Genomic DNA, 57,671 nt, shown 5'->3' on the forward strand with positions numbered 1-57,671 from the left:
TATTTCCCAATATTTTTCATAATCTTTGGAAAAGATACTGTGTAATCACTTCCATTATCTAAATTATTTCCGGCGCTGTCTTTCACAGAAACAGAGGGTTTCTGAGCTTTACCGTTGTATGTGACAGAATTTTTTGACAACTCTATATCTTTGATCCCATTAATTACATCCCGGCTTTCAACTGTTCCGCATTTAGAACATTTCTTTATGATACTTCCATTTTTATTCATTTTGGCTTTTGTTATAATTGTTTTTATTGAATGCTCTTTAAGGGGAAGAGAGTTTATATAGAATTTTCCGCATTTGATGCAAGTCCATTTTTCCTCGCCCATAGCGCTGCATGTAGCGCCTCTAATGGTTTTTTGATATAAATGTACGCAAGTTTCTGATATATCTGGATTGCTTGGCGGAATGGATACATCTGGGTCATTTGGCATATCTGGCGGAATGGGTATATCCGGATCATTCGGTATATCTGTGTCTTCCGGGTAACTGTAATTTTCATATGCGTCTATTTTTATCCCATATTTTTGGGCATAGTTTTCCGCTGTGCTGCCTGCTTTCACAAATAAGGTTAATTGCTCCTTATTACACCCTTCAAATACTTGCTCATACTCACTGTCTGTTCCCATAATTTGTACATTACTGGAAATTTTTACTCTTTGTAAGTTGTCGCAATACCGAAAGGCATAAATACTGATATTTGTTACGCTTTCTGGTATTTCAATGCCCTTCAGATTGCAGCATCCATAAAATGTATTTTCTGGCACACTGGTTATCTTCGCTGGCAGTTTAACCCTTTTTAATTTTTGACAACTGTGAAACGCCTCTTCTCCCATGTCCGTTATGTTATCCGGCAATTCTATACTTATGATGCCGCTCTCACTAAATGCCCGATCTCCGAGAACTGTCAAACCGTCTGGCAGTTCTATTTTTTCTGCGCTGCAATGGGAGAATGCACCGCTTTCAATTTGAGTTATACTGTCGGGTACTGTAATGTCTGATATGCTTTTGCAATAATAAAAGGCATCGTCTCTTATAGTGGTTACTCCGGAGGGAATGGTAATATTTCCGTTTTTTCCTCCTGGGCAAAGTATCAATTCTGTTTTATCTTTGTTATATAAAATTCCATCTTCTGCTGCATAATTTAAATTTGTTTCTGAAACTTCAAAATTTTTTAATCCATTGCAGCATACAAATGCAAATCTTCCAATATCTGTAACAGTATCTGGGATTTCAATGCTTTCTAGACTGACGCAACCGTTAAAAGCGGATGCCCCGATAGAAGTTATTCCAGAAATAATTTTTATATTCTTTAAACTGGAGCAAGTATAAAACGTACATTCTTCTATCTTTGTTAGAGAAGCCGGCAATTGAATTTCAGTTAATTTGTAGCAGCCGTTGAAGGTGTTTTTTTCGATCGTTTCCAGTTCACTTGGCAAGTTGATCTTCAAAAGGCTTTCGCAGCCCTGAAAAGCGCTTTCTTTAATGCTCAACAGGCTGTCTGGCAGTTCAATTTCAGCCAGATTTTTACACCAGCAGAATGTTTCTTTGCCTATTTCTGTAACACTTCCTGTTATTTTTATGCTTTTCAGTTCGGTACAATTGTAAAATGCAGAATCGCCGATATTTGTCACATTCTTTGGTATAATGATATCCGTCAGACTTTTACATCTTTGAAATGCATTACGTTCTATGTTAGTTAAACTTTCTGGCAATACAATGTCTGTTACATTTTCACAGCCATAAAATGCAGTTTTTCTGATATCTTTTAGGTCGTCTGGTAACTGAATCTTTCCCTGTTTCGCTCCTGGGCAATAAATCAATTCTGTTTTATTTTTATCATACAGAATACCATCTTCTGCTGTATAATTGTGATTTTCCATTGACACTGTAATTTTTGTCAGGCTGTCGCAGCCCCAAAATGATAGAGCCCCAATGGCCGTTACACTTTCTGGTATGTCAATTTCTGTTAAACTTTTACAACTATAAAATGCATAATCCCCTATGCTAATTACGCCATTTGGTATTTCAATACCTTTCAAGTTTTTGCAGTCATAAAATGCCTGTTCCCCGATACTTGTTATTGTGCCTGGCAGTTCGATGTCTGTTATATTTTCACAGCCGTAAAACATATTATTTCCTATGCTGTTTATATTGCCTGCGATATTTATGCTCCGCAGACCTTTGCAATTTCCGAACATGGAATATCCCATATTTGTTACACTTTTCGGCAATGTAATGTTTTCTAAAGCACTGCATCCATAAAATGCAAAATCCCATATGCTTGTCACGCTTTCAGGTATTACAACATCCGTCAGGCTTTCACATTCTCTGAAAGCAGCCATTTCAATCACCGTTACTCCATTTGGTATCTTCACGCTTTGTAAAAAATTACATCCTTTAAATGCCGAAATGCCAATACTTGTTACTTTTTTTCCTTCTATATCTGCCGGAATGATAAGATTTGCATCACTTCCGCTGTATCCTGTAATGTTCAGCGTACCGTCTTTTAATTCCTCGTAGGAGAAACTATCTTCCGATATCCCGGAAGCTTGCATTTTTTCTAATATCTCAGGAGCTTGCATTTCTTCCGGTTCTTCTAATATTTCTGAATTATCCACTGTTTTCTGAGAAACATCTGGAACAACCATACCCAATATCAGTGCCATCGTTAGACACAGCCATTTTTTACTTTCCATAAAATTTTCTTCCTTCCTATGCAAACAACAGCAGGTCAGACAACTGCGCAAAACCTGCCAGTTCCATCTGGCCTGCTGCCCAAAGAAACTTTTTTCGTCGTTTTAAAAGTTTTATTTTTTGATACTTCCGCTTCTCTTTCTGCTGCTCCATGCACTATACAGTTTTTTAGATTTTCCATCTATTTTGGCATTTTTATAGGAACGCACCCTTACATAATATTTCTTTCCGGTTTTCAGCTTCGAAATTGTTTTTGATGTCGCTTTATTCTTAGCTATCTTGACTGTTTTTGTCCCCTTTTTGAAATTCTTATCCATACTGTACTGAACCTGATATCCTGTGGCCTGCCCGTCTTTCTTCCAGCTTACCTTTAATTTCCGCCCTTTTGTAGTCTTTAATGATTTCACAATCTGCTTTTTTGGGCTGACTTCTACTGTAATCCTTACACTTTCTGCGCTGTATTTCCCCGCTGCGTCGACTTTGACTGTTATCACGGCGATCCCGGTTCCTTTGATGGTTGCCTTTCCCTTATTAGTCACTGTCAGGACTTTTTTGTTGGAACTGGTGCAGGTCAGGGCGCCCCTTTCATCCTTTAATGAGATACCCAGGGAAAAGGGTTTATTTCCATACACTTTTTTGTAAATGGTTTTCGCGCAGGTCAGATTCTTAGAACCAGTTTGGGAACTGCTGTTAGAATTATTCTGGGAACTGCTGTCGGAATCATTCTGGGGTGCGTTTTGGATGGTAAAGGTTTTTGTAACCGTTCCCTTATAATTTCCCATTCCCGTTAAAATGGCTTTCCCAGTTCCAACTTTGATATTGTCCCTGTATTCTGTGTTATAATCTGTCCCTGCTTTTAGTGTAACAGTTCCATCTTTGACAGTGACGAGCGGCGTCTTGGCTGTACCGTCATACGTATAGGATGTGGGAGTTATGGCAATCTGGCAGTTGGATAATTCTTTTGTTTTCGGATTTGTGATTCCTGTATCCTGATTGCCGGTAATTGTAAATTCTTTGGTTATCGTTCCTGTGTAATTGCCGATTCCTGTAATGATAACTTGTCCTGTCCCAATATTGATATTATTTTTATAGGTAATAGTGTAATCTGTATCTTTTTCCAAACTGATTTTCCCATTTTCCAAGTAAACGTCGGGTGTTTGTGCTTTTCCGTTATACTGAAAAGATTCTGGATTTAATAGTATCCGGCAAACAGAGATATCACTTGACACTGTCCAGGGTATTTCTTGTGCCGAAAACTGAACTCTTTCTAATTTTGCATGTTCTGAAATATTTGATCCTTCTTTTCCGTAAAATGTTAAATTAGTGCATCCTTTAAATACTTCACTGCCTATTCGCCATATTTCCCCTTGGAAACTAATGCCAGTTAAACTGCTGCATCCATAAAATGCTTTATCGCCGAAAGATATCTGTTCTGCAGCAATGCTTACATTTTCTAAACTTTTACATTCCATAAAGGTCCAATTGGGAATTGCAGTCACACCACTTGGAATATTTATAGTTTTCAGATTTACACAGGACAGAAAAGCAAAATCACATATGTATTCTATGTTTTCAGATAAACTGATGCTTGTCAAACCCTCACAGCCACTGAATGCAGAAACTCCGATGCTTGTCACACTCCATGGAATCTTAATTTCGACCAATTTGCTGCAATCGTAACATGCGTAGTCTCCAATATACATCACTGTGTCAGGTATATTTATTTCTGTTTTTCCCTCTGGACAGACATATAATACTGTTTGTTCTTTATTATACAGACAGCCATCCTCGCTCATATACTGTTCATTTTCTTCTGCTACATTTATTTGTATCAAATTGCTGCAGTCAAGAAAAACTTTGTTCGAAATTTCGTTAACATATATAGGAATATCTATTTTAACTAAACTGCTGCATCCATAGAATGCCAGTTCTTTTATTTCTCTCAATTGTTCAGGAAGTTTTATTTCTTTTAAATTGCTGCAATCTTGAAAAGCACCATTTTCAATAACGTTTGCATCAGCTATATTTACCGTTTTTAAGCTGCTGCACCCTGCAAATGTATAGCTCTTTATTCTTTTCACTTCGGATGGGATTGTTATTTCTATTAAATTGCTGCAGCCGGCAAAAGCAGAAGCACTTATTTCTGTTACTGTGTCAGGAATGGTTATTTCTGCCAAATTTTTGCAGTTAAGAAATGCGTTTTCTCCAATCACTGTTACAGTATCAGGTATATGAATGCTTTTTAAAGCACTGCATCCGCTAAAAGCTCCTCCAATTGCTGTTATCCCATTCGGAATAGTTATATTTTCCTTTGCGCTTGGATAAGCAACAATTGCTGTTTTCTCTTTGTTATATATAATGCCTTCAACTGCTGTATATATGCTGTTATTTTTGGAAACTGTTATTTTTGTTAAACTATTACACCCATCAAAAGCACTATTTTGTATCTCTGTCACATTAGCGGGAATATTTATTTCCGCTAGATTTGCACAGCCACTAAAAGCCTTATAGCTGATAAGAGATACACTATCAGGTAAAGTTATCTTCTGCAAATCACTGCAACCATTAAATATATAGCTGTTTATCTCTGTTAGCCCAATAGGAAGATTTACTTCAGCTAATTTACTGCAATTATAAAATGCATTGGATTCTATTTCTGTTACATTGTCAGGAATATCTATTTTCAGCAAACTGCTGCAGCCATAGAACATATCGTTGTTTATTTTCTTTAATTTATTCGGAATATTCACTTCCGTTAATTTACTGCATCCTTTAAAAGCCCCATAGTCTATAATTTCAAGATTATCAGGTAAATGTATCTTTGGCAGGCTGGTACAATCTAGAAATGCTTCACGTTCTATTTGTGTCACTGTACCAGGTATAGTTATCTCTTCTAAACCGCTGCATCCTTCAAAAGCATTGTTACTAATATATGTTACAGTATTAGGAATGGTTATGCTTTTTATGCTTTCCTGACGGTAAAATGCATAGCTTCCAATCTTTTTTACCGTGTTTGGGATTGTAAGTTCTGTACTTGTTCCTCCATAAGATTGCAGGGTTCCGTTTTCATCGATAAGAAATCCGTCCTTGTCGGATAACCAGTTTCGTGCAGAATCCGCTGCTTCTTCCGCTTCTCCAATCCTCTGCTCATTTTCTGCGGATACCACAGGTGCAGGAACTACCAATGCTGTGCTTATAATCACTCCCACCAACCATTTCCAAATCTTTCTGTTTCTCATCTCACATTCTCCTCCTTCTCTTTAAAGTTCGTTACTTTTTGATACTTCCGCTTCTCCTTTCGCTGCTCCATGCACTATACAGTTTTTTAGATTTTCCATCTATTTTGGCATTTTTATAGGAACGCACCCTTACATAATATTTCTTTCCGGTTTTCAGCTTCGAAATTGTTTTTGATGTCGCTTTATTCTTAGCTATCTTGACTGTTTTTGTCCCCTTTTTGAAATTCTTATCCATACTGTACTGAACCTGATATCCTGTGGCCTGCCCGTCTTTCTTCCAGCTTACCTTTAATTTCCGCCCTTTTGTAGTCTTTAATGATTTCACAATCTGCTTTTTTGGGCTGACTTCTACTGTAATCCTTACACTTTCTGCGCTGTATTTCCCCGCTGCGTCGACTTTGACTGTTATCACGGCGATCCCGGTTCCTTTGATGGTTGCCTTTCCCTTATTAGTCACTGTCAGGACTTTTTTGTTGGAACTGGTGCAGGTCAGGGCGCCCCTTTCATCCTTTAATGAGATACCCAGGGAAAAGGGTTTATTTCCATACACTTTTTTGTAAATGGTTTTCGCGCAGGTCAGATTCTTAGAACCAGTTTGGGAACTGCTGTTAGAATTATTCTGGGAACTGCTGTCGGAATCATTCTGGGGTGCGTTTTGGATGGTAAAGGTTTTTGTAACCGTTCCCTTATAATTTCCCATTCCCGTTAAAATGGCTTTCCCAGTTCCAACTTTGATATTGTCCCTGTATTCTGTGTTATAATCTGTCCCTGCTTTTAGTGTAACAGTTCCATCTTTGACAGTGACGAGCGGCGTCTTGGCTGTACCGTCATACGTATAGGATGTGGGAGTTATGGCAATCTGGCAATCAGAAATCTTTTTTTCGCTTGGCTGTACTGCATCACTCGTGGCAATAAACGGTATCTTGAGTTCTTCTGCGTGAGTCTGAGCATAGGAACCGGCTTTTCCATAAATAGTCAGATTATCACAGTCTACAAATGCTTCTATCTCAATTGTTTTTACACTTTCCGGAATAACTACCTTTGTCAGATTCTTACAGCATGCAAATGCGTCAGACTTGATAGTGTATACACTATCGGGAATTATCATTTCTGCTTTACTTCCCGGGCAAGCATAGATTTCTGTTTTATTTTTGTTATACAGGCATCCTTCTTCATCACTGGAATAATGACTGTTTTCTTCCGATACTACTATTTGTGTCAGGCTGCTGCAGTCAGAAAAGGTGGCTCCTTCGCCAATAGTTGTTACATTTTTTGGAATATAGATTTTTGTCAGGTTATTGCAGCCGTTAAAAGCATTCCAACCAATCTCTTCCACGCTGTCTGGAATATCTATTTGTGTCAGGCTGCTGCATTGATAAAATGCATAATGGCCTATCTTTGTTACTCCTGGAGAAATTGCAGCTTCTGTTTTTCCACCTGGACAAATAAGAATTTCTGTTTTATTTTTGTCATACAGACATCCCTCCTCACTTACATAATTCGCATTTCCTTCCAATACCTCTACCTTTGACAAATTACTGCAGCCCCAGAAGGCACTGCTGTCTATTTTAGATACATTGTTCGGAATAACGATTTCTGTTAAATTACTGCTATTTTCAAATGCCTCATAACTAATTTCTTTTACATTCTTTGGAATAGTAAGTGCTCCTTTCGCTCCCGGATAAGCAATGATTTTTGTTTTATCCTTATTGTATAGACATCCCTCTTCTCCTGCATATTTACTGTTCTCTTCTGATACGTCTATCTGTGTCAGGCTGCTACAGCCTTCGAATGTGCTTCCTGACAGATATTCATATTCCATATTTGCAGGAATATGAATATCTGTCAGGTTGCTGCAGCCTCTGAAAGCTCCGGAACCAATCTCTGCCACGCCCTCAGGGAGCTTTATCTCCTGCAGGCTGTTGCAGCCTCTGAAAGCTCCGGAACCAATTGTATTCACACTGCCTGGCAGGTTTATTTCTGTTTTCTTAGGCGGACAGATAAGGATTTCTGTTTGATCGTAGTTGTACAGACAATGATCTACACTTACGTAACTGCTGTTTCCTTCTATTACTTTTATTTCTTCTAGGTTACTGCAAGTTTGAAATATATTGCCTGAAATGTATGACACTTTTTTTGGAATAGTAACACTGGTTAAGCTGGTACAGCCTAAAAAGGCAAGACTTTCTATTTTTGTCAAAGTATCTGGAAGAAGGATCTTTTCTAAGCTGCTGCAGCCTTCAAAGGCGCTTCCGCTTATTTCTGTCACACTATGTAAGAGTTTTACAGACCTGAGATTTTTACATCTGTAAAATGCCCGATAGCCTATTTTTGTTACGCCAAATGGAATCTCTATCTCTTCCGCTGTTCCTGAATATCTCTCTAGAATTCCATTTTGAATGAGGAATCCATCTGCGTCTGCACTTTTGTTTTTCCCATAAACCTTTGCTGCTTTTATACTTTCAACAGCCTGTTCCTCATTTGCCTGCGCTATAGGTATTGGAACGAAGAGAATGGCGCTGATAATTGCCGCGAACAACCGTTTCCAATTTTTTCTGTTTCTCATATTCATTTATACCTCCATATGACGTTCCGTTAATCTTCTTTCATTATAACCTTAATGGTTGTGTATTACAACACCTAATTAGTTATATAGTGTATAAACTTATTACATGTATATATGATAACTTTTTAGGTTATGTTTGTTTTAAAAATGATACCCTATAATAAGAGTCAAATTTACCATCCAATAAGGAGATAAAAATGGAACCTTACTACAATAAAAATGATGATTATAAGAAAAATATGGGAAAATGCCTGCGTTCCTGCCGTCTGCATTCCAATCTGACACAGGAAAAAATGGCGGAACTTTTGGATATTTCTGTGAAACATTACAGTGAAGTGGAACGTGGAATTACGGGTCTTTCCATTGATAAGTTGATTTATCTTTCCAACCTTTTTAGTGTTAGTCTGGATTACCTGTTAAAGGGTGAATCTGACAAGAAGATCCTTCCGTTTACTCTGGTTGATGTATACGAATCCTGTCCGGATGAGAAAAAAGGATATTTGCTGGAGGTTCTGAAAAATATCAGCAGATTGACAGATCATAAAACTTGTACTACTGGGGAGAAACACCGAAAATAAAAAGGTATTAATACCTTACGTATTAATACCTTTTCACCATCTGTATCATAATCGTTTAAATCAAATTGCCCCGTCCACTGACCAGACATCTTTGCCAGCCATACAATTCCGCTGGCAAATTCCTCATCTGTCTCGGTAAAAACATCTGGGGGAGCGTTGGTATTCACTGCCTTTTGAACTATTTTAGAAGCATTAATCATACTTTCTTATGTCTTAAATTAGAGTTCACAACTACTTTTGTAAAAGGATTAACAGGAATGTTAATACCCATAAATCTCATAAATCTCATCCGTATATACCCCCTGTTCTTTATAAACAATCAAAGGCTTTTCCACCGTAATCCTTGGATTGCCGCCCCGAAGCCCTTCGATCAAAACCATATTCGGTTCTTTATCTGCAAAGGGATGCACCAGCTTCATGCGCTTTGGCTCCAGGCCGTATTGGCGCATCAGCACCATGATTTCTGTCAGCCGGAAAGGCCGGTGTACCATGTAGAACCGCCCCTGGGGTTTTAAAAGCCTGGAGCTTTCCCGGATAACATCCTCAAGGTTACAGAGAATCTCATGGCGGGCAATGGCTTTGGCTTCGTTGGGGTTGGTCAGGCCGTGATGGTCTGTCATATAAGGGGGATTCGTGGTTATTACATGAAAAGAAGATGCTCCGAATTGGGCGGAAGCATCTCTGATATTGCCGGTTTCTATGGTAATTTTATCTTCTAAATGGTTGTAGGCTACGCTGCGCCGCGCCATATCTGCGCTTTCCAGCTGAATTTCCAGGCCGGTAAAGTGTTTTCCCGGGGTTTTGGCTTCCAGTAAAATGGGAATGATGCCGGTTCCGGTGCCAAGATCCAGTACCGTTTCCCCGGGTTTGACTCTGGCGAAGCCGGAAAGGAGAACGGCGTCCATGCCAAAACAGAATTTTTGGGGATTCTGGATAATGAAGTATCCGTTCCGGTGCAGTTCGTCTAAACGTTCTTCTTCCAAAAGTTCAACTGCCATAAATTTAACTCCTCTAAAAATTATGCATCCGCCTGACTGTCAGTACAGACCAGACAAGCGGAATTGCAAAGTACCAGATGTACAGATCAGACAAGCGAAACTGCAAAGTACCAGATGTACAGATCAGACAAGTGAAACTGCAAAGTGTCAGTCATGCACAGACCAGACAAGCTGCAAAATATCAGTCATGTACAGATCAGATTGGCTGTAAAACATCAGTCTATCTTAGATTTTCCTTTATCTTCCAGGGCGGACAGTTCTTTTAATTCTTCCGCCGATAATTTCAGGTGTTCTTTTTTTCTTCTGGGCTTGAATCTGAGCTGTTCCACCTTGTATTCCCGGATCTCTTTTTCATCGTCCACTTCCACCAGAACTTTGACGGTCTGGCGCAGGACATTAACGCTGTGGACCTCGCCTTTCAGTTTATCGTCGGTGGTTACGTAATCGCCCACATGGGGAAGGCGGCTGTTTAAATATTCGTAAGTTTCTTCCTCATTTTTCAGGCAGCACATCAGCCGTCCGCAGACGCCGGAGATTTTGGAGGGATTCAGGGAAAGATTCTGCTCTTTTGCCATTTTAATGGATACCGGCGCAAACTCAGCCAGAAACGTATTGCAGCAGAGAGGCCGTCCGCAGATGCCGATGCCGCCCAGAATCTTGGTTTCATCCCGTACGCCGATTTGTCTGAGCTCAATCCGGGTGCGGAATACGGAAGCCAAGTCTTTCACCAGTTCCCGGAAATCAATACGGCCGTCTGCCGTAAAATAAAACAGCAGCTTATTGTTGTCAAAGGTATATTCTGCATCCACCAGTTTCATTTCCATTTTGTGTTTTTGGATTTTGCCCAGGCAGATTTTGAAAGCTTCTTTTTCTTTCTGGCGGTTCTTGGCTTCCGTTTTCTCGTCGTCCGGTGTGGCGACGCGGATTACGGGCTTTAAGGGCTGAACCACCTGCTCCGGTTCCAGTTCCTTTGGAGCGATCATAACGGTGCCGAATTCCACGCCTCTTGCCGTTTCTACAATGACATGGCTTCCCAGGGTGATCTCATAATCCTGGGGGTCAAAGTAATAGATTTTTCCGGCGGTGCGGAATCTGACTCCAACGACTTTTATCATAATTTAATTCTCCTTTATTGTCAGCAGCAGCAATTCCATTACCAGTTCAAAGTTCACGTTGGCGTTCAGCCTTTGTTTAGCTTTGTCCAGTGCTTTGATAATGTTCTCAATTCCTTCATAGGAGCTTTTGCTGGCCTGCTTTTTTATATTATAAACCTCATCCCGGAAGATGAGATGATTTGCATCTGAGGTTGCTTTGTAGAGCAGCACATCCCGATACCAGATGGTCATTATGTCGAAATAATCGTTGATTTCCAGCTTATAATTGCTGATTTGCTTGATGGATTCCATCATTTCATACAATTCAATTTCTTTGATTCTCTTTAAAAGCTGCAGGGCCAGGTTCTTGATTTCATTGAAATCCTCCGAGCCTGCCAGCTGAATGGCTTTTCCGACGTTTCCCTGGGCGAAGGCGGTGCAGATATCCGCTTTATAGTCCGGAATCTGGTATTCTTTCATCAGAAAAGAATGGATTTTGTCATCTGCGACCGCTTTTAAATTCAGTGTGATGCACCGGGATAAGATCGTCGGAAGAAAAGAATCTCCATTGGCGGTCAGCAGCAGAAGCACAGCATAAGCCGGAGGTTCTTCTATGGTTTTTAACAGCGCATTCTGTGCCTGGGGGTTCATCTTTTCCGCCTCATCAATGATATATATTTTATAAGGGGAGGCGTAAGGCTTTATGGCAATATCGCTGTTGATTTGCTTTCGTATGTCGTCTACGGAAATGGTATTTGGTTTTTCATGCTGCAGATAGATGATATCAGGATGATTCCCGGATAATGCCTGTCTGCAGGAATGGCAGGCCATGCAGCCTTCTGTACCTTTTTGCTGGCACAGAAGGGCCATAGCGAAGCTTTTTGCCAACATCATTTTTCCGGATTTATCCGGTCCGTTGAAAATATAGGCATGAGATACTTTATCCATGGAAATTGCATTCTGTAAGTGTTCTTTGATTTGTTCATGTCCGATAATGCTTGAAAAGCCTGCCATAATCATTCCTCATTTCCGTATATTAAGTGGAGATATCCAGAAGCAGTCCGCGGATTTCTCCTACTTTGCTTAAAATTGTAAGATGGTCTTTCTCGTCCTTCACCAGTTCACTGGCAAGGTCATCCAGATTCTTATCCACCAGTTTCACAATTCCGTATACCCGGTGGCGTCCTCTGCGGTCTAAAAAATTCTCTCTGGAAAATTTGTGGGATCGGTTCACAACCTCGTTGAGAAAATCTTTGACCAGTTCCCGGTACTTTTTCATATCCCGGATATCCATATGCTCGGAGAGCTTTTGGCCCTGAGCGGTAATGTCGTTCATCAGGCCGTTTAACTTTTCCTGCAGTTCGGCCTCTTCCACCTGGCTTGCCAGGGTAAATTTAAAAGTTCCGTCGCCTTTTTCTGCCTGCTGAGCTGCCTCCACCGGCTGCAGGGCATTGACGGAATCTACTTTAAGCGCCATGGAATCACCTGCCTCTCTGTCTGTGCGTTTTCAGAATTTATACTATTATTATCGGTTTTTTCCCCTGTATTGTAAAGTTAAAAACAGAGCATCTTATATATTTGCCTGTATATAAGAAATAATTTTCCGGATGCAGCAGTTAAGATCATCATTGACAAAGGATATCCTGATGTCCGCCTGAGCCAGATTTTCCTGGGAAAAGTCCTGGTCGTCCGCTAAAAATCTCCGGCAGAGCTCTTGATATTTAGGGTGCGACTGTATCCGTTCCCGGTTCAGGGCGCGCTGCAGCCGTTCCCCGTCCTCCAGTTCAATGTACAGAGGAACCAGGGAATCAGCTCCGAAATATTCCCGTAACTTGAGATAAGATTCCAGTGTCCCGATGATGAGATAATGGTGATGCTCCAGATTGAGCTGATGGTCGTTCACAGTAAAATACTTCCATACGCCGTGAACGGTATGGTAAGCCCGCAGCTCAATGATTTTCCCCTGCAGGGCAAGCTGTTTCTGCTCTTCATCTGTTAAAAAATAATACTCCACGCCGTTTGTTTCTTCGTCCCGAGCAGGACGGGTGGTATAAGGGATCAGTGTTTTTAAAGGAAGGGAAGCGTCCGATAAAATTTTTTTGTAGATGGTGTCTTTTCCGCAGGAACTTTTTCCCATTAAGCAAAATATTTTTCCCATGATGTTCCTTTATATATCTGTTTATTTTCGGGGCGGTCAAAAAGCCCTTTTATAGTATAGTATAGGTGGTGGAAAATTGCAAAAGAAATATTTTCATCTGTTTACAGCTTCACTACCTTAATACGGCTGTTTTCCATATCGCTCAGACCCACCACAGACAGCCCCTGCTTCTGGCATTGGGCAATGGTGGAAAGCAGTTTTCCGGTCATAATTTCCCCGGGGGCAACCAGCGGAATCCCGGGCGGATAGAGATAAATATACTCCTGACTGGTATGGCCGGTGGAGGCTTTTAAAGGCAGCAGCTCCGTGTCCTGATTGATGGCGGCGGAAATGGACATGCTGGGCTTTGGCATCTGGTAAATCATCTCTGCAGTCAGCAGCCTGCGGGAAGCCTCTGAATCTGAAGCGCAGTATTTATGGTCTATGTCGTCCAAAGCGGAAATAAGCCGCTGAAAACCGTCTTTTTCATCCATCATGGAGGTCAGCGCCGTCACGTAGTGGCCCGAGGACATTTCCATCTGCAGGTGATAAGTATGCAGCAGAATGTCATACAGTTCTTTTCCGGTGAGGCCGGTGGTTCCCACAGAAATTAATATTTTGGAAAAATCATGGTCAAAACATACTTCCGGCGGGCAGAAGGATTTTTGAAAAACCTTTAAATGCTGCAGATGTTGGGCTTTTTGATAAAATTTCTGCAGCATTTCTGTGAAATCCGCCAGATATCCTGCGCTTTCTTCTTTCAGAAACCGGACGCACCGTTCCATGGAAGCCATCAGCAGGTAAGAGGGGGAACTGGTCTGGTATATGTCAAGAAAACGTTTGATGAGGCTTATGTCTATCAGATTGGAATTCACATGAAGCAGGGCCGTCTGGGTCAGACAGGGCAGAGTCTTGTGAAGGCTTTGGATCACGATATCCGCGCCGCATCTGAGGGCAGGGGAAGGAAACTCCCTGGAAAAAGCAAAATGGGCGCCGTGGGCTTCATCTACAATCAGAGGAATGCCCCGGGCATGGGCAAGCTCAGCGATGGCCTGGATATCAGAGACAACGCCGTCATAGGTGGGAGAGGTGATAAATACTGCCCCTGCCTGGGGAAAATCATGCAGAGCCTGCGCAACATAAGCAGGCGGAATAGAACCGGAAATACCGAATTCTGCAGCGGCAGGAAGCAGATAAATGGTTTCCAGTTCTCTTAAATATGCAGCGTGGTAAGCGGATTTATGGCTGTTTCTGGACATCAGAAGCGTGCCCTTAGGGGGAAGGGCGGCGCTGACTGCGCTTAAAATGCCGCTGGTGCTGCCATTAATCAGATAGAAGGTTGCTTTTGCACCGAAAATATCAGCAGCCCGCATCTGCGCCTCCTTTAAAATGCCTTCGGCATGGTGCAGGTTGTCAAACCCGTCAATCTCCGTAATATCAACAGAGTAGGGGTCTGGAAAACTCAGCTTGTCCGTGCGTTTGTGGCCGGGCATGTGAAAAGGATAATAATCACTGTCTGCATACGCTTGTAATTTCTGATCCAGATAAGCTGATTTCTGAAGGGTGTAAAAAATATTGTTGGACATATACTGCTCCTTTTATCATTTTTGTAAATGTATTTCTTACTGACAGTATACTGGAAAACAGGACAAAGGGAAAGCAAATTGTTGTATTGAATTTCAAATTATTTCGTAGTAGAATAAAAAAGACGTTTACATCAAAAAGAAGTAAGGCAGGAGGAACATGAAGTGAAAGCGAAAAGGAGTATTAGCGGGCGGATACTGCTCAACACGGATCTTATGATGATTTGTCTGGCAGTGATATTTGTTGTGTTAATGGCCAGTTCCATGAGATCATTGACAGACAGCGTATTGTCTGATGTACTTCCGTCCATGACGAAAACGGCCTCTCAGAACTTAGAGGGGAATCTGCACATGCTGTCAGACCGGATTTTTGTAATAGGGGAAAATGAAGCCATTGTCAATCCGGCCAGTTCACAGGAGGAAAAACAGGCTGTACTGGATAATGCCCAGGCAGGAATTGAATTTTCATGGCTTGGGCTGTATGATGCAGAAGGAAAGCTGTATCAGGGCGATGCAAAATGTCCGGAAACGTTGACAGAGAGAAAATTGTTTCCGCTTCTTCAGGAAACCCAGAATATGGTAATCGACGACATTTACGAAAATGGAGACGTGCTGGAGCTTGCAGTAGGGCTTCCGATTTTAAATGCAGACAGTCAGCTGATTTACTATCTGGTGGGAAGCTATAATTATGATATTTTAAGCGATGTGTTAAGCAGCATTAATATCAGCGCCAATGGAGAAGCTTTTATTGTGAATACACAAGGCCGGATTATGGGCCACAGGAACACCGATTTGGTTCGGGCCCAGGCAGACCTGGCAGAGTATGTCGGCGTGGAGAAAATAGAGAAAAAAGTTGTTTCCGGGGAAACCGGAGTGATGACTTATGAAAATAAAAAGGATACCAGGCTGATTGGTTATGCGTCTATCAACGGAACAGACTGGTTTCTTGCAATTATTGTTCCCAGAAATGATTTTATGGGGCCGGCCAACGACAGTATTATGCTTGGGATTTACATTACCCTGGGAACATTGTTTGCGGCAGGAATTTATACAATTACCTACGCTTCCAAAATCAAGAATTCCCTGAAAGGCGTTACCAGCCGGATTGAGCTTCTGGCTAACGGGGATTTAAAGACGCCTACGAAAATCAGCAGGTCCAAAGATGAGACTCAGGTGCTTTCTGCATCTTTGAGCCATACGGTGGAAAGCATCAACGGCTATATTTCTGAGCTGTCCAAAATTCTTTCCAGAATTTCCCAGGGAGACTTTGATGTGTCTGTGGAAGGGGACTTTAACGGAGATTTTGTAATTATGAAGGAATCCTTAAACAGCATAATTAATTCTTTAAGCAAGATGCTGATGTCTGTGCAGGATTCTTCCAAAGCAGTGCTGGAAACGGCAGGAATTGTGTCTGAAAGCGCAGTTCTGGTACATACAGGTTCCAGTGAACAGTCTGATTCCCTGATGGTTCTGACAGAGGAAACCAGGGCCATTGAAGAGAATATTTCTGAGGTGAATCATAACACCAGGGTAGCCGGTGAACTGATGGAGAAAGCAAAGGCAAGCATGGACACCGGGGATGCGAATATGAAGAATCTACTGAAAGCAATGGAAGATATCAACAACAATTCCCTGGAGATTACCAAGGTGAACCGGATTCTGGAAAATATTGCAGCTCAGACAAATATGCTGGCATTGAATGCTTCTGTGGAGGCCAGCCGGGCAGGAGAATTCGGAAAAGGATTTGCAGTAGTGGCCGCTGAGGTCAGGGAGCTTGCAGCCCAGAGCACAGAATCTGCCAAACATGCGTCAGAGGTGATTGACAGCTCCTTAAAAGCCATTGAAAACGGCGTCATTTATGCAAAACAGGCGGCGGAAACCTTTGATGATATCAATGAAGTGACCATTAAAATGACGGATATTACAAAACAGTTGGAAGAGTCGGTAAGCGTCCAGAAGGAATCTCTGGAAAATATGGCGGAACAGATTGGCCAGATCAGCAATGTGGCGCAGCGGAATCTGAATTCCAGTTATGAAAGCACCACTGCAAGTCAGAAGCTTCAGAAGCAGGCGGAAGGGCTGCAGCATATTTCCGGACAATTCCGGTTAAGGAGGGACAGATAAAATGGAATATAAGACAGAGAATTCTGCGGTATCTTTAACCAGGCAATTGGCATGCCTGCGGAAAAATTACAGGTTTTTGCTCCTGGGCTGCCTGATTTTGACAGCGCTTCTGGCTTCCGGGTGCGGCGGCAAAAAAGCGGACGGTAAGTGGAAGGACGGATATTATACTGCAATGATGGATGAGTATTCCCATGGATGGAAAGAGTATGTTAAGATTTGCGTGATGGACAATAAAATTGTAAGCGTGGAGTTTAACGCCCAGAACCCAAGCGGCTTTATCAAGGCATGGGATAATGCATATATGAAAAATATGAATTCCGTGATGGGCACGTATCCCAACCGGTATACCAGAACTTATGCAGCAGAATTATTGGCAGATCAGAGCGCGGATGATATTGATATCGTAACAGGAGCGTCCCATTCAGGGGGAAATTTCCGCAGACTGGCGGCGGCAGTGCTGGAATGTGCGGAAAAAGGAAATACAGAGACGGTGATTGTTGAGACGGAGGAAGAGTAGAAACTGCCGGAACATAAAATCTACTCATAAAAGGGGGCTGTTGGGAAAGTGCGATTTCCCGACAGCCCCTTTCATGGGCACTCAATCAGAAAGTCTGTGAAAATGGCTGGTCAGCTGTATCATGACTGCATAAGTTTTTTCAGGCCCTTTTTTAATCTTACTGAAACGGGACATGTTTCGCCATTATTCATATATACAACCAGTTCATTAAAGTCCACTTCAGAAATATTATCTTTGTTAATAAGATAGGATCTGTGGCAGCGGTAAAAACGATAGTCTAACTGCTGCTCCACATCTTTTAGCTGACCGCTGAATTCAATGACGCGCTTTTTGGCATGGAGTATAATTTTATGGATATTGCTTGAAGTTTCAAAAAAAACAATGTCGTTATAGTCAATGGTAATATGCTTGTCATTCTGATTGATGGTAAAGGTTCGGTTTACCATATTGTTCAGAGAGGTATATTTGCTTTCCACATCCAAAAGGCATTCGTGAATTTTGGATTTAATATGTTCCGGAGTGTCTTTGATAATAAAATCCAGGGCTTCCACCTTGTACTGGAAGGTAAGGAAACTCATTTCAGAATGGGAAGTAATAAAAATAATAAAGCAGCGGGGCTGTATTTGCCGGATTCGCTGTGCGAGTGTTAAGCCGTTTACGTCAGATTTTAAATCTATGTCCAGAAAGAAAAGTCCTGTATGTTCTGCGGTCAGGATTTTTTTCAGAACTTCATGGGGATCTGAAGTGGCTTGTACGATTTTCATATCAAGGTTTTCAATTAAGATTAAATTTGAGATATATTTTTCAAAAAGATGCAATTGTTTTTGGTTGTCTTCACAGATGTAAATATCAATCATATATTTCACTCCTCATATTCAGGTTGGTTCTATTATACAATATTCTTGATCGGAATGACAGCAAAATAATAAGCGTATCAGAAGGAATAATCAGTGTAAGCAGCATGACAGAAATTCAGCGTCAAACAACATTTATTACAGAAATATGCAATTTTGTCAAATTCTGTTATTCTGTTATCAGGAGATGATGAACATGGAAACAATGGCAAATAAAATTGTAAATTATTTAGATGCTGATAGAAAAATTTGGAATGAAATGGATCGGATGCGGATGCTCCTTGGCGTGCAGATATTGATTCATAATTTTATTATGATTGGCGCAATCCTGATTGCCGCTCAAATAGCCGGAATGTTTTTAGAGTCGGCAATTCTTCTGACTGCCAACGGCATGTTAAAAATGACAGTTGGAGGGGTGCACTTTAAAAAGAGCTCTGCCTGTGTATTGGGAACGGGAATTTTTGTGACAGCAGGGGTTCTGTTGTCCCAGAGGCTTACTATGGAACTGGAGCATATGATTTTTGTTTATATTGTATGCCTTGGGATTATTATGACAGTCGGTCCCCAGGGAACAGAAAATAACCCGTTTTCAAAAGAAAGCCGCAGAAAAATGAAGAAAAAAGCTGTTAACATTGTTCTGGGATATATGGTAATTACTTTTGTTATAAAGGATTCTTCCATCCCATATCTGATGCTGATTGCCGCTGTTTTTGAAGCTTTTTCACTCCTGCCGTTGTATGTAAAAAACAGGAGTGAAAACAGTGATACATTTTATGCCTGAGGTTTGGAGATATGAAGCCGCTGTACAAAGTTCTCGTTCAGAATTTCCGTATCCAAAAAAACGTGATTATGTTTTGAGATAATGGAATGGGCGTTGTAAAGTCCAAGCCCCCGGTTGGCTCCTTTTGAAGATACATTGGGTTTTGCCAGTGAAGCATAAGGAATTTCTTTTTCCAGAAATGTATTGGAAATAACAAAAATATATTCTTTTTCCAGATTAATCAGGGCAAATCGGAGGGAAGGGGCATCCGTTTCCAGGGCGGCTTCGATTGCATTATCAAGGAAAATTCCGATGATCCGGGATAAATCTAAGGTATCCATCGGAATATCTGAAATTTCTTCTGTAACTTCCGTACCCACTTCAATATTTAATTCTATGGCATATAATAACTTGGAGGAAATAATGCTTTTTAATTCCGTGGTTTTAATATTTATAAGCTGATTTAAATGTGCGGTGCTTTTTGTAATATTTTTGCTCAATGGAAGGATTTCGTTTGTAAAATATTCTCGCAGACCATTGATATCATTTGTTTCGATGTAGCCTGACATGGAAAGCATGATATTTGAATAGTCGTGTTTAAAAGAACGCAGGGAAGAGTACATATCTTCAATCTGGTTCGTATATTCCTGTAGTTTGTCGTAAGAATCCTGACGTATTTCCATATCTTTTTTATCTAAATATGATTTAATAATCGTAACAATCAAAAAGGCGCTTACTGTAAAATAACAGGCAAAGAGGATGCAGTTAAAAGTTACGATTTTTCGGGTATACCCCACAGATTCCCCCATAATGATATTAAATAAAAAAATAAACAGGCAGGCTGTCAGGTTTGTGGCTATAAGAAGCTGAAGGTGTTTTGATATATTAGTGTGTATTTTGCGGAACATAAATCGGAGCAGTTTTCCTGCTATGGGGCAGATACAGGCAAGAACAGCTGTAAATGACAGGATGTAAATAGTGTAAAATGTTAAGTTAGATATTGTATCAGTAAGTGGATAGACAAACCTGTCCCATGCCAGGGAATAAATGTTATCGCATATTACACAAAAAAGGTAAGAGATTATAAAAGCGCAGATATTCATGATTCGGTTTGTATCGATGAAAGACAGGTAGATACAGGAACTTATAATCAAAAGAATCACTCCGCCATTTCCAAACACAAATCCGATCATCAGTAAATTAATGAACAATATCAGAGAAAGAAGTAATTTCTGGCTGAATTTTAACTTGAATGGTAAAAAGCAGCAGATGGCTAACAGATAGATAAAAACACTAAAAAAATATGGAAGTATTTGCAGTATTTGCATAGTTTTTTAAACCCCTCTTTATTAATTATTCAAGAATATTTATTATTATATATCTAAATTTTTTTAAAAGCAATGGTTATTGCCACGGCAGTTAAACAGTATGTATTCTGGTTCATGGAGTAATATATTGTGGAATCAAACAGAAATATTTTTCATGGTATTTACATCAAAACGGTAACATATCCGAAAAAATATGTTACCGCCTCTGTTATTTTTAAATATTTTTCAGTTATTGTGTTTATTGCCCTGAAAACTATTTGCTTTCTGTCTTTCATTTTTGTTTTCTTTAAAAAGATCTGGAATTTTAGGTTCAAAAAATCCTGGAGATAAACATTTTCCTACCGCGTGTTTTCCGATATAAATTACAAAATTTCCAACATTTTTTTTGAAGTTTTCTTTCATTTTTCTTTTCCCTTTCATATTTGATAGTTAAAGTATAATCCATAGTTCTTCTTGTCTGCATAATTTTATATAAACCATATCCTGCCATGAAAAAATGTAAATTTTCATGAAAAAATAACGTCTATTCAGTAATAAACGTTAACAGTCACATACTACCATCCATGTTCCTGGCTGCAGCGGAAATTCTGCTCATTCAGTCTTTTGGATCGTGTCTCTTTTATTTTTTATGTGAATTATGACATAATAATACAAAAAATGGAGGACAGATATATATTGGGATTGCCAATAAAAGATGGAAGGGCTGTTTTAAAAAGCATTGTGGTTCCCTGCTTTTTGACACATTACTGCCATCTGAAACGTTAATCACTTTGAAAGGGGGATTTTTTGTGTCGTTAGATCTCAACGAACAGTACGATAAGATATACCGATACTGTTATTTCAAAGTAAATAACCGCTGCCTGGCAGAAGATTTGACACAGGAAACCTTTCTTCGGTATTTTGCCCAGACGTCTTATGTGCACCGGGGCAAACAGCTGGCTTATCTTTACACCATTGCCCGGAACCTGTGCATTGATTTCTACCGGAAGCCGGAACGGGAGAAGCTGGCCGGGGAAGCATATTCGGAGGAGGTCTGCAGCAGGAACCGGCTGATCGCAGAAAAGGGATCGGAAAATCCCATGGAGCAGGTGGAAACAGCGCTTCATCTTAAGATGGCCGTGGAAAAACTGCCGGAGGAAATGCAGGAATTGATTTTGCTGCGGTATGTCAATGAGCTATCCGTCAGGGAAATCTGCAATATCACCGGGCTGTCCCGAAGCAGTGAGTACCGGATGGAGCGGGAAGCGCTGAAGCGGCTGAAGCGGATGTTATCGTGAAAAGGCATGTTGTTTCTGACACATACGGTTTGCTTCAAACGTTAATCATTTCAGAAGGAGAGATTCAATATGTCAAATGTTTCAAAATCCCAGATAAAAAAAGAACTGCGGCAGCTGTATCCGGCCCCGGCGCCTGGAAGAAAAGAAGAATTTCTGCGTAAACTGCCCTATCCGAGAACCGGCCCTATAGAAACAATTGCAGTTCAGGTTGGCTATATCCGCAAATCGGTCTGGCTGCTGTCTCTGCTGCTTGCAGCGGCGGCCCTGGCATATGGGGAACATTACGGACAAAGTGCGGGGCGTTATGGAATGCTCTGGTGTTTCTCGGCGGTTATGCCCCTGCTGGCGGTACTGGCAGTAACAGAAACCTTCCGTTCTGCCGCATATGGCATGGCAGAATTGGAGCAGTCAGCGAAACACAATCTGCAGGAGATTCTGCTGATTCGGATGGGAGCAGTCAGCGGAGTGGATTTTCTTCTGATACTGTCAGCGCTGCCGTTTCTGGCTCAAAAAGAGCAGATAAGCCTGTTTCGGGGAGCTGTGTATCTGACAGTTCCATGGATGTGCACCTGCGTACTGGCATTTCAGATTGAAAAATATGTGAAAGGCCGGGACAGCGTTTGGTACTGCTGCGCCCTGGGACTGTTTATCATCGGAATCGGCCTGACAGCCGGCAGGTTTTTGGGAACCGTTTACGGGGATGGCAAATTTTATGCCTGGCTCATTGCATTGCTGATATTTGCAGCGCTTCTGGCAAGGCAAATCTGGCAGATCCGCCATGAGATAGAAGAATGGGATAAAAATCTGTATCCGGTCTGACAGCAGAATGGAATGAAAGTCTGTATCCGGCCTGACAGCAGAATGGAATCGAAATCTGTATCCGGCCTGACAGCAGAATGGAGGAATCAAAATGGAATTAATTTTTGACAGGGTAACAAAGCAGTATAAGAATAAACTGGCCGTGGATCGGGTATCCCTTTCCCTGAAACAAGGGGTTTATGGGCTTCTGGGGGCAAACGGGGCGGGGAAAACAACGCTGATGCGCATGATGTGCGGAGTGCTGAAGCCGGACAGCGGGGAAATTCTGTACGATGGCAGGAAAGTGGAGGAGGAAGCATACCGGGATATCCTGGGATATCTGCCCCAGGAGTTTGGGTATTATCCGGATTTTTCGGCCATGGATTTTCTGATGTATCTGGCCTCCTTAAAGGGCATTCCCAGAAAGCAGGCCCGGGGAACAGCGTTGGAATTGCTGGAGCTTACGGACTTGTCCCCGGTGGCAAAGAAGAAAATCAAAACATTTTCCGGCGGAATGAAACAAAGGCTTGGCATTGCGCAGGCCCTTTTGAACGATCCCAAGGTACTGGTGCTGGACGAACCCACAGCCGGTCTGGACCCCAAAGAGCGGGTCAGGTTCCGAAACCTGATTTCCAGGCTTGGAACGGAGCGGATTGTTCTGCTTTCCACTCATATCGTATCAGATGTGGAGCATATTGCGGATGTGATTCTGGTGATGAAGGGCGGCGCCATTATTCATCAGGGCAGCCTTTCGGAAATCATACAGGTCATTGACGGGAAAGTCTGGGAGTGCACAGCAGACAGCAAAACGGCGGAAGAACTGTCGAAAGCGTATCCGGTGTTAAATATCCGGGAGGGGCAAAACGGAACGCTTCTGCGTCTGGTATGCCAAGAGAAGCCGGCAGAAACGGCTGTTTCCGTGGAAGCTTCCCTGGAAGATTTGTACCTTTACTATTTCAGCGAAACAGAGCAGGGAAAATAAACAGAAGTTTTCGCTTGATAGTTTCAATACGTTTGGATAGACGGGAAGTTCTGAGTTCAAAGGAAAATCACGTCAGAAAGGAAGGCTCGGCAAATGAGAGAACTGTTGAATTTAACAGGATATGAATATAAAAAAATTTTCCAGAAACGCTCTACATGGATTGCATTAGGGGCGGTTCTCCTGTGGGTGTTGTTTGCAGGCATCGGCGGTACATTGGGAGAGTATTATATCGAAGGCGAAAAAGTGGACAGTCATTATCAGATGATAAAGCAGGAGCGTTACGCCCTGGAACATCTGGAGGTGCAGGAGCTGAATCCGGAATTTTTTGAAAAAATGCAGGAGGATATGGAAGAATTTTCTGAAACGATGGAGGGAATATCAGACAACCCGAAAGCAAAGGGGAATTTAATCCAATACTGGAAAGAATACTATAAAGTCTATGCCCCATACAGCGCCTTGTATACGTTATTGGCAATGATGAAGAACCGTATCGGCGATTTAGATATAGAAGAGATAGACGGAACTAATTTTTATGAAAACCGGCACAGAATGATGGAGCTGTTCTTTCAGGGAGAGGAACTGTCAGAACAGGAAATCATATTTCATGAGAAAGAAAATGAGAAAATAAAGACGCCTTATGCCTATGGAAATATGCTGGGCTTTGACAGTTATTTCAAGATGCAGGCGCCCAACTTTATCTTTCTGGCCTTTGCGGTGGCGGTGATCCTTGCTCCCATGTTTGCAGGAGAGCGTACTTCCCGCATGGATGCGTTGGTGCTGTCCTCCCGATATGGAAAAAATAAGCTGATCCAGGCAAAGATTCTGACGGGGCTTTCCTTTGCCCTGTTTGCAGCTTTGGGATTCTCCATCATATTTTTGCTGGAAATTCAGGCAGTTTATGGGCTCAGCGGATGGAACCTTCCCATTCAGGCAAGCGTGGAAGGATTTTATCTGAACCTTCCTGTGAATCTGTTGGAGTTTCTTGGCATTGCTTTGGGCTGCAGTGCGGCGGCTTTGTGTATGACAGCCATGATTGTGATGTTCTGTTCCGCCAAAATGAAAACGCCTTTTGGCGTGATTATTATATGCTTTGCATTTATATTTGCCCCGATATTTCTGGTGAATCTGGCGGCGGACAACCGGTTTTTGTACATGCTGGTATGCAGCCTGCCCACGTCCATGTATTATGCAAGAAGCGTGGCATACCATCATCTGTTGTCCATTGGAAATCACTGTTTTTACTTTTTCCAGTGGGTTCCGGCGGTATATTTCTGCCTGATAGCCGTACTGGCAGGTTGGAGTTACCGGTGTTTTAAAAATTATCAGATTCAGTAGTTGGGAAAAAAGTATCAGAAATAATTTGACATTTACAAGTATTTGGAATATAATAAGAAATGTCAACGCGGGGTGGAGCAGTCTGGAAGCTCGTCGGGCTCATAACCCGAAGGTCGCAGGTTCAAATCCTGCCCCCGCAACTCTCATAAGGCAGTGTCAATGGATGTTGGAATCCGCTGACACTGCCTTTTTCGTATGGAAATGATGGATTTTATTTGATATAGACAATCAAGCAAAAGATAGTGTATGATGAGAATGCGATTTACAGAGAGAGAAAACCGTGGAATGAAAGAGGGCGGCGCACCGTGATTAGGATTGCAATTGTTGAGGACGAGGAGCTTTACATCAGCAAATTAGAACAATATCTGAAGCAGTACCAGGAGGAAATGGGAGAACAGTTTGAACTTACCGTCTATCGGGACGGAGATGAAATTACCAGCGGATACAAGGCCCAGTTTGATATTATTCTGATGGATATACAGATGAAGTTTATGGATGGGATGTCGGCGGCGGAAGAAATAAGGCGGCAGGATTCCCAGGTGATTATTTTTTTCATAACAAATATGACCCAGTACGCAATCCGCGGATATGAAGTGGACGCTCTGGACTATATTCTGAAGCCGGTGACATATTTTATCTTTTCCCAGAAACTGAATAAAGCGGTTGAGAGGATTAAAAGCCGGAAAACCTGCTTTGTGACCATTTCGCTCAAAGGCGGTTTCAGAAAAATGGACGTCAATGAAATTTATTACGTGGAAAGCCAGAGCCATACGCTGAACTATCATACCCAGAGGGAGATATTCACATGCCGGGGAAATATGAAGGAGACAGAGAACCTGTTGGCGCCCTGCGGATTTTTCCGCATTAATAAAGGGTATCTGGTCAATATGAAATATGTGGATACGATATTGGAAGGCAACTGCAGGATCAACGGAGAGAGCCTGCCGGTTGCCCGGGCGAGAAGAAAACTTTTTATGGATGCATTGGCGGCATATATCAGCGAGGTGATGAAATAATGACGGTAATTTTGCCGGAACAGCTGGAAGAACTGTTCCAGACACTTTATCATGATATTCCGAGAATTTATACCGCGTTTGCCCAATGGGGAGCCTGTATGGTTTATATATTTCTCCTGAAAAGAAAGAGGAATCCTCCCGGGCTTGGCGCAGCGGCCATTCTGTTTCTGATTCTGCAGAGTCTCTTGCTTGTCTGTACAGAGCATGTTCCCACATGGCTGTGGCTTCCGGTGATGGCAGCAGCGGCATGTTCCCTGTACGGAATGATTTCCGTCTCCTGCAGGGAAAGCAGAACGAACAGGATATACGCTGCATCCTGCGCCTTTCTGCTCAGTGAATTTGCGGCTTCTTTTGAATGGGTGATTTATTATCATTTCCGGTATGTGTCCGGAATTGAATCGCCGTTCCTGGAGTATGGCCTGGTGGCGGGGATATACGGGGCTTTGTTTGCCGGAATCTGGTTTGCGGAAAGGTCGCTGCTGAACCGGGGATCGGAGCTATATGTATCAAAGCAGGAGATGTTCAGCGCAATTGCGATTGTAATCAGCATTTTCTTATTCAGCAATCTCAGTTATGTGTTTCCGAACACTCCTTTTTCAAGCCAGTCGTTTTATGACAGTTTTAAATTAAGGGCGTTTATCAATCTGTTGGGACTGGGGCTGATTCTGATTTTTCAGCTTAATATGAGAGAACGGTCGCTGTTAAAAGAGTCCTACGCCATGAATGCAGTGCTCCGGTGTCAGTATGACCGGTATCTGAACCATCAGGAGAGCATGGAGCTGGTAAATCTGAAATACCATGATCTGAAGCACCAGATTACAGCCCTTAGAATGGAAACAGATGAGAAAAAGAGGGAACAATGGCTCGACAGCATGGAGCAGGAGCTGGATTCTTATAAAAATATTGTAGACTCAGGAAATCCGGTACTGGACGTATTGTTGGAAAGTAAGCTGATGCAGGCAAAAAAGCATCATATTGAGATAACCTGTGTGGCAGACGGAAAGCTGCTGGATTTTATGCATGTAACGGATATATGCACCATATTCGGCAATGCGCTGGACAATGCCATTGAGGCGGAACTGCTAGAGCCGGAGGAAAACAAACGGATGATTCACGTTTCCATTTCGTCACAGCGGCAGTTTGTATTTATCAAAGTGGAAAATTACATCAGCAGATCTGTTCCGGTATCGAAGGGATTGCCGGGAACAACAAAAGCAGATAAGAAAAATCACGGATATGGGCTGAAAAGCATCCGGCGTTCGGCAGAAAAATATCAGGGAAACATGACGGTTAAAATCAATGCCAACTGGTTTGTGCTGAATGTGATGATTCCAGGGCGTGAATAAGAATTATATGATTCCGTTGGTTAAATATTGAGAGAATGGAATGGCGCAAAGACAGTTTGCGTCATTTTTGTTACAGTTCAGGTCAGGAAAGGCAGAAGAAGCAAAAATGTGGTATTTTTAGAAGGTAAAATAAAGCATCGGCCAATGTTTAACAGATGAATTCATAAGTTTTACAGGAGGAAAGATTTATGGAACAGAAAGACAATAAGAAGAAAAAGCTGCTGATTGCAGCTGCCCTTATAGCTGCCAAAAAAGAGAAAAACCTGAAAAGGATGATCAGGTGGCAGGCCCTGATGGCTTGTATTCTGGTGATAGCGGTATCGGTAAATGTTATCTGCCTGAATATTGAATATTCACTGATCAACAAGACAATGACAGGCTCCAAGGGATTGAGCAATGAGACAGCGGCGGAATCCAAAGAGCTTGTGGAAGAACTGACCAATGAAGGAGTTGTGCTTCTTAAAAATGACAGCAATTCCCTGCCGGTCAGCAAAGATACGAAATTAAATATCTTTGGATGGGGGAGCACAATGCCAATCTATGGAGGAACCGGTTCCGGAAGCGTGTCGGAAGAAACAGCGGTATCCTTAATCGAGGGAATTGAAAACAGCGGTTTCGAGCCAAACCATACACTGACAGATTTCTATACGGCCTACCGCGCAGACCGGCCCCAGATTGGAATGGGCGGCGTAGACTGGACTTCCGTTCAGCCCACCATGGATGATTATGATAAAGCGGGAATTTTTGAACAGGCAAAGGAATATTCAGATACCGCAGTGATCGTGCTTACCAGATCAGGGGGCGAAGGCCCGGACCTTCCGGAGAAAATGTCAACGGAAAATACTTATAATAAGACACAGATGGGCGGGGACGTTGTCTATACCACTCAGGAAGAGGACGCAGGCTCCGATGTTTCCTATCTGGAGCTGACATCCAGAGAACGGGACATGGTAAAACGTGTCAATGATGAATTCAGCAATGTGATAGTCGTTATAAATTCTGCCAATGCCATGGAGCTGGGTTTTCTGGAAGAGTACGAGAACCTTAACGCGGCCCTCTGGATTGCAGGCGCAGGAGAGACAGGCTTCAATGCCCTTGGTTCAATTATAAGCGGGGAAATAAATCCTTCCGGTAAACTGGTGGACACATATGTGTATGATTTGATGAATACGCCTACTTACAATAACTTGATATAAATTCTATGAAACAGCCGCTGCAGAAGGGCTGATTGATTATGACAAGACGGTGCAGTATCCCTTCGGATACGGGTTGTCTTATACAACCTTTGAGAAGAAGATTACAGATTTCAGCGCTGATGGCAAAACCGTTGCCATGGAAGTGGAGGTAACCAACACCGGAGATACTGCCGGAAAAGATGTGGTGGAAATCTATTACACGCCCCCTTATTATAACGGAGGACTGGAAAAGGCAAGCACAAATCTGATAGAATATGAGAAAACAGAGCTGTTAGAGCCAGGCAAGAGCCAGACAATTGCCATTACATTTGATTATGAGGATATGGCCTCCTATGATGAAGCTGTAAACCAATGTTATGTACTGGAGCATGGAGAGTATGAAGTGACCCTGAACAGTGATTCTCATACGGTACTGGATTCAGAAAAGTTTTCGTTGGACAAGGATATTATTTATAATGAGGAAAATGACGGCGCCCGGTCTTCCGATGAAACGGCGGCTGTCAATCAGTTTGAAAGCGCAGATGGCGGAGTGGAATATTTAAGCAGGGCGGACGGCTTTGCCAATTATGAAAAAGTGACGGCAGCGCCGGACAATTTTGAAATGACCAAAGAACAGAAAGAGGGTTATCTGTCAAAAGCAACTTATGATGCGTCCAAATATGACGCCGAAGATGCAAAGATGCCCACGACAGGCGCAGATAACGGGCTGAAGATTCAGGATATGGCCGGACTGGATTATAATGATGAAAAATGGGACAGCCTTCTGGATCAGCTGACACTGGACGAGATGCTGACTATGGTGCAGGACGGAGGCTTCCATCTGACTGCGTCGGAATCCGTGAATAATCCGGAGTCTACCGCATGTGACGGGCCTGCCGGCATCTCCAGTAATTTTAATTCCAGTATTTCCGGAACCGCCTTTCCTCCGGCAGTGCTGATTGCAGCTACGTGGAATAAAGAACTGGCTTACCGAAGAGGCGCGCAGGTAGGAAAAGAGTGCAACGAGCTTCAGGTAACCGGATGGTACGGGCCGGCAATGAACACTCACAGATCCGCATTTGCAGGACGTAATTTTGAGTATTATTCCGAGGATTCCACCATTGCTTACTTTGCCGGAGCCAACGAGGTAAAAGGAGCTACGGAGCAGGGCGTAATGTGCTATATCAAGCATTTTGCGCTGAATGATCAGGAAACCAACAGAACGTCGGGCATCTGCACCTATTCGACGGAACAGGCAATCCGTGAAATCTATCTGAAAGCATTTGAGGGCGCAGTGAAGGAAGGCGGTTCCCTGGCAGTAATGTCCTCCTTTAACTCCATTGGAACAGAGTGGGCAGGAGCGAATAAGGCTCTTCTGGTAACTGTTTTGCGGGAGGAATGGGGATTCCACGGCGCGGTCATTACAGACGCTATGGACCCGTTGGCTGATTTCTATATGGATCTGAACTGCGGTATCCGAAACGGGCTGACACAGGGACTTTCCATGACAGGAGGAGACGGCCTGATTACAAACACAGAGGACGCCAATACGGTACTTGCATTGAGAGAAGCGGCCCATGAGAATTTATATGCCTCTGCCAATTCCAACGCCATGAACAATGAAACAGGAATGCCGGATTGGGTGAAAGCATTTATTGCAGCTGATATTATACTGGCAGCAATTCTGATTGCAGGAGAGATTCTCGTAATGAGAAATTATAAAAGGAAAAAAGATGAAGCATAAAAATATCATTGATCAAATGACAATGGAAGAGAAAGCTGCTTTTTTAAGCGGCAGGAATGAATGGCAGACGCGGGAAATCCCGCGTCTGCATATCCCGTCAATTCTTCTGTCTGACGGCCCCCATGGGATACGGAAACAGGAAGGAACCGGGGATCATCTGGGGCTGAATCCATCTCTGCCGGCCACCTGTTTTCCAACGGCAGCCACAGTGGCAAACAGCTGGAATGAAGAATTAGGCGAAGAAATCGGAAAAGCTCTGGGAGAAGAAGCAGCAGCCCTGGGAGTGGACGTTTTATTAGGGCCGGGGCTGAATATAAAGCGAAGCCCCTTATGCGGCAGGAACTTTGAGTATTTTTCCGAAGATCCCTGTCTGGCGGGCAAGATGGCGGCCGCTTATATTCGGGGAATTCAGAGCAGGGGAGTATTTGCCTGCCCGAAACACTTTGCGGTGAACAGCCAGGAACTGCGCAGGATGGCTATGAATGCGGTTTTAGATGAACGGACGCTGAGAGAACTCTATCTGACCGGGTTTGAAATTGCAGTGAAGGAAGGCAGGCCCGGCGCAATTATGACCAGTTATAATGAAGTCAACGGAACATATGCCAATGAAAACACTCATTTGCTGAAAGAAATACTGAGGGACGACTGGGGATTTGAGGGATTTGTGGTAACAGACTGGGGCGGCTCGAATGATCCTGTCAAAGGCGTCAAAGCAGGCTCAGACCTTGAGATGCCCACGCCGGGGCTTGATTCCGCCAGGCAGATATTGAAAGCTATTGATGAAAACAGATTATCTGTTCAGGAACTGGATGCAAGAGTCGACTGCCTGCTGGACGCGGCGCTGACTTTATCCGCCGGGAAGAAAAAAGAAAGCAAGAGTGACGAAACAAGACATCAGGAACTTGCCCAGAAAGCGGCCGCCAGAAGTGTCGGCTATGAGGCAGAACATCAGGAACTTGCCAGGAAAGCGGCTGCCGAGAGTATTGTTTTGCTGAAAAATGATCAAAACATGCTTCCCCTTGCCTCCGGTGCAAATGTTGCAGTAGTGGGAGATTTTGCATATGAGCCGCGATACCAGGGGGCCGGTTCCTCAATGGTGAATTCCACGTGGGTGGAATCATTCCGGGAAAAGATAAAAGAGTACGACCTTTCTGTTGCGGGCATATGCAGAGGATACAGGCGGGACGGAAAACCAGATGCGGATCTGAAAAAAGAGGCCCTTGAACTGGCGGAAAAAGCCGATATAGTGCTGTATTGTTTTGGACTGGACGAATTGAGCGAATCAGAGGGCCTGGATCGCACCCATATGAAAATCCATGAAAATCAGATTGAATTGCTGGCTGCAATGAGGGAGAAAAATGAAAATATTGCAGGCCTGTTAAGTGCAGGAGCCGCCATAGAACTGCCCTGGAGAGAGAACCTGAAAGCCCTTTTGCACGGATATCTCTATGGACAGGCGGGGGCAGGTGCGGCCCTTGATATTTTAACCGGAAAAGTAAACCCTTCCGGAAAACTTGCGGAATCATATCCGGAAAAATACCAGGACACGCCGGCTTATTCGTTTTTCCCAGGCAGGATGAGAAATTCAGAGTACCGGGAAAGCATTTATGTGGGGTACCGGTATTATCAGACGGCAGGGATTCAGACGGCATATCCCTTTGGATATGGCTTGTCGTATACGGATTTTGCCTACTCTGATTTGCATGTGGATCAAGCGGGAGCTGCATTTACGGTGACCAATACCGGGGAACGGGACGGTGCGGAAATTGCACAGCTTTACATAGGGCTGCCGGATGCAGAAGTGTTCCGCCCCCGAAAAGAACTGAAAGGGTTCCGAAAGGTATTTTTAAAAGCGGGAGAAAGCAGGAAGATCATGATTCCTTTTGACGATAAGACTTTTCGCTATTGGGACAGAAACAGGAATGGATGGGAAACAGAAGGTGGGGAGTACCAGATTATGATAGGCGCTGATTCCGAAGATATCAGGCTGGCATCGGGATTTTTTGTGGAAGGGACGGTGAACTGCTGTCCATATCAGAAAGAAAAACTCCCGTCTTATTACAGCGGAAATATCCAGAAGGTGGAAGCGCAGGAATTTGCGGAACTTTTAGGCGGGCTTCCTTCTTTTGGAGAATGGAAAGGCCTGCTTGGACTGAATGATTCTGTCAGCCAGATGTATTATGCAAAAAGCCGTCTTGCCAGGTTGGCATATCGTGTACTGACGGGGATGAAAAAAAGGAGCGAGAAAAAAGGAGTTCCTGATTTAAATATATTGTTTCTGTATCATATGCCCTTTCGGGCCATGGCAAAAATGTCAGGCGGGTTGGTGAGCATGGACATGGCGGAGGGAATCGTCACTCTGGTAAATGGAAACTTTATCCGCGGAATACGGAAAATCATCGGCGGATTTTTTCAAAATAAGAAGGCAAATAAAGAATATGAAAGGCTTCTGAAAGAAGGAAAAACCAATGATCCGGCAGCGAGGAGGGACGAGGAATGAGTATAGTAAAAGACTGGTGGATGCCCAAATGGAATCATTTTGAAAAGCAGCATGAAAAGCTGTCAAAATGGATCTATCAGATAGCCTGTTTCTTTGCATTCAGTATGGGCGTCACCTTATTTCAGTATTTGGTGTTTACGTTTATGCCCGGTATGCTTGGAATTGGACTTGCAGGAACGGAATTTATGTGGCCTCAGAAAGAAGTGTCAATTTTGGGAGTGGATTTTACCTGGAGCCTTGTAGGCTATAATGTGCTCCGGGATTCTGCCGGCGCAGTGATCATCGGCGGAGGACTGGGGTACTTCATCAGTTATGAAACAGGCTCTTTTCTGGCACAGTGCATTAATTTTCCGCTGCAGAGAAACATCACCTTTAAAAGCAAGGGAAACCCGGTTTATCAGGCAATGTGGTATTTTATCGCATGGGTGCTGATTTCCCTTATCTGCAATGGGTTTAACAACCTCTGGATGCCTGTGGCAGCCGCATACGTGGCGCCTGCGGTGTATAATATACTGGTGACGTTTGTTACCGGCGGTGTGTCAATGGTTATCTTTTTCTTTGTGTTCAAAATTATCTTTCCGGAGGGGGAGAGTAAAAAACAGCGGTAAAAAGCCAGAACCGGGCAGGTGCAATCGTGTAGGCCTGCCTTTCTGTTGCTTCAACAGTTACAGGCGAACCAAAGGGCGATCCAATCATTCTGAAATTATCAAATTCTTTTTATTTCCAAATATGCATTACATAAAATTCCAGGAAATGTTGTTGTATTTCCAGAGAATACATATTATAATTTTATAGGTATTTCTGCTTTGGCAGGAGCATAGAAAGGATTTGAGATTATGATTTATGATAATATATTGGAAGCAATGGGAGGAACGCCGTTAATCCGCTTAAACCGTATGCCGGAGCCGGACAGCGCCCAGGTATTGGTGAAATTTGAGGGGCTGAATGTAGGAGGCTCCATTAAGACAAGAACGGCCTATAATATGATAAGAGACGCAGAAGAGAAAGGGCTGATTCAAAAAGATACCATAATTGTGGAACCTACCAGCGGCAATCAGGGGATTGGCCTTGCACTGGTAGGGGCTGTCCGCGGGTATCAGACGAAGATTATCATGCCGGATTCTGTCAGTGAAGAGCGGCGCAAGCTGGTGGAGCATTACGGAGCGGAAGTGATTCTGATTCATGATGATGGAAATATCGGGGCATGCATTGAAGAATGCCTGCAGACAGCTCTTTCCATGGCAGAGAAAGACGCCCGGGTGTTTGTGCCCCAACAGTTTGAAAATCCTGCCAATCCGGCGGTGCACCGTTCCCAGACCGGCATTGAGATTTTAGAACAGGCAGGTATTCCCATTCATGGCTTCTGTTCCGGGATCGGCACTGGAGGTACTATTACCGGAGTGGGAGAGACAATCAAAGAGAAAAATCCTGACATGGAAATCTGGGCGGTGGAGCCGGAACATGCAGCCATTCTTTCTGGAGGCTCCATAGGAACGCATCTGCAGATGGGCATTGGGGACGGCCTGATCCCGGAAATCCTGAATCAGCAGATTTATGATGAAGTCTGCATTATTACAGATGAAGAAGCCCTGTCAACATCCAAAAGACTGGCGGCGGAAGAGGGGATTATGTGCGGAATTTCCAGCGGAACTAATGTGGCGGCGGCGCTGAAGTTAGCGAAGAAGCTGGGCAAAGGCAAGACGGTGGTAACAGTTCTGCCGGATACGGCGGAGCGGTATTTTTCTACGCCGTTGTTTGGGGAATAATTTAGGAAGTGCAGAACACACTTCCCACAGCAGTGATACTTTCAGCCAGATCCTTGCGGTATATGGGACTGTAAGGATTCAGGCTGTTGATCGTGCAGCCCGAAACCGACATATTTCCGGTGGAATGGATGTAGTCGCCGTTTCCAAGATAAAGCGCCACATGTCCCGGGAAATAAATCAGATCGGCGGGTTGAATACAGGAGAGAGGGATTTCCCGGACAGGGTAGCTTTCCATCATAACGGCGTCCCGGTAGATAATGATGCCGCACATGTAATAACTCATAAAAGCCAGTCCGGAACAGTCGATTCCTGCGTGAGTTTTGCCGCCCCAGCGGTACTGAACTCCAAGATAGGATTTGGCGTAATGGAGCACATTCTGCCGGAGCCGGGAGTGGAAAGCGCAGGTTTGGCAACGTCTGTCGGAGTGGAGCCGGGAGTGAGAAGCGCAGGTTTGGCAATGTCTGTCGGAGTGGAAAAGGGAGAGTCCATACGCATCTGCGGCATTGCCGCAGATGAAAGAATTATTGTCAGAAAACAGCAGAGAGACAGCGGGAACATATCCGCAGATTCCCTCTGCTGTTTTGATTTTCTGCCATCCGTCCCTGGGCCTGCCCAAAGCAGACACATGGCTGCCCATAAAAAGAGCAGATATTGAGGCGGACTGTACCCGCGGTTCTTTTTGAATATCTGTAATCCCTCTGCAGAGTACCGCCGGTCTTTCTGTGTCCTCCGGCGTTTTGGCGGATACCTTTAAGTTCAATGCTTCTTCCGATGAGAGCCTGCGGATGGCCGGGCATTCCAGCCATCCGGTATAACCATAATCCGTAGTGATTTCCAGAAAGTTTCCCTGCCGGTTCTGTACAGTGACCAACCATCCGGATAATAATTCATCCGATACATTTTCCGCGGAAGGACTTTCATAAAGAAACACGCTGGGAACAGTGACAATCGCTGTATACATTCATTTCCCCTAATTTTAAATATTTTTCACAGAAGCTCCTTATAAAACGCAAGCACATTCTGATAAAAGATCTTATCCAATTCCCTTTCGTGAAATCCGGCCTTTTTCAGCGCCTGTTCCAACAACCTCATGGAACCGCAGTTTTTTAATTCCAGGTTGTTGTCAATTCCGTCAAAATCAGAGCCCAGTCCAATACAGTCTATGCCGCCTATATCTGCGATATGACGGATATGCGCGGCAATATCGCTGGCATACCCGTAGAACCGTCCCAGAACATCCGGAGTGGCGGTCAGGAACGGTCCATAATAATTGGCTCCGATCACTCCGCCCCGTTTGGCAATGCCCCGGATCAGTTCATCCGGCAGATTCCGGCCCCGGTGGCAGAGGGAACGGGCATTGGAATGACTGGCGCAGAAAGGCTTTTTGGCAAACCGGCACAAATCCCGGATGCCTGCATCAGACAGATGGGAAACATCAGGAATAATGCCAAGCTCTTCCATCCGCTCCAAAAATTCCATACCCAGATGAGTTAAACCCTGAGACTGGGCCAGACGGCTGGCGGCAGGCTCTCCGGGAAATCCCAGGCTGTTGGGGTAATTCCAGGTGAAAGTCATCATACGGACGCCGAGACGATGGAATTCTTCTAATTTTTCCAGGCTTCCCTCACATGCCTCCCCCTCTTCTAAAGTCATCAGCGCGGACATTTTTCCCTGAGATTCATGCGCAAGGATTTCTTCATAGGAAGTGACAGGCGCAATCATATCCTGGTTTTCCTTCATTTCCTCCTGAAAAATATGTATCTGCCGTTTGCAGTCTTTATAAGGAGAAGCCGATTCTCCGGTGTCCAGAAACATGGCGAAATTCTGGAGCAGATAGCCGGCCCGCTTCATTTTTTCCAAATCCAGCTGAAAAGAATTGCTGCGCAGCTTCACATTTTTGCCGCGGTTTCGTTCCCCGCAGATGCGGGAAATAGTGTCACAGTGCATATCTATAATTTTCATAAATGGTCGCCTCCATAGGAGTAAACAAGGGCTTGTTACAAAATGCGGCAGCCCCTACAGTACAAATTAATTATAACATGTGTAACCTGGAGCGAAAAGCAGTAATTTGTCGATATTGGGATTTATTGGAAAAAATCTGTTTATTTGAATATTTTTTTCAAAAACCTTCGTTTATATCTATGGGAAACGCTGCGGCAGGAAGAAACGGTTCTGTTTACAGGAAAACCGTCGGCTTTCACAGTTTTCGGGAAAAGTAAGAGAAGTGTAAGATAAATTTAGCTTTATTTTAAGAAACGGCTGATAAAATAAGAAAAATGAAGTTCGGGAAAGGGAGGAAGCAGGTTGGAAAATCTAATCAGAGTTCAGGACATGTGTAAAATCTACAACCCCGGTGAAAATGAAGTCCGCGCGCTGGATCATGTGAATCTGGAAATTAACCGGGGAGAATTTGTGGCGATTATCGGGCATTCCGGTTCCGGAAAATCTACTTTAATGAATATGCTGGGATGTCTGGATGTGCCCACCTCCGGCACGTATTATCTCAACGGCAAAGATGTGTCAACCATGAAGGATAATCAATTGTCGGAAATACGGAACCAGGAAATCGGGTTTATTTTTCAGGGATTTAATCTGATTGCAAATCTGAATGCCATGGAAAATGTGGAACTGCCGCTGATTTACCGGGGAATCGGCAAAGGAGAACGGCACAGGCTTGCAAAAGAAGCGCTGACGAAGGTAGGGCTTTCGAAACGTATGGAGCACAAGCCTTCGGAAATGTCAGGGGGACAGCAGCAGAGGGTGGCCATTGCAAGGGCCATTGCGGCAGAGCCGCCGGTGATACTGGCAGATGAGCCTACCGGCAATCTGGATTCCGCTTCTACAAAGGAAATTATGGAAATCCTGAAAAGTCTGCATGAGGCAGGCAGAAGCGTGATTCTGATTACCCACGACAATGATATTGCCGATCAGGCAAAACGGGTGGTTCGTATTTTGGACGGCAAAATTGTGGAGGATTATTATAATGAAAATAAAAAGTTTTAAATCGGGAAAATCTCAGGAGGGAACAGTTATGAAAAAGCACAAAAAAATCTGGAAAATTGTGATTCCGGCGGCGGTTTTTGTGGTAATTATCTGTGTTATGGGGATAAATTCCGCTAAAAATGCAGAAGAAGCCATGACAAACGCCAGGAACGTAGAGTGTGTGACGGTGGAACGGGGAAATGTATCAGAAACGGTGGAAACCAATGGAACCGTAGTCAGCGGTCAGCAGAAAACCATATTTTCTCCGGTGAATGCAGAGGTGGAGACGGCGGATTTTCAGACAGGGGATCTGGTGAAGGAAGGGCAGAAACTGGTGACCTTTGATTTAAAGGATCTGGAGAATCAGAACCAGAAAGCAGAGCTGACGGTAAAGGCAAATCAGCTTGGCTATCAGGATTCCGTAAACAAATCCAACGAAGCAGCAGTAAGGCAGGCCCAGGCCCAGGCGGAGGCCAATGCCCTGCAGGGACAGGTGGATGCAAAACAGCAGGAGATTGCAGAGCTGACGTCGGCGGTTTCCGGTGAGGCAAAGGAGCAGGCGGAGGCCGAAAATCGCCGGCAGCAGGAAGCGCAGGCGCAGCAGAAAGAGCTGCAGAAGGAACTGAAAAAGGCAGAAAAAGCATTGGAAAAATCCAAAGCGGCTTACGATCAGGCAGTAATGGAACAGCAGACGGCTCAGGTGAACTTTGATGCGGCAGCCGCTTCCGGAAAAGAAGAGGAGCTGGAAGCAGCCAGGAAAGCGCTGAACTTGGCAAATGAAAAACTGGCGGAAACAAAAGGGGCTTATGAGGCCGCCCAGGAGCTTGTGAACACGCTCAGCAGCCAGGCAGAAACCTTACAGCCTGTATCTGCAGATTTGGCGGAGGGAACCGGCAGAACGGAGCTGCAGCAGAGGCTTGAAGCCGCCCAGGCAGAGCTGGCAGAACTGCAGGCAAGACTGGAAAGCCAGAAATCCATTGCTGAGGCAGACGCAGGAACTTTGAGCGGTGCGGCAAGGGCGCAGATGCAGACCAATAACAATCTGGCGGAACTGGAAAGTCAGTCTTTGGAGGAATTGATTCTCCAGGGGCAGCAGGGGATCTCAGCGGAATTTAACGGCGTCATTTCAGATAAGCAGGTGGTGGAGGGCGCTGTTGTTTCACAGGGAATGGAGCTTTTTACACTGCAGAGCATTGATGATGTAAACGTAGAAGTAACGCTGTCCAAAAATGTTTATGATAAAGTCAAAGAGGGGCAGAAAGCGGAAATTACTTTTGCAGGGAATACCTATGAAGGAACAGTCAGCCGCATCAGCCGGATTGCAGAAAACGGGGCGGCAGGAACCAATCAGGCGGCTGTGGCTGCAGCGGGAATTCAGGCTACCGTGCATGTGGATCACCCGGATGACAATATTTTCCTGGGTGTGGACGCCAAAGTGAAGATTCTTGCGGCAGAAGCAAAAGATGTGGTAATCCTGCCCACTGAAGCAGTCAATATCGGAAAAGACGGTACGTTCTGCTGGGTCAGCCAGGACGGTATTTTAACAAAACGCATGATTACAACCGGCGTCACCTCGGATGAATGCGCAGAGATTACAGAGGGAATTGAGGAAGGGGAGCAAGTCATTGCAGATCCGGGAAATCACGAAGAGGGTGATCCGGTTACGCTGACAGAACAGGGACAGGAACAGACGGAGGAATAGAAGAGCATCTGAAAAATAGTTTCAATGTTGAGGTATTAAAATGGGAAATATGACAGAATATGTCAAGATGGCATTTAAAAACATTATTGCAAATAAAGGCCGCTCCTTCCTGACCATGCTTGGCATTATTATCGGAATCGCTTCTGTAATTATGGTAATGTCCGTAGGAGACGGAACCGCCGATGCCATGAATTCAGAAGTGGCAGACCTTGGCACAGGCCAGATTGATGTGTATTGCAGCGAAGATGCGTCAAACGAAGGAGAATGGATTACGCCGGAAGATTTAACGGCCATCAGAGAGCAGCTGGAAGGGGTGGACGGCGTAACGCCCAATGACGGCTCTTCGGGAAGCGCCGTTACCGGAAAAGGGGAATTTGCAATATCATTAAACGGCGGAACAGAAGATATGCAGAAATCCATGAATTATAATATGAAGCGGGGGTCTTATTTTACTTCTGCGGATGTGGAGGAAGGAAACCGTGTCTGCGTAATTACAGACAGCGATGCAAAACGGCTTTTCGGTTCTGATGATGTGGTGGGAATGGATATTGAGCTGAACGTCAATGGAATTATGGGCAGCTACCGGATTGTGGGAGTGGCGCAGCAGAAAGAAAATGGAGGCTTTGTCAGTTATACTTATGAGGGAATGCCGGTATCGCTGAGTGTGCCCTATACTTCTTTTGAGCATTTTGGATGGGAGAGTGATTCTTTCTACTCTGCCACAGTTTTTGCCAATGACAAGGTCAGCGGCGAAGAAGTGGCGAAAGACATCATTCATCTGCTGGAAACCAGGCACCGCTGCGCCGGAGAAGAATATTACCAGATTCAGAGTTTTCAGGATATGGTGGCAGAACTGAATAGTATGCTTGCCATTGTAACCACATTTATTTCCTGCGTGGCCGCTATTTCCCTGATTGTAGGGGGAATCGGCGTAATGAATATTATGTTGGTGTCTGTGACAGAGCGTACCAGGGAAATCGGAATCCGCAAATCTTTGGGAGCCAAAACCTCTTCCATATTAATGCAGTTTTTAGCGGAAGCAGCAATTCTCACGATTGTAGGCGGAATGATAGGCATCCTTCTGGGACTTTTGGGAGCGGTAGGAGCCTGCAGCCTGATGAGTGCTTCCATGGGCAGCGTTATTCATCCCGGCATTAAGGCCAGTACAATTCTGGGGGCAACGCTGTTTTCCTGCGGAATCGGTGTGTTTTTCGGTATATATCCGGCCAGGAAAGCGGCCAAGTTAAGCCCCATTGAGGCCCTGCGGAGGAATTAGGAACAACTTGCGCTTACAAGAGAGATGGGAATGCCTTGAAATTCCAGCAAATTTGTTGCACAGTGCCGCTTCCTTTTCGATTGAGAATATGGTAACATAAACATAAGACAGACGGGAAATTCAATTGTATCACTCAGGGAGGAATCAGCATGGCAAATCAGGACAGGGAAGAAAAAACTGCAAAATTTCTGGATATGGTAGCAGGGTCAGACAATATCGTATTTTTCGGCGGCGCCGGGGTGTCTACAGAAAGCGGAATTCCGGATTTCCGCAGCGTGGACGGGTTGTATAACCAACAGTATGACTATCCGCCGGAGACGATCTTAAGTCATACTTTTTACAGACACAATACAGAAGAATTCTATCGGTTTTACCGGAATAAGATGCTGTGCCTGGATGCGAAGCCCAACATGGCCCATAAAAAATTGGCGGAACTGGAAAAGGCAGGCAAGGTGAAAGCAGTCATCACCCAGAATATAGACGGCCTCCATCAGCTTGCAGGAAGCAGAAAGGTTCTGGAACTTCATGGAAGCGTTCACCGGAATTACTGTGAATCCTGCCATCAGTTCTATGATGCAGAATATATATTAAACAGCGAAGGGGTGCCCCATTGCGGGAAATGCGGCGGAGATTTGAAGCCCGATGTGGTACTGTATGAAGAAGGGCTGAATAACCAGACCATTCAGGAGGCAGTTTTGTATATCAGCCAGGCAGATATGCTGATTATCGGCGGAACCTCCCTGGCAGTCTATCCGGCAGCAGGGCTTGTGGACTATTACCAGGGAAAGAAGCTGGTGCTGATCAACAAGACGCCCACCCCCAGAGACAGCATGGCCGATCTGGTTCTCCAGGAAAGCATCGGAGCATTGTTCGGAAAAATTAATCTGCAGTATTAAAGTGCGTTTGAAACAGAAAACAGGAGGAAGCATATGCCCATACCATTTGAAATCGGAGACATCGTACGTTTGAAGAAACAACACCCCTGCGGCAGCAATGAATGGGAGGTGCTTCGGGTGGGAGCGGATTTCCGCCTGAAATGCTTGGGGTGCGGCCACCAGATTATGATTCCGAGAAAACAGGTGGAGAAAAATACCAGGGGAATTCGGAAAAAAGAAGAACAGATTGGATAATTTTAGCAGATGAGGACAGCAAAAGAAAAGAGAAGTAAGAAAAAAATAGTAACCCCTCATGATGCTCAGCCTGCCGTCCGTCGGGCCGCATGGCCATCCAGACTATGGAAGCCAAAGGCTTTCATAGTAAAAGCGGCAGGTATCTTTTTGTGCCTGCTACTAATCTTTTATATCCTTTTGGTGAATGTTCTGGTAAGCGCAGCATTGGTGCCTTCCTTTATGGAAAAACTAGAAGCTTTTGAACGGATTACGGAGGAGAGTTATGCGGCTCAGGTGCAGACATCGGATATTAAAGGAAACCGGCAGCTGGCATTGAATGAGACAAAAGAATGGCTGAAAACAGCGGAGCATCAAAAGTTATCGGTGGAAACAAATGACGGATATCGGCTGATTGCAGAGGAATTTCCTGCAGAAGAAACAGATTCAGAAAAAGGCGTCGGTGGGAAAAATCATAAATGGGTGCTTCTGCTTCACGGCTATACCGGTTGGAAAGAGGAAATGTATCCGTTTGCCTACTGGTATCACAAACAGGGCTATCATGCCCTTGTGCCGGATCTGCGGTGTCAGGGAGAGAGCCAGGGAGATTTCATCGGGATGGGGTGGACGGATCATTTTGACTGCATGCTTTGGATAGATTATATCCTTTCTCAGGATGAAGAAGCTCAGATTGTAATTCACGGCCAGTCCATGGGCGCAGCCACAGCTTTGATGATGACAGGGGAAGAACTGCCGGGGCAGATACAGGCAGTGGTTTCTGACAGCGCCTATACAGACGCTTATTCCATGTTCGGTGAGAAAATCAAAGACTGGTTCGGACTTCCGGCATTTCCTCTGGTGGATTCCGCCTGCCTGATGCTGCGTCTGCGGGGCGGATATAACCTGAAAGACGCTTCAGCCCTGGAAGCGGTGCAAAAAAGCGGGACGCCCACCCTGTTTATTCATGGCGATTCGGACGCTATGATATCTGTCCAGATGTCCAGAGAATTGTATGAAGCGGCAGCCTGTGAGAAAGAGCTTCTGATTGTGGAAGGAGCCGGGCATGGGCAGACTCAGGAGAAAGATCCGGATACATATTATAATACAATCCGTAATTTTTTGAATAAAACCCTTGAAAATGCAGACAGGTTGTGATAAGATGAAATCTCGTGATATAATAATTTATCCTTGCTCTCGACAGTGATTGAGGGCCGGAGACCAGAAGGAGGTACGATGAGCATGAACAAATATGAATTAGCTCTTGTTGTTAATGCAAAAATCGAGGATGAAGAAAGAGCCGCAGTGGTAGAGAAAGCGAAAGAGTATATTGCTCGTTTCGGCGGCGAGATAACTAACGTGGATGAATGGGGCAAGAAGAGACTTGCTTATGAGATTCAGAAGATGCGTGAAGGTTTCTATTACTTTATCCAGTTCGATGCACCGGCAGACTGCCCGGCAGAATTAGAGAAGCGCGTGCGTATTATGGACAATGTGCTTCGGTTCTTGTGCGTTAGACAAGATGAGGCGTAATAGAAAGAGGAGATTAGATGAATAAGGTTATACTGATGGGCAGATTAACCAGAGATCCTGAAGTGCGTTACTCCCAGGGAGAATCCGCAACAGCGGTTGCAAGATATACATTGGCAGTAGACAGAAGATTCCGCCGTGACAACGATCAGCAGACAGCAGATTTTATCAACTGCGTTGCTTTTGGAAAAGCCGGTGAATTTGCGGAAAAATATTTCCACAAGGGAATCAAGATTGCCATAACCGGAAGAATCCAGACCGGAAGCTATACCAATCAGGAAGGGCAGAAGGTCTATACCACGGATGTGGTTGTGGAAGAACAGGAATTTGCTGAGAGCAAAGCGGTAAGCGACAGCCAGGCAGGAGGATTTCAGCCTGCAGGCAGGCCGGCCCCCAGCGCGGCAGTCGGAGACGGATTTATGAACATTCCGGACGGGATTGATGAGGAATTACCCTTTAATTAGAACAGGAGGTAAATAAAATGGCTTATAATAAAACAGACAGAGGCGATTCTCCCATGAAGAGAAGAGGCGGAATGCGCAGAAGAAAAAAAGTTTGTGTATTCTGCGGAAAAGACAATGTGATTGATTATAAAGATACCAATAAGTTAAAGAGATATATCTCTGAAAGAGGAAAGATTCTTCCCAGAAGAATTACCGGAAACTGCGCAAAGCACCAGAGAGCTCTTACCGTTGCAATCAAGAGAGCAAGACATATTTCCCTGATGCCCTATGTGACAGATTAAGCCCTGGGATAATCTATGATTTTTGTATTATAATGATGATAGTATTTAAAAGGTCAATTATCGTCGGATAATTGGCCTTTTTCATATATTTGGCCCGTATGGCAGAAATTACCTGTGAAATGTGGGAAATCCTAGTAAAAATGCGGAGTATTGGCATTGAAAGGACAAAAAAGAGTGTGATATAATATAATCCACAAGAACATGACACCAGGTATGATCGTGAGTATGGGCAGGTAGGCGCGGATGAAATACCATCGTTTAAAGTATCGTTTATGCATGCAGCACAGCTTTGACGGAAAAGAAGAGCACAAACATCAGCATTTAATTGAAATTGAGATTGTGGCAAGGCATATGTCGGAAGATTTTCTGGAATTTGCCAGTATGGATTCTGTGTTAGAGCAGGCGTTCGGCCCTTATCAGTACCAGTATCTCAATGATTTTCCTGAGTTCGAAGGAGACACCAGTATTGAACATTTGGGAGAAGTATTCTATTTAAAAGTAAAGGATGCACTGGAGCGACAGCACTGGAAATTTGCCCGCTTTGAGATCAGCGAGACGCCTTTACGCGTTTATGCAATTGCAGAAGAAACTTTTTAAGATTGAGCCAACTTGTTAAGGGAGGAATTTTATGAAAGCCAGAAAGATTGTCAGAGGAGCCGCGGCAGGGTTACTGTCCATCTCTCTGTTATTTTCAGGATTGCCTGTGGCAGCGGCAGAATCAGGGTATCATACGCCTCTAAGTGTGAAAAAGACGGAGAGAGGCAGTTCCAAAGCATTGGAACAGAACCCGGCGGGAGAACAGCAGAGTCCGGGCAGCAGCCGGACAGGAGAGGGCGGAGAGAGCCAGAATCCATCCGGCAGCCAGACCGGGGATGCGAATTATACCCAGAATCCGGCAGAGGGAACAGAAAGTACCCAGAATCCGCCGGGAGAGCAGGGCAGTTCGGATATGAGCCGGACAGAGGGAACCGGGAATACCCAGAATCCCTCGGAAGGATCGGGCCAGACCGTAAATCCGTCAGAAGAACAGGGCAATCCCAACAGCAGCCAGGCAGAAGGAACGGACAATACGCAGAATCCGTCTGACAGCCAGGCAGGGGATGGCCAGAATCCATCTGACAGCCAGGTCGGGGATGGCCAGAATCCGGCAGAAGGATCAGAGCAGACGGAGAATTCGGACGGAAGCCAGACCGAGGATACCAAAAGCCCTGAGGGGGAATCAGAGAATTTGGATTCCCAGTCTGATTCGAAGGATGGGAACACAGAGGATAAGAATGCGGATGAAGCCGGAGGGCAGGATGCTCAGTCTGAACTGAAGGATGAGAACGCAGAGGATAAGAATGTGGACGAAGCCGGAGAAGATCAGCTTGCCGCTTCCAAAGCCTATCACAGCGTAAACGGCAGCATTTCCATTGACGGCAGTCTTTCCGACTGGGCAGGAGTGGCAGAACGCTCCGGTTCCGGCATGGATTACTGGAAAGCTGCATTTTCTCCCGATGGCGGTACGCTGTATCTTAGCTTTACAGGAAGCGCCAGTACAGAGTGGGACTATGGTTTCACAAGCAATAAATTTCAGTTTGCATATCCCGACGGCGCATCCGATATAAGCAGCGGAATTTCTGTTGCTGCGTCCCAGGGAGAAGCGAAAGTGAAGAATGCCTATTACGGTGATGTTCCGGGAGCGGAAGCGGCAGTAATCAACGAAGCCCATGGAAATAACCCGGGGCCTTACACGGTGGAGCTTGCAGTTCCGGTGAGTTTTTTCCACAGCAGTGAGTTTACCCTTACCTTCGGCGGGACTCAAGTATCGTCCCAGGAGATTGAACAGGTAAACGGTGATTCCATAGAAGATGATCTTCCGGCTGTTTATAATGGAATCAGTATTGACGGTAAGTATGCGGACTGGAAAGCAGTGGAAAAGACAGACGCCTCCTGTCCTAACAGCGCCCATACCGGGTGTCTGTCACAGGTTGCGGCAGTGTTTGACGGAGACTGGTTCTATATTTATATCAAAGACGGAAAGGGCAGCAATGCATCCGGTGCGGGAACCCATTCCAACGGCAAGTTTGCCATAACCTCTGATCTGGGATATGAGACAGACATTCAGTTGACTACAACGCCGGAAATCAATGGCGTTAACGGCGCCAAGGTTGCCTATGTGGGAAGCGAATGGGAGATTGCCATTCCGAAAGATCAGCTTCCCAAGTACCGGGAAAGCCTTTCTTTTGGATTCTATCTGGGTGAGCCTCTGGTTGGCAGTATCGTAAATCTGCAGCCTGACAGCGGAAATAACCTGGAAAATCTTTTTGACGGAATTAACTTTGACGGCCAGTACGATGACTGGGAAGATTACGGCCACAGCACCATTCAGTATGCCACGGCAGGTTCTCAGGAGTCCCAGATTGACGCCAAAGGCGCACTGTATTCCAGTGACGGAAAACTGTACGGGCATGTGGTGACAACTATGCCGCAGCATTTGCAGGAAGCCGGACAGGAATTTACAGAAGCCATTACCATTGCATTTAATCAGAGTATGGACAGTCTGAAAAGCGGCTCTGTAGATCAGAGTATGGTATTTTACCCGAGATTTGTAACGGTAGATGCCAATGGAACCATTGACTGGAATCCCAGACGGGCAGGTCTGCCGGAAGGTACATACGAATATCATATTGTTTCCCGGGACGCCTGGGGACAGTCCCAGAATATCAGCAATCTGCAGGAGATGGATCAAATATACGGGAAGATGATTATGACCATCGGAACAAATGGGAAGGATGAAATGGAATATTATCTGGAATTGCCCATGATTGCAAAGAAGCTGGGTGTGGACGAAACCAGTCTGAAAGAAATTGCAGCCCAGTACGGACGGATTGGGCAGGAGTGGATTTTCACAGCAGGAACTTCCACAGGGCCGGTTGCGGGAGTGGCAGTCTGCATTGCCACGGTCGGCATTGTGCTATGGTATAAAAAGAAGAAAAAAGGTGAATTAATACCGGCAGCGGTATAATTCAGCACAGAAGAAGGATTCAGGAGGAATGGGCATTGGAAAACAGAAAGAAGTCGTATAATCTGATTTTATTAATGCCCGTTCTTTTTGCAGTGGCCGCATATGGAATTGCATTGACTGTGGGAAACAGCGGCATTTATCCCAGCGGAAAAGATACGCTGGGGCATCTCTATCAGGGGGATGTGCTTTATCGGGCAGTTCAGAACGGAGATTACTGGCCTGCGTTTGATTTCCTTTGGTATAACGGTATGGAAATGATGCGTTACTGTGCGCCGGTTCCAATTTATCTGCTGGCCGGATGTCAGTACATCGGCGGCAGTTCCATGGGCGGTTTTCTGGTTTTTGTTATGTTTGTCTGCTTTGCGGGAGCAGTGTCATGGCTATATGTGGGATTGAAACTGGAACGCCCTTATCTGGGGGCGTTTTTAGGTATTTTGTGGTTTTTTATGCCCAACAATTTACGTACGCTGTTTTATGAGGGAGATTTGCCGAAATCTCTCTGTATTGCAATTCTTCCTCTTTTTGCATATTGGATGTATGATTATCTGAAAAGCGGTCGTTGGCATCTTTTGCCCAGGATTTCCCTTTGTTTTACATGGTTTGTGTTGTGCCATTCCGGATATGCGGGGATGGTTTTGATTGCATTTACATTGTTTTTTATGGTTAATATGGTGATTTATCATCAGTGGCGGCGGCAGGCGAATGCATGTTTTGCAGCGGTGTTGGGGTATCTTTTGGCGGGATTCTGGCTGATACCCTCTCTCACCGGCAGAACAGTCTCCTCAGACAGTCTGGAGAGACTGGCGGACTTTTTCCAAAATGTGTTTTTGTCCGTAGATCCTGCCGCCCGGATGCACCGGGGCAGCGTGGACGCTTATTTTGGGCTGGCCGCAGCTTTACTGGCTGTCTTTGGAATATTCTTAAGCAAGAAGAAATCCATGTCCGGATTCTGGACTGGAATCATAATTCTGGTACTCAGCTCAGAGACATGTTATCTGGTTTTGAAAATACTGCCGGGCGGGGAATATTTTCAGATGCTTCGTTTTATTTCCATTGGATTGTGCATGATTTTATTTGGATTTTTGGCCTGGGATACTTTAAAGCGCGGGTGGATTGTGTTGTTTTTGGCACTGTTGGTTGTGGATGTTATACCTTCCCTGCCGCTGATTCTGGGCAATCGCTCAGGGGCTGCTCCAGAGGAGCGGATGGCATATTATTCGGATGCGTCGTTGATTGGAGCGGCAAAAGAGATGACGGAGCAGAGAATGGCGCTTCTGGATGAAAGCAGTCTGGGCTCCATGAGCGCGTATCTGATGACCGGTTATGGGAAGCCGGTGGCTTCCTCCTATGGCGCAGCGGAGCAGGCGGCGGCAACCGTAACGAATTTTAAGCAGATTGACCGGGCATTGGAGGAAGGAAACTATCTCTATCTGTTTGACCGGTGTATGGAGCTTGGAAATGACACAGTTGTTATTCAACTGGATTTTATCAGCAATCCCAGAAAGCACCCGGTGCGTGAACTGGATATGGCGGCGGAACGCGTTGGTTATGAACTGATGGATTTTAATGAAAATTACCGGTTTTATAAACTGGCGGAGGAAGGAACCTGGGGAACTGTGACAGAATACAGAGCCGTTGGCATCGGATATGATGCGCCTGGAATTTCCCGCCAGTTTCCCATGATTGAGGAAACAGAGAGCAGAAACCTGAATGATTACACATTTGAGGAGCTGCAGAAATATGATTTGATTTATCTGGCAGGATTTACGTATGATGACAAGTCATCTGCGGAAAAATTAATTATGGATTTAAGTGAGGCGGGGGTTCGGATAGTCATTGCGGCGGATGGTATTCCGGACGACAGAGGCAGCCGGGAACAGAGTTTTCTGGGCGCAGTCTGCAATGACGTTTCATTTTCCCAGGGCTATCCGGAACTGGACACAGTGGACGGAATTTTGGACACCAATCTGTTTCCCGACGGACACAGGGAATGGAGTACCGTATATATGAACGGTCTGAAGGAGGTCTGGGGAAACGTGAGGGATGAAAACCTGGAACTGCCGTTTTTCGGAACTGTAAAAAATGACAATATTGTGATGGTTGGCCTGAACCTGACTTATTACTACAGTTTGACACAGGATGAAGGAGTGGGAAAGCTTTTGAGCCGCGCCATGGATTTGAGCCCTGAGGAACTGCCAAAGCGTGAGATTATTCCCTATACGGTTCAGTATCAGGAGAAGGGCGTCACGCTTACCGCAGAGACAGATGAACTGAATACGGGCCTTGCCTGGCATGACAGTTTTTCAGCAAACCGGGAGATTTACGGGAAGAATCATCTGACTTATATTCAGTCAGGAACCACTGTAATTTCGTTTACTCATCCTTATTGGAAGGAAGGAGCGGCAGTCAGCCTTGCAGGTCTGGTTCTGCTTCTGGCATTTACGCTGCACCGGCGGAAACGGGCAGGAGGAATCGTATGATAAAATATATAGCAGGATTGGCAGGACTGGCAGTATGGCTGTTTTTTCTGCGTGTGCTCAATAAGAGCAAATTGAATTTCTGGCATTTTCTGGTAGGAAGCGCAGGCGCTTTTATTCTGATGCTTCTGTTTCTGCAGCCCGTGTTCACCCAGCCTTTGGCCAGGATTGTGGCGCTTCTGGCGGGCCTTCCCGGGAAAATCGGAGACATCTACAGCGCGCATTATAAATACGGCGTGATTTTTATAGAATCGGCGGCAGGGGCAATTTCACTGAAAATAGATTTTGAGTGCTCCGGGATTATTGAGATTCTCGCATATCTTTCCCTGCTGATCTTTTACCGGGTGTATACGGTATATGAGCGGGTCTATGTGGGAGTGCTGGGAGTAGTGGCAATTGTGCTGGCTAATGCCCTGCGGATCACAGTGATTTCCCTTATGATTTATTTCGGCGGCGTGGATATGTACCATGTTGCCCACACCTTTATCGGGCGGTTTGTATTTTACGGACTGTCTGTGATCCTGTATTTTTACGTATTTACGAAACCGCAGATTATCAAGCAGAAAGTGGGAAGTTTTCAATATGACGGTGATAAATAATTTTTTAAATTCCATTTTGTTTTGGGCGGCCTGGATTATTATTCCGCTGGTGATGGAGATTATTCCTTCTCTGGGCAGTATGCTGATTCTGGTGAAAAAGAAGCTGTTTTCCCGTCAGTATGGCGATCCTGTGTTCTGGCCGGAGATTACGCTGATTATTCCGGTGTACAATTCACAGGATTCCCTTAAGGAGTGCATCCGCTCCATCAATGACAGTGATTACCCCAATGAGAAAATGCGGATTTTTCTGGTAAACAATCAGGGAAAAGATAATTCTTTTGAGGTCTATACGAAATGTCAGGAATTATATCCGGATCTGCTGATGCAGTGGCTCAACGCCAAACAGGGGAAATCCCGTGCGCTGAATCTGGCGCTGTTCAACGCGGACGGAAAATATATCATCCATGTGGACAGCGACGGGCAGTTTGAGCCCCATGCCATCAGCAATATGGTGCGGAAATTTGAGAGCTGCCAGGATGTGGACTGTATGACCGGCGCAATCCTCACCATGCCGGAGATGATTGAGGAATACCGGGGGATGTTCTCAAGGCTGCTCCGCAAAATGGAGTTTATGGAATATGCCCAGGCATTTTTGGCCGGACGGAATTATGCTTCGGAAACAAATTCCATCTATACGCTTTCGGGGGCGTTTTCTGCATTCCGGAAATCTGCGGTGCTGAAATCCCAGCTTTATAATACGGATACCATTTGCGAGGACACCAATATTACGTTTCAAATGCGTTTTTTGCAGAAAATCCGGGTGGAAATCTGTGAAAATGCCATTTTCTGCGTAGATCCAATTGAAGGCGTGAATAAACTTTACACCCAGCGGCAGCGCTGGCAGCGGGGAAGTCTGGAGGTGTCCCATCAATTTCTGGAAAAAGATTTACAAGTGCGCAAAATGTTCAGCAATGTGATGGTTCGAACGCTGATGTATGATCATACGTTTGCATTTCCAAGGCTGATTTGGTATCTGGCTTTGATCTGCCTGATGTTTATGAATTATTCTGCCGGAATGATTTTGATTTCCACAGGCGCTATTTTCCTGCTGTATATCATCAGCGGATATCTGTATTATTTTTCTACCGTGGGCTTTTTGAGGGAATTTGATGAGCTGAGACGGTATTACCGAAAACACTGGTATGTGGTGCCGCTGCTTCCGTTTTTTAATTTTACGGTGTTTTTTATCCGGTTTGCAGGGGTGATTAACAGTATCAATACAGACAGCGCATGGAAAACCCGGACATTGACAGACGAAGGGGAGGATTTTCGGGCGGAATTGAAGGCTGAGGCCGGAAAACTGCTGAATCTGCTGCGGAGGGCGCGGAAAGCGGTAAATTACGAGTAGGGAATGGAGCATATGAAACGCAAAATTAATTTTTTCATTGTAACGGCTCTTGTGGTATTTTTTGCCATGGCAGCGGATGTATTTATTATCTGGCAATTGAATAATTATGAGACGAGGTTCCTGGAGCTGTACGGAGCGGAGCAGGACGGTTATGTTAAGGTGGTTCTGGGGGAAATTAACCGTCTGGGGGATGATGCAACAGAGAAGAATATTACTGAGATTATCAGTTCTTTAGACGCCACGGCAAGCAGATATTGGACGGTCAGCAAAGAGGATTCCATTCTGTTTGTGAAAAGCGTGACGGAAACTAACCGCTACAAAGGATTTACGGACGGCACGTATTATGCCAGCGACTCGGCAGCCGCCTTTATGAACCGTCTGAGGCTGAATCAGGTGGGGCATCAGATCATTTATCTGAATGAAGATCGGTTTATTGCTTCCGGCATGATTTTTGAATGGCGCGGTCAGCAGTACCGGATTTGTCTGCTGACCTACGACAAGGTGCTTCTGGAGGACAATATTCTGCTGGAGTGTAAAAATTCCATTATTATTATTTTGCTGCTGGTTCTGGCCCTTCTGATTATCCTGAGTATGATGATGTCGAAAAAAATCAGAGGGCAGGCGTCTCGGATTGCCTTGCAGGAGGAGCGTGCGATCTGGCAGAATCAGCAGTTGGAACGATTGGACGAGCAGATGAAGCGGGAACATGCCTTCAGCGCCAGAAAACGCGTATTTAAGCATACGGTGTTGGATGAATTTCTGCAGGAATTGGATGAAAGAGGGGCCAAACCGATTCATTTTGCAGTATTTGAGACAGAAACCCAGGAGTCCAGGGACGAATTTTTTGAACATATGCAGATGGTTTTGGATAACCGGGTGCTGCGTTTTTCCATGGACGACAGGCTTGTACTGCTGATCTTTGCCCGGTATGAACAGGCGGTCAGCAGCAAAATTATCAGGTCTTTGGAAAACAAAAAGGTACGGAAGGTTGCTGATTTGTACTGTGAAGATAACACGGAAAGCTATAAGCGGCAGTTTGAGCAATTTTGGAAGGCGGTGGAAGAGGAATGAGGAAAGAAAAGCTTTACCGGGAATACCGTTTGAAATCGTATCTGAATATGAATCACTATATTACCATCAATGGAAAACAGGGGCAGACCCATCCCCATACCTGGGAATTTATCATTACAATAATCGTCAGCGGAACGGAATTTGTGGAATTCCGTACCTTTGAGTCATTGATAGAGGGGTATCTGGATCAATATCAGAATCAGATTATAAACACCATGAAACCCTTTGACCTGGTTGTGCCCACCATCGAAAACGTAACAGATCATTTTAATGAAGAGCTTCAGTCATTGCTGCGGGAGCACGGCGGGGAACTGGTTTCTGTGGAAGGAAGCGAGACGCCCACCAGAAGCTACATTGTCAGCCACAGAAATGAGCCGGATTTTCTGGAGCAGATTGAAAAAAAACAGACAGAGCAGATTTCCGGTGTGGTGCGGTATGTGGTGGATCAGATTATGGACGACGAGGATGAAGGATTTTAAACAGGAGAGTTTTAAAAAGACCAAGCGGGAAGGAAAGAAAAATGCAGAGAATTTATAAGAAAAAGATACTGAGCCGGTTTCTCTTAGCTGCAGCAGTGGTAAGCCTGTGCTGCGGGTGCGCTTCCAATCGGCTGGAGCTGACCGTAGATTCCGGGAGGGAGCCGGCCCAGGCTTCTGACAATTCCGGGAAAGAGGAGAAAAGCCTTCCCGTGTGCAGCGAGGACGGAGTGAAGTATTCTTTTCGGACCCGGGAAAAGACATTCCAGATTTACGGGGCAGACGGCAGGTGGCGGGATACGATGCCGGTGGGGGTGAATATCGGAGCAGGAAAACCGGGGGCGTTTCCCGGAGAGTTTGCAATTACCGAGGATGATTATCTCAGGTGGTTTCGTCAAATCAGTGAAATGCATGCAGATACCATCCGGGTCTATACGGTTTTGATGCCGGAATTTTATCACGCTTTGGCTACATACAATAAGACAGCCCAGTCGCCGCTTTATTTTATGCAGGGCGTATACAATAATGAAGAAGATATCAGCAGACTTCAGGACGCCTATGCCGAAGAGCGAAAGATTGAAAAAGACTGGATTGCAATGTGTAAAACCATTGTGGACGTGGTTCATGGAAACGCAGTGATAGAGCCTGAGGCGGGCAATGCCGGCGGCAATTATACGGCGGATGTTTCCCAATATCTGTGCGGATGGATTTTGGGAATTGAGTGGCAGCCGGAATTTGTAATAGGCACCAATGAGGCCAATCCGGGCAAAACAACTTTTGAGGGAGAGTATCTGTATACGAAAGATGCATCTCCCTTTGAAGTTTTTCTTGCTTCCGGTCTGGATGCCTGCATTTCCTATGAGATGAAACAGTATCAGATGCAGCATCCCGTTTCTTTTGCCAACTGGGTAACGACAGACCCCCTCTCCCATCCCGGAGAGCCAAATCCTGAGACGGAGGACGCAGTTTCGGCAGATGCGGAACACATTAAGGCAAGACCGGAATTTAAAGCGGGACTGTTTGCTTCCTATCATGTATATCCGTATTATCCGGAAATGATGCGGTATGCGCCGGAGCTGCTGACGGATGATCCGCCCAATCCCTACAAACACTATCTGAATGATTTGAACAGTTATCATACGATACCGGTGGTAATATCCGAGTTCGGTGTGCCTGCTTCCAGAGGGATCACCCACTTTGCCCGAGATCCGGGATTTAATCAGGGAGGACTGACGGAGGAAGAACAGGGAACGGCCATTGTATCCATGCTTTCGGATATTATTGATACGGAATGCGCAGGGGCTTTTGTATTTATCTGGCAGGATGAATGGTTTAAAAGAACCTGGAATACCATGGATTACACAGATTCCGATGTGCGGCCCTACTGGTGCGACGTCCAGACCAGTGAACAGTTTTTCGGACTGCTGTCTTTTGATCCCGGTGAAACGGCGGTGTGCACGGTGGACGGCAGAGACGGAGAATGGGAAGGTGAGGAACCGGTATTAGACAACGGGGAAACGGAATTGTATGTAAAAAGTGATGAGTCCTATGTATATCTGCTGCTCCGGGGCAAAAATGATAATCTGAAGATTGCCCTGGACACTATTGAAGAACAGGGAAATGAGGCGTACGGCGGAGCGGACTTTTTATTGGAAATAAAGGGAAAAAAGAAAAGCAGACTGTTGGTGCATCCTTATTATGATGTAAATTACTGGCTGTATACCACTGGAATGCACGCTTCCAACAAAGTACTGGAAGTAAAGGAGGGGTATGCAGACCCGGAAGCTCATACCTTCGCGCCTATTTATCTGATGCTGAACCGGCCGGTGGTTTTGACAGACGGCACAATCGTGGAGACAGAGCAGGTAGAAACCGGCAGGCTGCGTCATGGGAATGCAGATCCCCAGTCGGAAGGGTACAATTCCCGGGCTGATTTCTGTATCAGAGGCAATGTGACGGAGGTACGGCTGCCCTGGCTGCTTTTGAATATTGCCAAACCTAATGAAAAAATGCGCATTGCCGATTTGTATGCCAATGATGAAATCACTTATGAATCCATCCGTGAGATTCACTTTGAGATAGACGGGGAAAGAGGTTCTTATACCTGGAACGGATGGACAGAGCCCGGATATCGGGAGCGTCTGAAGGAGTCCTATTATATTCTGCAGGAATATCTGGAGAAACGGTAGAGAGTCCTTTAGCTCCGTTCTGGCAGTAATGAATCATCCGGTATGAACCTCTGTCTTGGAAATATAAAGCGTTTGCCGCAGTCCGGGGACAGAAAACGGTTATTGTAAGAATTCCAATGAAGTGGTATAATATGACGAAAGCAATGGGCAATGCAGACAGAAATGCCTGCACTGGCCTTGCAGAACGGAAACCTGAATGATAAGTGAGAACAACAAAGGTAGGAAAATCAATGAAAAGAAAAAATCACCCGGGCGGCCCGTTAAAGAATTATATGCACTGGCCCCTGATGCTGACTGTTTTGCTTGTACTGATGAATGCCCCCTTATACTATTTTGACAGGACTGCCGGAATCTGCGTCTCTGTATTTGCTGCATTGTATTTTCTGATTGCGCTGGGAATTTTTCTGGTCAACAGGTCCGCCATGCGCAATGAAGTAATCAGTTTTGCCACCCAGTACGGAACGGTTCAGAAGAAGCTGCTGAATGAATTTGAGATCCCCTATGCGCTGCTGGACTATAACAGCAAGATTTTGTGGATGAATGAATCCTTTTCCCGTATTACAGAGAAGGACAAGGGGTATCATAAGTCAATTGCTACGATTTTCCCGTCCATTACCAGGGAGCTTTTAGACCGGGAAGAACATAACGATCATATTAAGGTAGAGTGGAAGAACCGGGTGTACCGGGCAAGTGTGGGAAAGATTCATTTTGATGGAGAAGAATCGGAAGGAAATCTCATTGAAACGGATCATAAGGAGCAGTTTCTGACGACGCTGTATCTCTTTGATGAAACAGAGCTGTATGAGAGCATTCAGGAAATCAGGGATCAGCAGCTGGTAGCCATGCTGATTTACATCGACAATTATGAGGAAGCCTTAGAAAGCGTGGAGGAAGTAAAACGTTCGCTGCTGGTGGCTTTGGTGGATCGCAAGGTAAGCAAATATTTTTCAGATCGGGACAGCATCATTAAAAAGATTGAAAAAGACAAATATTTCGTGGCGTTCAAACAGAAGTATCTGGAGGCGCTGATTGAGAATAAATTCAGTATTTTAGAGGATGTCAAAACCGTCAAAGTGGGAAATGAGATGGCGGTTACCTTAAGCATCGGCGTTGGCATCAGCGGAAACAGCTATACCCAGAAATACGAATATGCCCGCATGGCCATTGACCTTGCCCTGGGCAGAGGCGGAGATCAGGTCGTAGTCAAAGAAGGGGAGAAGATATCGTATTTCGGCGGAAAATCCAGGCAGGTGGAGAAGATGACCCGGGTAAAAGCCAGGGTGAAGGCTCATGCGCTGCGGGAAATTATCGAGAGCCGGGAAGAAGTGTTTATTATGGGACACAGTATCAGCGACATGGACGCCTTCGGAGCATCCATAGGCATTTACTGTGCGGCCCAGGTGCTTGGGAAGAAGGCCCATATTGTACTGGATGAGGTGACCTCCTCCCTGCGGCCCATGAAGGAATGCTTTTCCGAGGAGAAGGGATATCCGGCCGATATGTTTTTACGGAGTGAGCGGGCGCTGGAACTGGCCGATTACCGGAGCGTGGTGGTGGTAGTGGATACCAACCGGCCCAATTATACGGAATGCCCGGAATTGCTGACCAAGACAAAGACCATCGTAGTGTTTGACCATCACAGACAGAGCAGTGAAGTGATTGAAAATGCAGTGCTTTCCTATATTGAAACTTATGCCTCTTCCACCTGCGAGATGGTGGCGGAAGTGCTGCAGTATTTTAATGAAAATATCCATTTAAAACCCAATGAGGCTGACAGTATCTATGCAGGAATCCTGATAGATACCAATAATTTTATGACAAAAACAGGCGTGAGAACCTTTGAGGCAGCGGCCTATCTGCGGCGGTGCGGCGCGGAGGTGACCAGAGTCCGCAAGCTTTTGCGGGATGATATGGCGGCCTATAAAGCAAGGGCGGAGGCAGTGCGCCATGCGGAGGTTTACCGGGGCGCCTTTGCCATATCCATCTGCCCGGCAGACCGTGATGTGGAAAGCCCAACCATTGCAGGGGCCCAGGCAGCCAACGAACTGCTGAATATTGTAGGAATCAAAGCGTCTTTCGTACTGACAGAATATAATGAGAAGATATATATCAGTTCCCGTTCCATTGATGAAATTAACGTACAGCTTATTATGGAACGCTTAGGCGGCGGCGGCCATCTGAATGTGGCGGGCGCCCAGATGAAGGACTGCAGCGTAATGGAAGCAAAGCGAAGAATTGAAATGACATTAGATAAGATGCTGAAGGAAGGAGACATAGAAGTATGAAAGTAATATTATTAGAAGATGTGAAATCATTAGGTAAAAAGGGCGAAGTGGTCAATGTCAGCGACGGCTACGCCAGAAATATGCTGTTTCCCAAGAAACTGGGAATTGAAGCGACGAAAAAGAACATGAACGATTTGAAATTAAAAAATCAGCATGAGGAAAAGGTGGCCCAGGAAAATCTGGATGCGGCAAAAGCCCTGGCAGAAGAGCTTGCCGGCAAAGAGGTCGTGGTAACCATCAAAACCGGAGAGGGCGGGAAAACCTTCGGTTCCGTTTCTTCCAAGGAGATTGCGGAAGCGGCAAAAGCCCAGATTCAGATGGAGTTGGACAAGAAGAAAATGCAGCTGCCTGAGGGCGGCCTGAAAGCATTGGGCGTATATGAGGTGGGTATTAAGCTGCATCCCAAGGTGACAGGAACTTTGAAAGTAAAAGTGAAGGAAGCGTAATTTTATGGAGGAAGATCT

General features: G+C 44.8%; 49 protein-coding genes and 1 tRNA gene (2 of these 50 cut by a window edge). 36 read left to right on the forward strand and 14 right to left on the reverse strand.

Translation table 11 applies throughout. From position 1 onward, the window contains the following. The 3 genes from ACTO17_RS01985 to ACTO17_RS01995 form a co-directional block, all read right to left on the reverse strand. On the reverse strand, positions 1 to 2,702 hold the 5' portion of the coding sequence (locus tag ACTO17_RS01985; protein WP_482556702.1) for a fibronectin type III domain-containing protein. 373 nt of this gene lie to the left of the window's left edge; the window shows 2,702 of its 3,075 coding nt (coding positions 1-2,702); its start codon is at positions 2,700 to 2,702; its stop codon lies beyond the left edge, outside the window. Positions 2,703 to 2,813: 111 nt separating this feature from the next. Next, complete coding sequence (locus tag ACTO17_RS01990) at positions 2,814 to 5,939, reverse strand: leucine-rich repeat protein (RefSeq protein ID WP_482556703.1); 3,126 nt, start codon at positions 5,937 to 5,939, stop codon at positions 2,814 to 2,816. A 31-nt stretch (positions 5,940 to 5,970) separates the two neighbouring features. Next, the gene (locus ACTO17_RS01995; protein WP_482556704.1) at positions 5,971 to 8,505 is read right to left on the reverse strand and encodes a leucine-rich repeat protein; all 2,535 of its coding nucleotides are present in this window, start codon (positions 8,503 to 8,505) and stop codon (positions 5,971 to 5,973) included. Positions 8,506 to 8,702: 197 nt separating this feature from the next. On the opposite strand from ACTO17_RS01995, the gene ACTO17_RS02000 reads away from it, so the two are divergent. Next, positions 8,703 to 9,083 (forward strand): helix-turn-helix domain-containing protein, encoded by a 381-nt coding sequence (locus ACTO17_RS02000; RefSeq protein ID WP_482556705.1) that lies wholly within the window; start codon positions 8,703 to 8,705, stop codon positions 9,081 to 9,083. A gap of 260 nt (positions 9,084 to 9,343) precedes the next feature. On the opposite strand, the gene ACTO17_RS02005 is transcribed toward ACTO17_RS02000, so the two are convergent. From ACTO17_RS02005 to ACTO17_RS02030, 6 genes are all read right to left on the reverse strand, one after another. Then, on the reverse strand, positions 9,344 to 10,081 hold the full coding sequence (locus ACTO17_RS02005) for a tRNA1(Val) (adenine(37)-N6)-methyltransferase (RefSeq protein WP_482556706.1): 738 nt from the start codon (positions 10,079 to 10,081) through the stop codon (positions 9,344 to 9,346). A 215-nt stretch (positions 10,082 to 10,296) separates the two neighbouring features. Then, positions 10,297 to 11,196 carry a PSP1 domain-containing protein gene (locus ACTO17_RS02010; RefSeq protein WP_482556707.1) on the reverse strand — a complete coding sequence of 300 codons (900 nt, stop codon included), beginning with the start codon at positions 11,194 to 11,196 and terminating at the stop codon, positions 10,297 to 10,299. Positions 11,197 to 11,199: 3 nt separating this feature from the next. Then, the gene (gene holB, locus ACTO17_RS02015; protein ID WP_172537520.1) at positions 11,200 to 12,189 is read right to left on the reverse strand and encodes a DNA polymerase III subunit delta'; all 990 of its coding nucleotides are present in this window, start codon (positions 12,187 to 12,189) and stop codon (positions 11,200 to 11,202) included. A 22-nt stretch (positions 12,190 to 12,211) separates the two neighbouring features. Beyond that, positions 12,212 to 12,652: a YaaR family protein gene (locus tag ACTO17_RS02020; protein WP_172537519.1), complete on the reverse strand. Its 441-nt coding sequence runs from the start codon at positions 12,650 to 12,652 to the stop codon at positions 12,212 to 12,214. Between the two features lie 93 nt (positions 12,653 to 12,745). Then, positions 12,746 to 13,333, reverse strand: coding sequence for a nucleoside/nucleotide kinase family protein (locus ACTO17_RS02025; RefSeq protein WP_482556708.1), 588 nt, complete (start codon positions 13,331 to 13,333; stop codon positions 12,746 to 12,748). A gap of 101 nt (positions 13,334 to 13,434) precedes the next feature. Next, entirely contained in the window at positions 13,435 to 14,898 is a 1,464-nt protein-coding gene (locus ACTO17_RS02030) for an aminotransferase class I/II-fold pyridoxal phosphate-dependent enzyme (RefSeq protein ID WP_482556709.1), read from the reverse strand. Positions 14,899 to 15,060: 162 nt separating this feature from the next. On the opposite strand from ACTO17_RS02030, the gene ACTO17_RS02035 reads away from it, so the two are divergent. Further along, the gene (locus tag ACTO17_RS02035) at positions 15,061 to 17,019 is read left to right on the forward strand and encodes a methyl-accepting chemotaxis protein (RefSeq protein ID WP_482556710.1); all 1,959 of its coding nucleotides are present in this window, start codon (positions 15,061 to 15,063) and stop codon (positions 17,017 to 17,019) included. Between the two features lies 1 nt (position 17,020). Next, a complete protein-coding gene (locus ACTO17_RS02040; RefSeq protein WP_482556711.1) occupies positions 17,021 to 17,536 on the forward strand; it encodes an FMN-binding protein in 516 nt (171 codons plus the stop codon). A gap of 119 nt (positions 17,537 to 17,655) precedes the next feature. On the opposite strand, the gene ACTO17_RS02045 is transcribed toward ACTO17_RS02040, so the two are convergent. Continuing rightward, complete coding sequence (locus ACTO17_RS02045) at positions 17,656 to 18,393, reverse strand: LytR/AlgR family response regulator transcription factor (protein WP_482556712.1); 738 nt, start codon at positions 18,391 to 18,393, stop codon at positions 17,656 to 17,658. Between the two features lie 193 nt (positions 18,394 to 18,586). Here ACTO17_RS02045 and ACTO17_RS02050 point away from each other — a divergent pair, with 193 nt between their 5' ends. Beyond that, positions 18,587 to 19,171, forward strand: coding sequence for an accessory gene regulator ArgB-like protein (locus ACTO17_RS02050; protein WP_482556713.1), 585 nt, complete (start codon positions 18,587 to 18,589; stop codon positions 19,169 to 19,171). On the opposite strand, the gene ACTO17_RS02055 is transcribed toward ACTO17_RS02050, so the two are convergent. Beyond that, on the reverse strand, positions 19,162 to 19,947 hold the full coding sequence (locus ACTO17_RS02055; protein ID WP_482556714.1) for a sensor histidine kinase: 786 nt from the start codon (positions 19,945 to 19,947) through the stop codon (positions 19,162 to 19,164). The genes ACTO17_RS02050 and ACTO17_RS02055 overlap by 10 nt on opposite strands. Before the next feature lie 756 nt (positions 19,948 to 20,703). Continuing rightward, positions 20,704 to 20,880: a hypothetical protein gene (locus tag ACTO17_RS02060; protein ID WP_482556715.1), complete on the reverse strand. Its 177-nt coding sequence runs from the start codon at positions 20,878 to 20,880 to the stop codon at positions 20,704 to 20,706. A gap of 386 nt (positions 20,881 to 21,266) precedes the next feature. On the opposite strand from ACTO17_RS02060, the gene ACTO17_RS02065 reads away from it, so the two are divergent. The 12 genes from ACTO17_RS02065 (at position 21,267) to cysK (ending at position 34,417) form a co-directional block, all read left to right on the forward strand. Continuing rightward, positions 21,267 to 21,755 carry an RNA polymerase sigma factor gene (locus ACTO17_RS02065; RefSeq protein ID WP_172539362.1) on the forward strand — a complete coding sequence of 163 codons (489 nt, stop codon included), beginning with the start codon at positions 21,267 to 21,269 and terminating at the stop codon, positions 21,753 to 21,755. A 69-nt stretch (positions 21,756 to 21,824) separates the two neighbouring features. After that, positions 21,825 to 22,574 (forward strand): hypothetical protein, encoded by a 750-nt coding sequence (locus ACTO17_RS02070; RefSeq protein ID WP_482556716.1) that lies wholly within the window; start codon positions 21,825 to 21,827, stop codon positions 22,572 to 22,574. Between the two features lie 91 nt (positions 22,575 to 22,665). Beyond that, on the forward strand, positions 22,666 to 23,535 hold the full coding sequence (locus tag ACTO17_RS02075) for an ABC transporter ATP-binding protein (RefSeq protein WP_482556717.1): 870 nt from the start codon (positions 22,666 to 22,668) through the stop codon (positions 23,533 to 23,535). Positions 23,536 to 23,628: 93 nt separating this feature from the next. After that, positions 23,629 to 24,870 (forward strand): hypothetical protein, encoded by a 1,242-nt coding sequence (locus ACTO17_RS02080; RefSeq protein ID WP_482556718.1) that lies wholly within the window; start codon positions 23,629 to 23,631, stop codon positions 24,868 to 24,870. Between the two features lie 66 nt (positions 24,871 to 24,936). Next, positions 24,937 to 25,010: transfer RNA gene (locus ACTO17_RS02085), tRNA-Met, on the forward strand. A 165-nt stretch (positions 25,011 to 25,175) separates the two neighbouring features. Next, a complete protein-coding gene (locus ACTO17_RS02090) occupies positions 25,176 to 25,886 on the forward strand; it encodes a LytR/AlgR family response regulator transcription factor (RefSeq protein WP_482556719.1) in 711 nt (236 codons plus the stop codon). Then, entirely contained in the window at positions 25,886 to 27,232 is a 1,347-nt protein-coding gene (locus tag ACTO17_RS02095) for an ATP-binding protein (RefSeq protein ID WP_172537924.1), read from the forward strand. The genes ACTO17_RS02090 and ACTO17_RS02095 overlap by 1 nt, the downstream gene beginning before the upstream one ends. A 188-nt stretch (positions 27,233 to 27,420) precedes the next feature. Then, complete coding sequence (locus ACTO17_RS02100; RefSeq protein WP_482556720.1) at positions 27,421 to 28,428, forward strand: glycoside hydrolase family 3 protein; 1,008 nt, start codon at positions 27,421 to 27,423, stop codon at positions 28,426 to 28,428. Between the two features lie 73 nt (positions 28,429 to 28,501). Next, positions 28,502 to 30,151: a glycoside hydrolase family 3 N-terminal domain-containing protein gene (locus tag ACTO17_RS02105; protein ID WP_482556721.1), complete on the forward strand. Its 1,650-nt coding sequence runs from the start codon at positions 28,502 to 28,504 to the stop codon at positions 30,149 to 30,151. After that, positions 30,141 to 32,651 carry a glycoside hydrolase family 3 C-terminal domain-containing protein gene (locus tag ACTO17_RS02110; RefSeq protein WP_482556722.1) on the forward strand — a complete coding sequence of 837 codons (2,511 nt, stop codon included), beginning with the start codon at positions 30,141 to 30,143 and terminating at the stop codon, positions 32,649 to 32,651. The genes ACTO17_RS02105 and ACTO17_RS02110 overlap by 11 nt, the downstream gene beginning before the upstream one ends. Beyond that, positions 32,648 to 33,259: a hypothetical protein gene (locus ACTO17_RS02115; protein ID WP_482556723.1), complete on the forward strand. Its 612-nt coding sequence runs from the start codon at positions 32,648 to 32,650 to the stop codon at positions 33,257 to 33,259. Before ACTO17_RS02110 ends, ACTO17_RS02115 begins: the two co-directional genes overlap by 4 nt. A gap of 228 nt (positions 33,260 to 33,487) precedes the next feature. After that, positions 33,488 to 34,417, forward strand: a complete 930-nt coding sequence (gene cysK, locus ACTO17_RS02120; RefSeq protein WP_172539498.1) for a cysteine synthase A — start codon at positions 33,488 to 33,490, stop codon at positions 34,415 to 34,417. A 1-nt stretch (position 34,418) separates the two neighbouring features. Here the strand turns inward: cysK and ACTO17_RS02125 are convergent, their stop codons facing one another. Continuing rightward, positions 34,419 to 35,378, reverse strand: a complete 960-nt coding sequence (locus ACTO17_RS02125) for an NlpC/P60 family protein (RefSeq protein ID WP_482556724.1) — start codon at positions 35,376 to 35,378, stop codon at positions 34,419 to 34,421. 26 nt (positions 35,379 to 35,404) lie between these two features. Then, positions 35,405 to 36,379 carry a dipeptidase gene (locus ACTO17_RS02130; protein ID WP_482556725.1) on the reverse strand — a complete coding sequence of 325 codons (975 nt, stop codon included), beginning with the start codon at positions 36,377 to 36,379 and terminating at the stop codon, positions 35,405 to 35,407. 369 nt (positions 36,380 to 36,748) lie between these two features. Between ACTO17_RS02130 and ACTO17_RS02135 the strand changes: the two genes are divergently transcribed. From ACTO17_RS02135 to dnaB, 20 genes are all read left to right on the forward strand, one after another. Continuing rightward, on the forward strand, positions 36,749 to 37,420 hold the full coding sequence (locus ACTO17_RS02135; RefSeq protein ID WP_482556777.1) for an ABC transporter ATP-binding protein: 672 nt from the start codon (positions 36,749 to 36,751) through the stop codon (positions 37,418 to 37,420). Positions 37,421 to 37,448: 28 nt separating this feature from the next. Beyond that, on the forward strand, positions 37,449 to 39,101 hold the full coding sequence (locus ACTO17_RS02140) for an efflux RND transporter periplasmic adaptor subunit (protein WP_172535737.1): 1,653 nt from the start codon (positions 37,449 to 37,451) through the stop codon (positions 39,099 to 39,101). A gap of 40 nt (positions 39,102 to 39,141) precedes the next feature. After that, positions 39,142 to 40,377: an ABC transporter permease gene (locus ACTO17_RS02145; protein WP_172535738.1), complete on the forward strand. Its 1,236-nt coding sequence runs from the start codon at positions 39,142 to 39,144 to the stop codon at positions 40,375 to 40,377. A gap of 149 nt (positions 40,378 to 40,526) precedes the next feature. Further along, entirely contained in the window at positions 40,527 to 41,273 is a 747-nt protein-coding gene (locus tag ACTO17_RS02150; protein ID WP_482556726.1) for an NAD-dependent protein deacylase, read from the forward strand. A gap of 33 nt (positions 41,274 to 41,306) precedes the next feature. Continuing rightward, the gene (locus tag ACTO17_RS02155; RefSeq protein WP_172535740.1) at positions 41,307 to 41,507 is read left to right on the forward strand and encodes a DUF951 domain-containing protein; all 201 of its coding nucleotides are present in this window, start codon (positions 41,307 to 41,309) and stop codon (positions 41,505 to 41,507) included. A 219-nt stretch (positions 41,508 to 41,726) separates the two neighbouring features. Continuing rightward, a complete protein-coding gene (locus ACTO17_RS02160; RefSeq protein WP_482556727.1) occupies positions 41,727 to 42,638 on the forward strand; it encodes an alpha/beta hydrolase in 912 nt (303 codons plus the stop codon). An 84-nt stretch (positions 42,639 to 42,722) separates the two neighbouring features. Further along, a complete protein-coding gene (rpsF, locus tag ACTO17_RS02165; protein ID WP_172536583.1) occupies positions 42,723 to 43,013 on the forward strand; it encodes a 30S ribosomal protein S6 in 291 nt (96 codons plus the stop codon). A 17-nt stretch (positions 43,014 to 43,030) separates the two neighbouring features. Continuing rightward, positions 43,031 to 43,474 carry a single-stranded DNA-binding protein gene (locus tag ACTO17_RS02170; protein ID WP_482556728.1) on the forward strand — a complete coding sequence of 148 codons (444 nt, stop codon included), beginning with the start codon at positions 43,031 to 43,033 and terminating at the stop codon, positions 43,472 to 43,474. A 17-nt stretch (positions 43,475 to 43,491) separates the two neighbouring features. Continuing rightward, the gene (rpsR, locus tag ACTO17_RS02175) at positions 43,492 to 43,755 is read left to right on the forward strand and encodes a 30S ribosomal protein S18 (protein ID WP_016307694.1); all 264 of its coding nucleotides are present in this window, start codon (positions 43,492 to 43,494) and stop codon (positions 43,753 to 43,755) included. A gap of 243 nt (positions 43,756 to 43,998) precedes the next feature. Further along, a complete protein-coding gene (locus ACTO17_RS02180; RefSeq protein WP_172539055.1) occupies positions 43,999 to 44,352 on the forward strand; it encodes a 6-carboxytetrahydropterin synthase in 354 nt (117 codons plus the stop codon). 31 nt (positions 44,353 to 44,383) lie between these two features. Beyond that, positions 44,384 to 46,762: a Firmicu-CTERM sorting domain-containing protein gene (locus tag ACTO17_RS02185; protein ID WP_482556729.1), complete on the forward strand. Its 2,379-nt coding sequence runs from the start codon at positions 44,384 to 44,386 to the stop codon at positions 46,760 to 46,762. A gap of 35 nt (positions 46,763 to 46,797) precedes the next feature. Further along, a complete protein-coding gene (locus ACTO17_RS02190; protein WP_482556730.1) occupies positions 46,798 to 49,242 on the forward strand; it encodes a 6-pyruvoyl-tetrahydropterin synthase-related protein in 2,445 nt (814 codons plus the stop codon). After that, on the forward strand, positions 49,239 to 49,838 hold the full coding sequence (xrtG, locus tag ACTO17_RS02195) for an exosortase family protein XrtG (RefSeq protein ID WP_482556731.1): 600 nt from the start codon (positions 49,239 to 49,241) through the stop codon (positions 49,836 to 49,838). Before ACTO17_RS02190 ends, xrtG begins: the two co-directional genes overlap by 4 nt. After that, complete coding sequence (locus ACTO17_RS02200; protein ID WP_482556732.1) at positions 49,822 to 51,186, forward strand: TIGR03111 family XrtG-associated glycosyltransferase; 1,365 nt, start codon at positions 49,822 to 49,824, stop codon at positions 51,184 to 51,186. The genes xrtG and ACTO17_RS02200 overlap by 17 nt, the downstream gene beginning before the upstream one ends. Positions 51,187 to 51,198: 12 nt before the next feature. Beyond that, positions 51,199 to 52,257 (forward strand): hypothetical protein, encoded by a 1,059-nt coding sequence (locus ACTO17_RS02205; protein WP_482556733.1) that lies wholly within the window; start codon positions 51,199 to 51,201, stop codon positions 52,255 to 52,257. Beyond that, positions 52,254 to 52,736 carry a 6-carboxytetrahydropterin synthase gene (locus ACTO17_RS02210; RefSeq protein WP_482556734.1) on the forward strand — a complete coding sequence of 161 codons (483 nt, stop codon included), beginning with the start codon at positions 52,254 to 52,256 and terminating at the stop codon, positions 52,734 to 52,736. Before ACTO17_RS02205 ends, ACTO17_RS02210 begins: the two co-directional genes overlap by 4 nt. A 41-nt stretch (positions 52,737 to 52,777) precedes the next feature. Next, complete coding sequence (locus ACTO17_RS02215) at positions 52,778 to 54,922, forward strand: family 2 glycosyl transferase (RefSeq protein WP_482556735.1); 2,145 nt, start codon at positions 52,778 to 52,780, stop codon at positions 54,920 to 54,922. 230 nt (positions 54,923 to 55,152) lie between these two features. Continuing rightward, the gene (locus tag ACTO17_RS02220; protein ID WP_482556736.1) at positions 55,153 to 57,207 is read left to right on the forward strand and encodes a DHH family phosphoesterase; all 2,055 of its coding nucleotides are present in this window, start codon (positions 55,153 to 55,155) and stop codon (positions 57,205 to 57,207) included. Continuing rightward, a complete protein-coding gene (rplI, locus tag ACTO17_RS02225; RefSeq protein WP_482556737.1) occupies positions 57,204 to 57,653 on the forward strand; it encodes a 50S ribosomal protein L9 in 450 nt (149 codons plus the stop codon). The genes ACTO17_RS02220 and rplI overlap by 4 nt, the downstream gene beginning before the upstream one ends. Before the next feature lie 4 nt (positions 57,654 to 57,657). Continuing rightward, positions 57,658 to 57,671: the start of a replicative DNA helicase gene (gene dnaB, locus ACTO17_RS02230; RefSeq protein WP_172535282.1), read on the forward strand. Its footprint extends 1,318 nt past the window's final position; only the first 14 of its 1,332 coding nucleotides appear in the window; its start codon is at positions 57,658 to 57,660; the stop codon falls past the right edge of the window.

It is taken from the genome of Petralouisia sp. (assembly GCF_056822245.1).

What these genes read in the sequence shown, in the direction of transcription:
- ACTO17_RS01990 (WP_482556703.1), bottom strand. Translation starts at nt 5,939, where the DNA reads ATGAGAAACAGAAAGATTTGGAAATGGTTGGTGGGAGTGATTATAAGC.
- ACTO17_RS01995 (WP_482556704.1), bottom strand. Translation starts at nt 8,505, where the DNA reads ATGAGAAACAGAAAAAATTGGAAACGGTTGTTCGCGGCAATTATCAGC.
- ACTO17_RS02000 (WP_482556705.1), top strand. Translation starts at nt 8,703, where the DNA reads ATGGAACCTTACTACAATAAAAATGATGATTATAAGAAAAATATGGGA.
- ACTO17_RS02005 (WP_482556706.1), bottom strand. Translation starts at nt 10,081, where the DNA reads ATGGCAGTTGAACTTTTGGAAGAAGAACGTTTAGACGAACTGCACCGG.
- ACTO17_RS02010 (WP_482556707.1), bottom strand. Translation starts at nt 11,196, where the DNA reads ATGATAAAAGTCGTTGGAGTCAGATTCCGCACCGCCGGAAAAATCTAT.
- holB (WP_172537520.1), bottom strand. Translation starts at nt 12,189, where the DNA reads ATGGCAGGCTTTTCAAGCATTATCGGACATGAACAAATCAAAGAACAC.
- ACTO17_RS02020 (WP_172537519.1), bottom strand. Translation starts at nt 12,652, where the DNA reads ATGGCGCTTAAAGTAGATTCCGTCAATGCCCTGCAGCCGGTGGAGGCA.
- ACTO17_RS02025 (WP_482556708.1), bottom strand. Translation starts at nt 13,333, where the DNA reads ATGGGAAAAATATTTTGCTTAATGGGAAAAAGTTCCTGCGGAAAAGAC.
- ACTO17_RS02030 (WP_482556709.1), bottom strand. Translation starts at nt 14,898, where the DNA reads ATGTCCAACAATATTTTTTACACCCTTCAGAAATCAGCTTATCTGGAT.
- ACTO17_RS02040 (WP_482556711.1), top strand. Translation starts at nt 17,021, where the DNA reads ATGGAATATAAGACAGAGAATTCTGCGGTATCTTTAACCAGGCAATTG.
- ACTO17_RS02045 (WP_482556712.1), bottom strand. Translation starts at nt 18,393, where the DNA reads ATGATTGATATTTACATCTGTGAAGACAACCAAAAACAATTGCATCTT.
- ACTO17_RS02050 (WP_482556713.1), top strand. Translation starts at nt 18,587, where the DNA reads ATGGAAACAATGGCAAATAAAATTGTAAATTATTTAGATGCTGATAGA.
- ACTO17_RS02060 (WP_482556715.1), bottom strand. Translation starts at nt 20,880, where the DNA reads ATGAAAGAAAACTTCAAAAAAAATGTTGGAAATTTTGTAATTTATATC.
- ACTO17_RS02070 (WP_482556716.1), top strand. Translation starts at nt 21,825, where the DNA reads ATGTCAAATGTTTCAAAATCCCAGATAAAAAAAGAACTGCGGCAGCTG.
- ACTO17_RS02075 (WP_482556717.1), top strand. Translation starts at nt 22,666, where the DNA reads ATGGAATTAATTTTTGACAGGGTAACAAAGCAGTATAAGAATAAACTG.
- ACTO17_RS02080 (WP_482556718.1), top strand. Translation starts at nt 23,629, where the DNA reads ATGAGAGAACTGTTGAATTTAACAGGATATGAATATAAAAAAATTTTC.
- ACTO17_RS02095 (WP_172537924.1), top strand. Translation starts at nt 25,886, where the DNA reads ATGACGGTAATTTTGCCGGAACAGCTGGAAGAACTGTTCCAGACACTT.
- ACTO17_RS02100 (WP_482556720.1), top strand. Translation starts at nt 27,421, where the DNA reads ATGGAACAGAAAGACAATAAGAAGAAAAAGCTGCTGATTGCAGCTGCC.
- ACTO17_RS02110 (WP_482556722.1), top strand. Translation starts at nt 30,141, where the DNA reads ATGAAGCATAAAAATATCATTGATCAAATGACAATGGAAGAGAAAGCT.
- ACTO17_RS02115 (WP_482556723.1), top strand. Translation starts at nt 32,648, where the DNA reads ATGAGTATAGTAAAAGACTGGTGGATGCCCAAATGGAATCATTTTGAA.
- cysK (WP_172539498.1), top strand. Translation starts at nt 33,488, where the DNA reads ATGATTTATGATAATATATTGGAAGCAATGGGAGGAACGCCGTTAATC.
- ACTO17_RS02125 (WP_482556724.1), bottom strand. Translation starts at nt 35,378, where the DNA reads ATGTATACAGCGATTGTCACTGTTCCCAGCGTGTTTCTTTATGAAAGT.
- ACTO17_RS02130 (WP_482556725.1), bottom strand. Translation starts at nt 36,379, where the DNA reads ATGAAAATTATAGATATGCACTGTGACACTATTTCCCGCATCTGCGGG.
- ACTO17_RS02135 (WP_482556777.1), top strand. Translation starts at nt 36,749, where the DNA reads ATGTGTAAAATCTACAACCCCGGTGAAAATGAAGTCCGCGCGCTGGAT.
- ACTO17_RS02140 (WP_172535737.1), top strand. Translation starts at nt 37,449, where the DNA reads ATGAAAAAGCACAAAAAAATCTGGAAAATTGTGATTCCGGCGGCGGTT.
- ACTO17_RS02145 (WP_172535738.1), top strand. Translation starts at nt 39,142, where the DNA reads ATGGGAAATATGACAGAATATGTCAAGATGGCATTTAAAAACATTATT.
- ACTO17_RS02150 (WP_482556726.1), top strand. Translation starts at nt 40,527, where the DNA reads ATGGCAAATCAGGACAGGGAAGAAAAAACTGCAAAATTTCTGGATATG.
- ACTO17_RS02155 (WP_172535740.1), top strand. Translation starts at nt 41,307, where the DNA reads ATGCCCATACCATTTGAAATCGGAGACATCGTACGTTTGAAGAAACAA.
- ACTO17_RS02160 (WP_482556727.1), top strand. Translation starts at nt 41,727, where the DNA reads ATGGAAAAACTAGAAGCTTTTGAACGGATTACGGAGGAGAGTTATGCG.
- rpsF (WP_172536583.1), top strand. Translation starts at nt 42,723, where the DNA reads ATGAACAAATATGAATTAGCTCTTGTTGTTAATGCAAAAATCGAGGAT.
- ACTO17_RS02170 (WP_482556728.1), top strand. Translation starts at nt 43,031, where the DNA reads ATGAATAAGGTTATACTGATGGGCAGATTAACCAGAGATCCTGAAGTG.
- rpsR (WP_016307694.1), top strand. Translation starts at nt 43,492, where the DNA reads ATGGCTTATAATAAAACAGACAGAGGCGATTCTCCCATGAAGAGAAGA.
- ACTO17_RS02180 (WP_172539055.1), top strand. Translation starts at nt 43,999, where the DNA reads ATGAAATACCATCGTTTAAAGTATCGTTTATGCATGCAGCACAGCTTT.
- ACTO17_RS02185 (WP_482556729.1), top strand. Translation starts at nt 44,384, where the DNA reads ATGAAAGCCAGAAAGATTGTCAGAGGAGCCGCGGCAGGGTTACTGTCC.
- xrtG (WP_482556731.1), top strand. Translation starts at nt 49,239, where the DNA reads ATGATAAAATATATAGCAGGATTGGCAGGACTGGCAGTATGGCTGTTT.
- ACTO17_RS02200 (WP_482556732.1), top strand. Translation starts at nt 49,822, where the DNA reads ATGACGGTGATAAATAATTTTTTAAATTCCATTTTGTTTTGGGCGGCC.
- ACTO17_RS02205 (WP_482556733.1), top strand. Translation starts at nt 51,199, where the DNA reads ATGAAACGCAAAATTAATTTTTTCATTGTAACGGCTCTTGTGGTATTT.
- ACTO17_RS02210 (WP_482556734.1), top strand. Translation starts at nt 52,254, where the DNA reads ATGAGGAAAGAAAAGCTTTACCGGGAATACCGTTTGAAATCGTATCTG.
- ACTO17_RS02215 (WP_482556735.1), top strand. Translation starts at nt 52,778, where the DNA reads ATGCAGAGAATTTATAAGAAAAAGATACTGAGCCGGTTTCTCTTAGCT.
- ACTO17_RS02220 (WP_482556736.1), top strand. Translation starts at nt 55,153, where the DNA reads ATGAAAAGAAAAAATCACCCGGGCGGCCCGTTAAAGAATTATATGCAC.
- rplI (WP_482556737.1), top strand. Translation starts at nt 57,204, where the DNA reads ATGAAAGTAATATTATTAGAAGATGTGAAATCATTAGGTAAAAAGGGC.